Genomic DNA, 54,359 nt, shown 5'->3' with positions numbered 1-54,359 from the left:
GGTGCGGGATCGTCCAAAAGGTGTTCGCCGATATGACGGAACACTGTGTCGTCCTGGTGAAACCTGTAGGGACAAAGTGCCCTGAGCATCCCTCTCTCACCTTCCGCAGCTCGGATCTGCCCGTTGTCGTCACTCAGCAGCTGTAGTGAGCACACGCCGCCGGGCTTGGTGCAGGTCGGGTGCCTCATATCAGTTCGAAAAGGGCACGGACGTTCGTTTCGCTGCTGTTCATCCAGCTTCAGCGTGAGATCATGCAGTTGCTGCTCTTCTCGTGCATCAAGTGTTGTAGTTTCGGCCTTATCCTCCAAGGCAGCCAAGCGCTCTACATCGGGCTTTTTCATCGCGGACCCGCCCACCTTGTGGCGAGCCATTTGGACACGCTCCTCCTCGGTCAGGTTTAGGAACGGTTTTCCGTACCACTCACCAATGTGGAATCGCTCTGCCAATACGATGCCCTGCGCCTCTCTCCGAGGGATGGCACAACATATTGCGTCTCAGGTCAATTCGAAGTGGATAAAAATTCAACTCACCCATCTCTTGACGGACTAAATTGAGATTGCTAGAGCTTGCTACAGCAAGTCACGCAAGGAGAGTGCAATGGGATCCGCTGAAACAATGGATGCCGCAACGGGGGCGAGCAGGCCGCCTGTTCGCGTCCACCATGAGAAGTACGGAGCCTCAGAGTGGGCCCTCGAGGAGGTGCAGCTCGACGTCCATGACGAGGTCCGGCTGTGGGGGCTTAACCCGAGGTTGCAGTCCTACCTCCCGGTAACCGGAATCAACTCGGAGACTGAGCTGGAGGCTGCTTTGGAAATGACCAAGGGCTACGACGCCCTGAGGAAATCGATCGACGATCTTGGCCAGATGGAGCCAATCTACGTATGGCGCCCGAACGAGACGTCGAAGTTCCTTGTTCTCGAAGGCGCCACCCGAGTATGTGTCCTCCGCACCCTCGACAAGAAGTACACTTCGGGGATCAAGGAAGGCACGTTCCGGCGCGTCAAGGCAAAGGTCTTGCCACCCAACTTTGGAGAACTCGAGCAGGCAATTTTGCTGGCTCGCATTCACGTGCGCGGCTCGGGCGTACGCGCATGGGACAGGTACATCCAAGCCAAGTTCATCCATGAGAAAGTGGTCGGGGTGAATGGTCAGCCGCCAGTGATGAATCAGGCGCAGATGGCACAATACATGGAGAAGTCGCTCGCGTGGGTGAACCGACTTAAGAGCGCCTACGAGTTCGCCTTGCAGTTCAAGGAGCACGTTGACGTGGAGCGGCTCGGTAGCGAGCCGATTGACCGCTTCACCGCGCGGAACTTCAGCGTATTGGAGGAGATCAGCAAGGCGCGCATCATCGGCTCAAAGTTGCGTGAGTACGACAACCCTGCGTACGACGACTTGCGCGAGGACGTGTTTGGCATGGTTCAAAACGGGGTCTTCAAGGAATACCGCGATGCGCGGTTTCTCAAGGAGTTCTACGACGACCCCGAGGCTTGGGAGCAGCTCAAGTCCGGTGAGGAGCACGTCGCCAATAGGCTAGCCCGAGAGGTTGAAAGCAAGGGCAGCAGCCCGAAGGCAAAGATCGCGGGACTTACCCAAACGCTAAAGCGCGCCATCGACAGGGGAGACTCGGAGTTCGATGAGGAGGATATTGCCGAACTCGGTCGCGCCATCGATTTGATCGAAGAAAAGGTGCATGACGGCGTGTCCACCTATCGAGTCTCAATCAAGAAAGCTACGCAAATGCTAAATAGGGTGAGCCGTGCGGATGTGCGGGATCTGCCTCAGGACGAGCTGGACGAGTTCACCGACGCCTATGAGTACTTCATCGGCATGGTCAAAACGCACGGCGGGCGCGGGGCAACTTGAAATGGGCTTCGAGCTGCTCGCACACCAGCGTGAGGGCGTCGAGTTCCTGACGGAACGCGGCCAAGGGCTACTGGCTTTTGAACAGGGGCTTGGTAAGACCTTTGTCGCCATAGAGTCGTTCAGAAAACTCCTCGAGGCGGGGTGGGCGGACAAGCTCCTCGTGATCTGTCCGAATTCGCTCAAACGCAATTGGGCTGCTGAGTTTCGTAAATTTGCCCCGAACGTTTCGTGGGAGGTGGTGGAGGGACCACCCAAGACTCGGCGGACTGCATTTAGCCAGTCTAGCGCAAGGGTCGTAATAACGAGCTACGAGACTGCGCGGGCTGAAACGACCGCTCTTACTGCGCTCTGCCAGAGGCAGCGAACAGCTTTGGTGCTCGATGAGTCCCACGCCGCCAAAAATTGGAAATCGCAGACGTCCGCGGCGATGAGGTCTGTCGCGCCGCACTGCAAGTACCGGTGGCTACTTTCCGGCACACCGGTCACCAATACTGCGACAGACCTTTACACTCAAATTGATATCCTTGAGCCCGGATCCCGCTCGCTCGGCTCGCTTGAAACCTTCGCAGCCCAACTGGATGAAGACCCCACAGCTTCTTTTGCGCAGCCGACCCTGGAAAGGCTCGTGTTCCGCCGCACTAAGGAGCAGTGCTTAGACTTGCCGGAGAAATCGTATGTCGATCTGCGAGTGGAACTGCCGCAATGGCAGCGGCGGATCTACGATCAGATGCGGGACGAGATGGTAGCTGAGATTCGCGCGATGTCGGGAGAAGAGTACCGTGCCTTCGCCTCGACCGCTCTGTCGAAGCTCACGCGCCTGATCCAGATCGCCAGCAACCCGCGCCTAATCTTCCCGGAGCTAAAGGCGCGTCCCGCGAAGTTCGATGCTCTTGCAGGGCTGATGACGGACATCCTCTCAGTTCCCGAGCGGAAGGTCATCGTTTGGTCAAACTACATCAGGACGATCGAGGAACTCCTAGATGAGCTGCCCGGCGCTGTAGCCATTTACGGCGCCACTCCAAATGACGAACGCCAGGAGATTGCACGCCGTTTTCAGACTGATCCCGAAACTCGGGTCTTGGTGGCGAACCCGGCAGCCGCCGGGACAGGCTTCACGCTCACTTCTGCTAGCTACACAGTCTATGAGTCGCTGTCTTGGCGATACGACCACTATGCGCAGAGCCAGGATCGCAATCACCGGATTGGGCAGACCCAGCCAGTGACTTACGTCCGGATGCTCGCGGCGGATACGATCGAAGAAGCGGTCGTCACTGCGCTGGAGCGCAAGTCAGCACTGGCGCGAAGTCTGCTCGGCGACGGAGATCAGCCAAGCGCCGTCTCGAACCTTACCAAAGAGGAGATGTGCGACCTATTGACAGGGAATGTAATACCAGACTCTGCGCGCTGATTTGTAGACTATTTCAGTGCCTAAGTGTCCCAAGCGCCGAATTCGTGCCCGCGTTTTCGAAATGACAGAGTTATCGGGCCCCGAACGGGTATCTACGATACTCCGACTTACAAGTCTGTAGCTAAGTGCCTGGAAACCTTGGAGCGGGTGAAGGGAATCGAACCCTCGTCTTAAGCTTGGGAAGCTCCTGCTCTACCATTGAGCTACACCCGCGTCGGCTCTCTCCTAGGGCCAGCGGCTTTGCCGGTCAAGATCAACCGCGCCGACGTCTCCGGCGCCCGCCACCTTCGCCGTCGCCCACGTTGAACGACACGTCGGGCAGGGTGACCACCTGTCCGAGTTCGGGGAAGGGGGCGGTGGCATGTGGGATCGCGTTGGCCGCGACGAAATGCTCCTGAAAACGCGGCTCGATGGCGGTTTCGACCTTGTGAATGCGGTGCACTTCTTCCTCGATCCGACCTCGGGCAGACAGGTCGCAGAGCGCAATCCGCGCCCCGGTGCCGGCGGCGTTGCCGGCGGAGGTGACCCGGTCGAGCGCGCAATCGGGGATCATGCCCAGAACCATCGCGTGTTTGGGCGAGATGTGGGCGCCAAAGGCTCCGGCGAGGACAACGCGGTCGACCTTGTCGACCTCGAGCGCATCCATCAGCAGACGCGCGCCCGCATAGAGCGCCGATTTCGCGAGCTGGATGGCGCGGATATCGCCCTGGGTCACCGAAATGCGCGGCCCACCCTCGGCGGTGCCATCGTAGAGCACGTAGGCATGTGTCCGTCCCTCGGGCACGCATCGCTGGGTGCCGGTCGCCTCTGCCGAACCGATCAGCCCGGAGGGGTCCACCAGACCGGCGATGCGCATTTCCGCCACTGCTTCGATAATGCCCGAACCGCAGATGCCGGTGACGCCCGTGGTGGCGACGGTGGCGTCGAAGCCCGGCTCGTCCGACCAGAGATCGGAGCCGATCACCTTGAAGCGCGGTTCCTTTGTGGCGGGGTCGATCTCGACCCGCTCGATGGCGCCGGGCGCGGCGCGTTGGCCGGAGGAGATTTGCGCACCCTCGAAGGCCGGTCCGGTGGGCGATGAGCAGGCCAGAACGCGCGTCTTGTCACCGAGCAGGATCTCGGCATTCGTTCCCACGTCGCAGATCAGCACCAGGTCTTCGGACTTGTAGGGCTCTTCCGACAGCGCGACGGCGGCGCAGTCGGCCCCCACATGACCGGCGATACAGGGCAGGATGTAGCTTTTTGCAGCAGGGTTGATCGTGGTCAGGCCGATCTCGGCGGCCATCCCGTGGACGGCATCGGACGTTGCAAGCGCGAAGGGCGCCTGACCCAGTTCGACCGGGTCAATACCGAGAAGGAGGTGGTGCATGACCGGGTTGCAGACGACCACGGCCTCGACGATCTGCCGTGCCGGGATGTCAGCGTCGGCCGCCAGTTCGGCGGCCAGTTCACCCATGGCGGCGCGGATCGCTGCCGTCATCTCCTTGTCGCCGCCGGGGTTCATCATGGCATAGGAGACCCGGCTCATCAGGTCTTCGCCAAAGCGAATCTGCGGGTTCATGACGCCCGCGGACGACACGACTTCGCCGTTTCTCAGATCGCAGAGATGCGCGGCCACCGTGGTCGAGCCAAGGTCGATCGCCAGCCCGTAAAGCCGCCCCTCGAAATAGCCGGGCCAGACGTCGATCAGGACATGCCGGGGCGCGTGATGGTCCTTCCAGACGGCCACGGTCACCGCCCATTTCCCCTCGCGGAGGGCGGGCTGCAGACGGGTCAGGACGTCCAGCGGGGCATCAAGTGCCTCGATCCCCCATTCCGCCTTCAGTGCCTCGGCCAGTCGCTGAAGGTCACCCGAGGGCTCGTGCATGTCGGGCTCGCGCACTTCGACGTAAAAGAGCCGCGTGGCCGGGTCCATGGTGATGGAGCGGGCTGTGGCGGCCTTGCGGACAACCTGCTTGTGGACCTGGCTTTCGCGGGGGACGTCGATGACGACATCCCCCTGAATGGTGGCCTGACACCCGAGACGGCGCCCTTCCTTCAGGCCCCGCTTTTCGTCATAGCGCGCCTCGACCGCGTTCCATTCGGACAACGCGTCGTCGGCCACGGTGACGCCATGCTTGGGGAACGAGCCATAGCCTGGGCTGACCTGACATTTCGAGCAGATGCCGCGCCCGCCGCAGACGGAATCCAGGTCCACGCCCAACTGCCGCGCAGCGGTCAGGACGGGCGTGCCCTTTGCGAACCGCCCGCGTTTGCCCGAAGGCGTGAAAATGACCAGTGCGTCTTCCGTCATGATTCCCGGCTTTTAGGGCCGCTTTTCCCGAAAGGCGAGGGCGCTTAGCCGCGCCGCCGCCGACGGCCCTCGCGTCCGCCCCGTCCGCCGCCCGAAGCCATGGCGGCCTTCGAGGCGTCGATGAAGGTTTCGCCTTCGGCAACCGCATCCAGAACCCGGCTGAAGCGGATCCATTCGCCGCCGTTCGGGTCGTGGTTCATCAGGAAGTTCGCGGCGCGGATGGCCTCCATCTCGACGGCGCGGATCGGGTTCATGATCGCGCTCGTCATGCCCGCGCCGATGGCCATGGGCAGGAAGGCGGCGTTGATCCCGTGGCGGTGGGGCAGGCCGAAGGACACGTTCGACGCGCCGCAGGTCGTGTTGACGCCCAGCTCGTCGCGGAGACGCCGGACCAGTGTGAAGACCTGCTGACCGGCCGTGGCCATGGCGCCAACGGGCATCACTAGGGGGTCGACCACGATGTCGTGGGCGGGGATGCCGTAATCGGCCGCGCGCTCCACGATCTTCTTGGCAACGGCAAAGCGGACTTCCGGGTCTTCCGAGATACCGGTGTCGTCGTTCGAGATCGCAACGACCGGCACGTTGTATTTCTTGACCAGCGGCAGAACCAGTTCCAGCCGCTCTTCCTCGCCCGTGACCGAGTTCAGAAGGGGCCGGCCCTCGGCGGCTTCGAGACCGTTCTCAAGCGCGCCCGGCACCGACGAGTCGATGCACAGCGGGACGTCGACGATCGCCTGCACCCGCTCGACCAGTTCCTTCATCAGCGGCGGCTCGACGAAGTTGTTGTCGGCATATCGCGGGTCCTCGGCCATTTTGTTGGTGAAGACCGCGCCCGAGTTCACGTCCAGCACCATCGCGCCGCAGGCGACCTGATCCAGGGCGTCCTGTTCGACGGTCGAGAAATCGCCCGCCTCAAGCTCGGCGGCCAGCTTCTTGCGGCCGGTGGGGTTGATGCGTTCCCCGATGACGCAGAAGGGCTCGTCGAAGCCGATCACGACGGTTTTCGTTTTCGACTCGATGACGGTGCGGGTGCTCATTGTGTTCGTTCCGTTGTGAGAGTTCAGGCAGAGACGGCCGCCGGACGCGCCGACGCGCCGCCCCGCGACATGGCCCATTCGGCGCAGGTCTTGATGCCGCCCAATGGGAAGAAATGCACGTGACTGATCGCGAAGTCCGGATGCGCCGCCTTGTGCGCGGCCAGCGCCGCGACAACGTCGTCGGGCTCGTAAGGCAGGACCAGTTTCGAGACGTCCATGGCGCGCTTTTGCAGGACGCGCAGCGAGGGGCCGACGCCGCAGGCAATGGCGAATTTGATCATGGTCTGCAGTTTGGCCGGGCCCGCGATGCCGATATGGATAGGCAGTCCGATGCCTTCGGCCTGAACGCGGTTGGCCCAGTCGATGATCGGGCCGGCCTCGAAGGCGAACTGGGTGACGATGGCCATCTCGGCATCCGTCCGCTCGTTGAAGGCCGCCTTCCACTTGAGTGCCGCCGACACGTTTGCCTCGCCGCCATCGGGGTCGATGTCGCGGTTGCCCTCGGGGTGGCCGGCGACGTGCAGCCGCGTAAATCCCGCCTTGTCGAAAAGACCGGTTTCCATCAGCTGCATGGAGCTGTCGAAGGCGCCCTTTGGTTCGTTCACGCCACCGGCGAGCAGCAGCGCCTGCTTCACGTCCGCCTCGCCCTGATAGCGCGCGATCCAGTCGCCCAGCATCGCCTCGTTCGCGATTATACGGGCCGGGAAGTGCGGCATCACCTGAAAGCCGTCTGCCGACAGGCGCTTGGCGGTGGCGACCATGTCCTCAATCGGCGTGCCGTCGATATGGGCGATGTAGACGCGCGTGCCTTCGGGCAGGATCGCGCGGAAATCCTCGACCTTTTCGGCGGTGCGGGGCATCACCTCGATCGAGTAATCGTTCAGAAACGCCTCAACATCGCCATTGGCGGCGCGTGTATCGGTCTTTCGCTTGAAGTTCAGAAGCGCCATGAGGGCATTCCTTATGTCACGGGGCGTCAGGCCCATCCGTCATTCGCAATCAGAGCCTTGATCTTGGCTTCATCGTATTCGGCATCGATCCGGGCGGCCTCGGCGGCTGCGACCTCTTTGTCGTCGCCGGCGACCTGATAGGGCGCGGCCTTCCGCCACTCCGAGAGATAGGCATCGCTGTCCCGCGCGCCAACTTTCATGGCGGCGCGGTCGATGGCCTGTTCAAAGCGCTCGGGCAGGGGCGCCTTGGCACCGCGACGGCCCTTGCCGACGATGACCTGCGCCGGGATATCCCGCCAATAGACAATGGTAACGTCCGCCATCGCGCCTTCCTCTGTTTCGCCCTCTCCTACGCGCAGAAGGCCCGGATTCGCCGCCCGATTTCGACATGTTGCACGACACTCGCGACAGCAGTGGTTTTAGGCGAGCGGGCCGGGCAGTGCGAGGGGCCGGCCCATGAAATCTTTTCACCAAGATCGTGAGCCTTGCGCGATACCGTGGCGGGGCATAGGTTGGAGGTAACTTGACATCGGAGGGCGATATGCCGCCCAAGCGTCCACCGGGCGCTGACAGGTTCCCGCGCGAGGTTGAACCGTCCCCGCCCGCAAAGGCAGATCCGGCCGAGCTTTATGCCGCGCTGGACCTCGGCACCAACTCGTGCCGCATGCTGATTGCCCAACCGAAGGGCAACCAGTTTCATGTCGTGGACAGCTTTTCGAAATCGGTGCAACTGGGGCTTGGGCTTGAGGGCTCGGGGCGGCTGAGCCGGGCGTCCATGAACCGGACGATCCAGGCGCTGAAGATTTGCCGTGCCAAGCTCGACAAGCACGAGGTGCGCCATCGCCGTCTTGTGGCGACCGAAGCGTGCCGCCGAGCCGCCAATGGATCGGCCTTCATGGCCAATGTCCGGCGCGAGACGGGGCTGAACCTCGAGATCATCCAGCCCGAGGAAGAGGCCCGTCTGGCCGTCATCTCCTGCGCGCCGCTGGTCTCGACCAAGACCGAGCAGCTTCTGGTCGTCGATATCGGCGGCGGCTCGACGGAACTGGTCTGGATCGACCTCAGCCGGGTGCCGCGTGTCGAGCGCCCGCAGGCGATTATGCGACTTCACGCCGGGTTCACGCCGGACGCGGCCTCGCCCTTTCAGGCGGCGCGCGTGGTGGACTGGATCTCCGTGCCGCTCGGTGTGGCGACGCTCCGCGATCAGTTCAACGACGTGGAAGACGACGCGGCGCGTTTCGCGCTGATGAGCTGGTATTTCGAGGAGAACCTCGCCGATTTCAGCCCCTACGAGTCCGAGCAGACCCGCGAAGGGTTCCAGATCATCGGAACCTCGGGGACGGTGACAACGGTCGCCGCAAGCCACCTTGGCCTCCGCCGCTATGACCGGAACAAGGTCGACGGCCTGCGGATGACGTCGGATCAGATCGACCGGGTGATCCGGGGGTATCTGGAGCTTGGCCCCGCCGGGCGTCGTGCCGACCCGCGGATCGGGCGAGACCGCCATGCGCTGATCATGTCGGGCGCCGCAATTCTGCAGGCGCTTCTCAGGGTCTGGCCGACCGACCGTCTGTCCGTTGCCGACAGGGGGCTGCGTGAGGGGCTGCTCTACGCCCAGATGAGCGCCGATGGCGTCTTGGAGGCCGGGCCTTTCTGAGGCAGGTTCTCAGCGCGTCCAGGGGCCGCGCCGCCGGGTGCGGGTCACGTGGGGAATGTCGGTGCGCACAAGGCGCGCGTTCGTTTCGGGATGGGGCGGATGGCCAAGGTTGCGCGACCAGAAGGCCGGCCCGCCGAGCCTCAGCCAGAAAGGTAGCGTCAGCACGACACCGGCCGCAAACCCGCCTGCGTGGGCCCAATATGCGACGCCGCCGCCCTCGAGCGGAGTCATCGAGCCCTGAAAAATCTGAATGCCGAACCACGCGCCCAGAACGAGCCATGCGGGGATCGGGATGATGCGGAAGATGATGACGAGGATGATCAGCACATCGACCTGCGCGCGAGGATAAAGAAGCAGATATCCCCCCATCACACCCGCGACGGCGCCCGACGCGCCGACCATCGGGACCGTACTGGACGGGTCGGCTGCGTATTGCGCGAAGGCGGCGGCGAGCCCGCTGACAAGGTAGAAGCCCAGAAATCCGCCATGGCCGAGCGCGTCTTCCATGTTGTCGCCGAAGACCCAGAGGAACAGCATGTTCCCGGCGATATGCATCAGCCCGCCATGGAGGAACATCGAGGTCACGAATGTCTCGGGTGCGCCGATGGCGGGCACCAGACCCCACGCGTAGAAGAACCGCGCCAGCGCGGCATCGTTCGAGAACAGGTGCCAGTAGCTGGCGAAGACGGCGATGTTTATCGCGATCAGCGCCCAGGTCACATAGGGCACCCGACCGGATGGGTTATGGTCACGGATCGGGAACATGCCTTCAAAGTGGAGGAGACGCGAAGGAAATCAAGCGGTTCCTTCGCCGGTCTCGTCTCCTTCGGAGCCGACCGACCGGGGGGCTCTGCCCCCTGGAGCCCCCCGGAGTATTTCTGAACAGAAGATGCGCTGAAGCGTCAGGCGGCGGTGTCCCTTGCGACCTCGGCCAGAAGATCTGCATTGCCGCCCGACGCGGTCGTGTCGACGCAGAGGTGGCGTTCGTGCAGGACCTCGAAGGCGCGCGGTGCCTCGGTAATGAGGGGAACGAGCGGGCCGTCGCGACGGGCAAGCGCCTGAGCGAGGTCGCGTGCACTTTCCGCGCGGCCCCACCAGAGCGCGCCACCGATATCCGGTGCGTCTCTCAGAGCTTCGGGTGCAATCTCTGTCGCGATCCTGGGTGTGCCGCCGATCGCGCGGACCGCGTCCGCCTGTTCGCGCGCCCGGTCTTCTCCCGGTCCGAGGCACAGAAGCGGCGCGCGCGGGTGGAGCGTCAGCCGGTTGGTCTCGCCCGTAGGTCCCGGCATGTCGCGCACCGCCTCGACCGGCGCGCTGCCGCCTGACTGGAAGCGGCGCGGATACCAAGGGCCGCCCGCCTTGGGGCCGGTGCCGGACAGTCCTTCGCCGCCGAAGGGCTGGCTGCCCACCACCGCGCCGATCTGGTTGCGGTTGACGTAGATGTTGCCTGCATGGACGGCTTCGACGATCTCCTGCACGCGGGAGTCGATCCTCGTGTGAAGCCCGAAGGTCAGGCCGTAACCCGTTTCGTTGATTGCAGAAATGACGTCATTCAGGTGATCTGCCTTGAAGGTCGCAATATGCAGAACCGGACCGAAAACCTCGCGCCCGAGCGCGGCGATGCCCTGAACCGGAATGACCGTCGGGCCGTGGAACAGACCTGTTTCGGGTGCCGGTACAGCCTGGGCGGCCGGGTGTTTCGTCACATAGTCCGAAATATTGCCCTGTGCCTCGGCGTCGATCAGAGGGCCGATATCCGTGGAGATGTCCCAGGGGTCGCCAAGCGATAATTCCGCAATGGCGCCATCGAGCATCCGGCGGAAGGCAGGGGCGATATCTTCCTGCACGTACAGGCAGCGGAGCGCGCTGCAGCGCTGGCCGGCCGACTGGAAGGCCGAGGCCACAACGTCGCGCACCGCCTGTTCGAGAAGCGCGGTCGAATCCACGATCATCGCGTTCAGCCCGCCGGTTTCCGCGACCAGCGGCGCACCGGGTGTCAGGTGATCCGCCATGGCGCGCTGGATCAGGCGGGCGGTCTCCGTCGAGCCGGTGAAGGCCACGCCGTTCACGCGGGCGTCCGAGGTGATGGCGCGCCCGACAGTGGCGCCGTCTCCTGGCAGGAACGCAAGCGCGGTATCGGGCACGCCAGCCTCCAGCAGGAGGCATGAGGCGAGATGGGCGATCAGGGGCGTCTGCTCGGCGGGTTTCGCAAGAACGGCGTTGCCCGCCGCCAAAGCGCCCGCGATCTGGCCGGTGAAGATGGCAAGCGGGAAGTTCCAGGGCGAGATGCAGGCCACCGTGCCGAGCGGATTGCCGTCAAGATCGCCTGCCAAGCTGGCGTAATAGCGAAGAAAATCGACCGCCTCCCGAAGCTCGCCAACGGCGTCGAGCGGTGTCTTTCCCGCCTCGCGCGCGGCGAGGGCGAAGAACTGGCCTGCGTTCTTTTCGTAGAGATCGGCGGCGCGGTTCAGAACCTCTGCGCGCATGTCTACGGGAGCGTCCCATGGGCCGGCGGCGGCGAGCGCGGTTTCGACCTCTGCCTCGGTCGCGGTCCGGACATGTCCGACAATGTCGTCCGGCCGGGCGGGGTTCGTGACAGGTTCGGCCGGCCCGGCGGGCGTGGGCGCGCCGGGCAAAAGCGGGCCTGCGTGCCACTGGTGGGTTTTCCATGGCGCACGGGCTTCGTCGAAGCGGGCAAGCGTTCTGCGGTCCGTCAGGTCCCAGCCCTCGGAGTTCCGGCGCGCGGGCTGGAACAGTTCGGTGCCAGCACGGACAGGATGTGCCCTGGGCGCGGAGAAGGGGTCGGCCGCGACGACCTCTGGCGGGACATCCTCGTCCACCACCTGGTTCACGAAGCTCGAATTGGCCCCGTTTTCCAAGAGGCGGCGCACGAGATAGGCCAGAAGATCGCGATGCGCGCCTACCGGGGCGTAGATGCGGCAGCGGGTGCCGTGACGCTCCATCAGGATATCGTGGAGTCGTTCGCCCATCCCGTGAAGGCGTTGAAATTCAAAGGCGTCGCGGTCGTCGCTCATCTCGATGACGGCGGCGGTGGTGTGCGCGTTGTGGGTCGCGAATTGCGGATAGATGCGGTCGGTCATGCCAAGGAGCTTCCGAGCGCAGGCGAGATAGGAGATGTCGGTCGCCGCTTTCGAGGTGAAGACCGGGAAACGCGCCATGCCCGCGACCTGGGCGAGCTTGATCTCGGTGTCCCAATAGGCCCCCTTCACGAGACGGACCATGATCCGGCGGTCGGCCTGCTCTGCGAGGCGGTAGAGATGGTCCAGAACCGGCGCGGCGCGAAGACCATAGGCCTGCACGACCACACCGAACCCGTCCCAGCCGGCAAGCGCGGGGTCGGGCAGAACGCGTTCGATGATGTCGAGGGAAAGTTCAAGCCTGTCAGCCTCTTCCGCGTCGACATTCAGGGCAATCCCGGCCTTTGCAGCGGCTTGGCAGAGCTCTCTCAGGCGCTCGGTCAGCGCATCGGTGGCACGGTGACGCTGGCTTTCCTCGTAGCGCGGGAAAAGCGCCGACAGCTTCACCGAAATGCCGGGGCGTGCGCGCATGTCGTCGCCCGTCGCATGGGCGCCGATCCGGTCGATGGCATCGGCATAGGCTCGAAAATAGCGTTCAGCATCCTCGGCGGTGCGGGCGGCCTCGCCGAGCATATCGTAGGAGTAGGTATAACCGCGCGCCTCCTGCCGCTTCGCGCGGTCGATGGCGTCCTTCATGGTCTGGCCCAGCACGAATTGCTGACCCATCTCGCGCATGGCCTGTCGGGCGGCGGTACGGATAACAGGCTCGCCCAGACGCTTTACGGCAGAGCGGAGGACACCGGTAATGCCGGGTTCCTGCCGCTCGTCCAGAACGCGACCCGTCAGCATCAGCGCCCACGTGGAGGCATTGACCAGCGATGACGACGAATGGCCCAGATGCTTGCCCCAGTCGGAGGGAGCGATCTTGTCCTCGATCAGGGTATCGATGGTCTCGGCATCCGGCACCCTGAGAAGCGCCTCGGCCAGACACATGAGCGCCACGCCCTCTTCGGTCGACAGGCCGTATTCGGCGAGGAAGACCTCCATCAGGCCGGGTTTGCCGGTCTGGCGGATACCTCGGACAAGATCGGCGCCTGCGGCGGCGATCCGGGCGCGGGCGACCTCGTCGAGCGCCGCGACGCGCGTCAGGTCGTCGATGAGGGCGGCCTCATCGGGGTATTTGTCGAAGGGGGTGCGAGCGATCTTTTCCATGATTGCAGAATATCACGGAGATGATGGTCAATCCGACCAACTATGTTATGTTTCGTAGGTCATTTGATAGAAAATATGGGATTATCTTGTCCGAAACGACTGAAGCACTGGATCGAACAGACCGGAAGATTCTCGAAGTGCTCTCGGGCGATGGCCGTATCAGCCTGACCGAGCTTGCACGACGCGTGGGCCTGTCCAAGACGCCGGTGCAGGCGCGGATGAAACGGCTGGAAAAGATCGGCGTCATCCGGGGTTATGCGCCACGGATCGACCCGGTGCGCCTTGGCCTGCCGCATATCGCCTTTGTCGAGGTCAAGCTGGCAGATACCCGGGAGGTCGCGTTGAAGGCGTTCAACGACGCCGTGGCCCGGATTCCCGAGATCGAGGAATGCCACATGATCGCAGGCGCCTTCGACTACCTGCTCAAGGTCAGGACGCGCGACATGGCGGGCTATCGCGAAATTCTGGGCGAGCGGATATCGAACCTGCCGCATGTGGCGCAGACATCGACCCATGTGGCGATGCAGGCGGTCAAGGACGTGGTTCTCGGGACTTGACCTGTGGGCCGGAGCGGGCAGAGTGAACTCATGCTACGCCTGTCCGTCATTGCCATCTGTCTTGCCGGTGTCGCCTCGGCCGAGTGCCCGCCCGCGCCCGACATCATTGACGCCGAGACCGAGCTTCTGGGCCAGGTGCAGGCGGCGGGAAACGAGCTGCAGGCGCGGCCGTATTCGCTGGGGCTTTGGGAGCTTTGGACGACCGCTCCGGATGAGGCGGCGCAAGCGCTTCTGGACAGGGGCATGAACGCGCGCGCCTCGTGGAACTTCGTCGAGGCGACCGACGCGTTCGACCGGCTTGTCGCCTACTGCCCGGACTATGCCGAGGGCTATAACCAGCGCGCCTTCGTCAACTTCCTCAGCGAGGACTACGAAGCGGCGCTTGTCGATCTGGACCGCGCCATTGCGCTCTCGCCCCGCCACGTGGGCGCGATCTCGGGCAAGGGACTGACGCTGATCGGTCTGGACCGGATCAAGGAAGGGCAGGACGTCCTGCGCGAGGCGGTCAAGCTGAACCCGTGGCTGAGCGAGCGTCATCTCATCCCGGAAGAGCAGGGCGAAGAGCTCTGATCTTGCCCCCGGGCTTGCGCTTGCCTACCAAGGCGTCACGCGGGCGTGGCGGAATGGTAGACGCATGAGACTTAAAATCTTTGGGGCGCAAGCCCGTGCCGGTTCAAGTCCGGCCGCCCGTACCACCCTCAATACCGTCTGAGCGGCCGTTCGGCCCGAAGCGTCACGAGTTCCAGTCGAAGCGCCAGCCGCTCGGCCGTCAGCGTCGCGCGTTCCGGAGCGTCCGGGGCGAGGTCCGAGAGCTGACGGTTGATCTCGCGGATGCGGGCTTCGGTCTGCGAGATTTCCTGTCCGATCCTGTACCAGGCGAGACCATCCCGGTTTGCGCGAGTCAGAAGGATAAGGTCCTCGGGCGGACAGACATTCGACAGAACCTTCCCGCGAGAGCCTTCGCGCCAGGCCCGTTCGGGGATGCAGTAAGCCTTGAGGCCTTCCTGCCGGCCCTCTTCCCACGGGCCGCGCAGGGGGGCGATGCCGTACTCGTTGCAGGCGCGCGCATGGGCCAGAATGTGGTCCGGGCCGCGCCCGTCGATCCCGTCCGATACGCCGATGCTGTACCAGTCCGCCGACCGGCACTCTCCCTCATCCAGCGTGGCGCAGCCGGCGAGAAGAGCGAGGGCGAAAAGGGCAAGAACAATACGCATCACTGGGCTTTCGGTTGATTTCTGACACCGGTATCGGCATGTAACAGCGTCTGTCATGCAATAACGTTCCTTCGGGCATCGGATCAAATGGCCAAAAAATCCAGCGGTCGCGGCCAGCGCGACCTGAAAGTCAAGGTCAGGACGGCGCGAGGCCGGAAGCTGTCGTCGACGCGCTGGCTGGAGCGGCAGTTGAACGACCCTTATGTGCGCCGCGCCAAGGCCGAGGGCTATCGCGGGCGGGCGGCATTCAAGATCCTCGAACTGGACGACAAGTACCGGTTCCTCGTGCCGGGGGCGCGGGTCGTGGACCTTGGGTGTGCGCCAGGCGGCTGGTGCCAGGTGGCGGTGCAGCGGGTCAATGCGCTTGGTGAGAAATCCGGCAAGGCCGTGGGTACGGTGCTGGGCGTCGATCTGCAGGAAGTCGAGCCGATCGCGGGGGCCGAGATCCATCAGCTCGACTTCATGGAGGACGGCGCCGACGACAAGGTCAAGGCGTGGCTGGGCGGCTCGGCGGATGTGGTGATGTCGGACATGGCGGCAGCGTCCTCGGGGCACAAGCAGACCGACCATCTGCGCATCGTGGCCCTTTGCGAGGCGGCGGCGGAGCTTGCCTTCGACGTTCTGGAGCCGGGTGGCACCTTTGTCGCAAAGGTGCTGGCGGGCGGGGCCGAGGGCACGCTTCAAACGCTTCTTAAACAGCGGTTCGACAAGGTGGCCAACGTCAAGCCGCCCGCCTCCCGCGCGGACAGTTCCGAGAAGTTCGTGGTGGCGCAGGGCTATCGCGGACGGGGCGACGACGAAGCGGACTGACCCCGGCGGTCAATCCCCTGACAGAAACCCGTCCACCAGCGCGTTGAAAAGCGCGGGACGCTCCATGTGGACCGCATGGGCGGCGTCCGGCACGACGGCCAGCCGCGTGTCCGGGATCTCGCGCCAGAGGCGCTCGACCTGCGGCCATTGATAGGTCCGGTCCCGGTCGCCCCAGAGAACGAGTGTTTTCGAGGCGATGGTCCGCAGCGCGGCCTCACCGCTCCAGTCGCGCATAGCGGCGAGTCCGGCAAGGATTGCGGGCAAGGTGCTTTTCCGGGCGATCTCGGCGCAGGCGGCGTAGTGCTCCGCCGCCTCGGTCTTCAGGAACCACGTGGCGGATATGCGGCTGGCCGTGGCTTCGGGCCCATCCGCTCGCGCGCGGTCCATCGAGGTTTCGATCGGCTCGAACCGCCCCGGCAGGTTTCCGACCGGGCCGGTGCCGTAGAGGATCAGCTTTTGCACCCGGTCGGGCGCATCGGCCGTCATTTGCTGTACGATCATGCCTCCCATGGAATGGCCCAAGAGGTCGAACCGGTCGACGCCCCGGCGGCTCAACTCGTCAAGCACCCAGGAGGCAAAGCCGCGGATGCTGTCGATGGGGTCCAGATGCGCGTTCCGGCCAAAGCCGGGCAGGTCGACCGTAACGATGTCTCGCGCCGCGCCAAGGGGCGCCTGAAGCGCCCACTGATCGCTGCCGCCCATGAACCCATGGACAATGACGAGGGGTGTCACCGCCGCCCGCCCTGCACGATCCGGTCAAGGATCATGGCGCAGAACAGGATCGAGAAGCCCGCAAGGATACCCTGTCCGACATTGGCGTATTGCAGCGCTTCCAGCACGTCCTCGCCCAGCCCCTTTGCCCCGATCAGCGAGGCAACGACGACCATGGCGAGCGACAGCATGATGGTCTGGTTGATGCCCGCCCGGATCGAAGGCGCGGCGAGCGGCAGGTCCACCTTGGTCAGAAGGTACCACTTGTTCGCGCCGAAACTGATCGCGGCTTCGCGCACGCTTTCCGGCACACCGCGCAGGCCAAGCACCGTCAGGCGCACGACCGGCGTGCCGCCGAAGATCATCGTGGTGACGACCGCTGCCGGTTTGCCGGTGCCGAAAAAGGCGATCACGGGGATCATGAAGACGAAGGCCGGCATGGTCTGCATGAAGTCCATGATGGGCTGAATCGCGGCATAGAACCGGGGCCGGCGCGCGGCGAACATGCCCAAGGGGATGCCGATCAGGATCGACAGACAGGCTGCGGTGCCGAGTAGCGCCAGCGTGGTCATCGCCTTTTCCCAGAAGCCTAGGAGGCCCATGTAGGACAGGAATGCGCCCGAATAGATGGCCATGCGCACGCCCGCCGTCAGCCAGGTGAGGAGGATGATCAGGCTCGCGATCACGATCCACGGAGTGCTGACGAAGACGATTTCCAGAGCATCCAGGACCAGCCGGATGAAATAGGTGATCGCGTCGAAGAGCGCCTCGCCGTTCAGCACCGCCCAGTTGAAGAAGGCTTCGACCCCGTCAATGCTGACCAGTCGGATATCGGGGTCGGTGGGGAAATCCGCCAGAAGCGGGAAGCGGCCCGGGAAGCTGTAGTGCAGCATTGCGGCGGCCACCATCAGAGCCATGAAAACCGCGCTGAAGACGATCTGCGGGACAGGCATACCCGAGCGGACGCTCCGGTCGCTCAACCAGTCGGAAAAGCGTGCTTCCAGAGCGGTGTTGGCGACGACCGCCTGCACCAGCTTGGCGGCGATCAGGAGGAGAAGGCCCGTCAGCGCGATGGTCGGTCCTTCGGCGGCCAGCGCCTCGGCCTCGTCGCGGATGCCGCCGATATTGGCTTCCAGCCCCTCGACCGCGCGCCGGAAGGCGTCGACCCGATCGGACCCGCTTTCGACTGCGGCGGCCAGTTGCTGACGGCGTAGCTCCAGAGTGCCCTCAATGGACGCGATACGCGCCATGGCGTCGGCGGCGAGGTCTCCGAAGAGGCCGCGCGCGATCTGTACCAGCGCCAGCGCCTCGACGATCAGAAAAGGAAGCGCCCATGTCCAGAGCCCGCGCGCCCCGAACCAGACAGGACCGAAAAGACCTGCGAAGATGTTGAATGTGGGGGTGAAACTGGCGGAGGCGCCGATCTTGTCGAAGTTTCGGATGTAATAGTCGGGGCTGGTCCGGACGAAGGCGCGGATGTTCTCGCGGCGCTCCTCGGCATAGGCCTGCGCGGCCTCGCTTTCGGTATCTTCCAGCGGATTGGTGGCGTCGTCCCTCATGATACCTCGGTCCCCTCAATGACCGTGCGCAAGAGATCGGCACGGGTGATGACGCCGACATCCCTGCCACCATCCTCGACCAGAATGGCGCTGTCGTCGTCGATGGCGATGTTGATCAGGTTGCTCAGCGTCTCGGCCTCATTCACGCGCGGCGCGTCGGCGCCGAGCGGGCCGTTGGCGGCGAAATAGGCCTCGACGGGCTGCATTACGGCGTGGGCGTGAACCACCTTCAGGCGCGAGATGCCGGCCACGAAATCGGCGACGTAGTCGTCGGCGGGATGCATGACGATGTCTTCCGCCGTCCCGATCTGTACCATCTTGCCGTCTCGCATGATGGCGATGCGGTCTCCGATGCGCACGGCCTCGTCCAGATCGTGGGTGATGAAGATCGTTGTCTTTTTCAGGATCGTGGACAGTCGGATGAATTCATCCTGCAACTGCCGCCGGATCAGCGGGTCGAGCGCCGAGAACGGTTCGTCCATCAAGAGAACGTCCGGGTTCGCGGCGAGCGCGCGGGCGAGGCCGACGCGCTGCTGCATACCCCCCGACAGCTCATGGGCGAACTTCGCGCCCCATGCACCCAGTTCGACAATGTCCAGAATGGCGGCGGCCTGCCGCATCCTCTCGTTCTTGGCGACCTTCCGGATTTCCAGCGGCATCGCCACGTTGTCCAGAACCGAGCGGTGAGGCATCAGCGCGAAATTCTGAAAGACCATGCCGATCTTGCGGTTCCGGAACTTCTGAAGCTCGGAGGGACCAAGCGCCATGACGTCGGTGCCCTCGATTTCGATCTTGCCGGCGGTGGGTTCAAGAAGCCGGTTGAAGTGCCTGACAAGGGTGGATTTTCCGCTGCCCGACAGGCCCATGATACAGAAGATTTCGCCGCGATTGACCGACAGGCTGACATCCGCGACGCCGACGACGGCATTGAATTCGGCCAGAACCTCGGCCTTGGTCAGACCCCTCTGGCGGATGGCTTCGAGGGCGGCTTCCGCCTTGCCTCCGAAGATCTTCCAGACATTCGAGATCTCGATAACGGTGTCCTGGGTCATTCTGTCCCGCCCGGCTCAAGGGTGGTGGAGGCGGCGCAGGGAGGTGCGCGCCGCCTCGTCTTTCGGGTCCTCAGAGACCCAGCATTGCGTCGACGCGGTCGGAATTCGCCTCGACCCACTCGGCGGCAACCTCCGCCGGATCGCGGCCATTGGCGCTGATCTCGAAGGCGAGCGAGCTGACGTCATCTGCCGAGAGCGAGAAGTTGGCGAAGAATTCCGCAATGGCCGGCGAGCGCTCTTCGAGCGAGTTCGACCATGCGATCTGTACCTGCTTCAGGTCGTCCTTGGTGGCGACCATCGACTTCTCGTACCAGTCGGCGTCGTCCGACGGCTGCACCATCACGTATTTCGCCGGGTCATAGGTCGGCTCGGTCAGCATCATCACGTCGAACATGTACCAGACCGCGTGCGGCTCGTAGCAGTAAAAGGCATAGCCTTCGCCCTTGGCGATCGAGTCCTTGATGCGGGCGGTCTTTACGGCTTCCTCGGCGCGGATCGGCTCGATAAAATCCAGAAGGCCGTAGTCACGCACCTTGACCTCGTTCACGTTGGCCGAGGCCCAGCCCGGCGCGCCGATCCACATCTCGCCACGGCCATTGCCGTCGCTGTCCATCAGCGCGGCCACATCGGGACGGCCGAGGTCGGCGATGTCGGTGATGTTGTTGGCCTCACCAAAGTCCTTGGACACGCAGAAACCCTGATTGCCCTGATAGGGGTTGGACGACAGCGTGACGGTGCCGGCGCCATCTACATACTCCTTGGTGAAGCTCTCCTGGTTCGGCAGCCAGACATCCGGATGCACGTCGATGTCGCCTTTGCCCTGGTCCATGGCCTGGAAGATCGTGGCGTTGTTGCCGGGGACGTATTCCACCTGACCGCCGATACGGCTGGTGACGATCTCGCCCAGTACATGGGCGATGGCCTGCGCGCCGGTCCATGACGGGACGCCGATGGCGACCTCTTCGGCGGCGTTCGCCGTGACCGCGACGGGCGCGATCGCAACGGACAGTGCCAGTGCCTTCAGTTTGGTTTTCATTGTCTTCTCCTCTGTTGGTATGCGCCTTTTTCGGCGTCAATTCAGGTTATTGAAGCGATAAGCTGATCCTCGTAGGCAAAGAGCGCGGACGCCCCGCCAGTGTGCAGGAACAGAACCTTGTCCGTTGGTTTGAAAAAACCGGCACGCACCATGCCGATCAATCCCGCCATGCCCTTTGCCGAATACACGGGGTCAAGAAGCAGGCCCTCGTGCCGCGCCAGAAGGCGGATTGCCTCCAAAGTGCTCTCGGCGGGAATGCCGTAGCCTTCGCCGACATAGCCGTCATCGACGAGAATCTTGCTCAGCGGGATGCCGTCCACGCCCAGCTTTTCGAGCGTCTTCTGGGTCAGCGCGTGGACCGCGTTCATCTGCCGTTCGCGCGGCTGGCGGACGCTGACGCCCATCACCGGAAGCGCGTACCCCATCGCGTGGAACCCGGCGACCAGGCCGGCTTGTGTGCCGGTGCTGCCGGTGCCCATCACGAGCGAGTCGAAAGTCTGCCCGGTCTCGCGGCTGTGCTCGGCGATTTCTTCGGCGCAGCCCACATAGCCAAGGGCACCGGTCGGATTCGACCCCCCACCGGGGATAAAATACGGCCGATGCCCTTGCTCCGCGAGTGTGTCGGACACCGCCTGCGCCTCGGCGTTCATGTCGAGGCCCGAGGGGCGAAATTCATAAGTGGCGCCGAAGAGCCGGTCCAGAAGGACGTTGCCCGTTTCTTCATAGCTGGCGTCGCGGTCGGGGACGCGACGCTCGAGCAGGACGTGGCACTTCATGCCCACCTTGCAGGCCGCCGCGGCCGTCTGCCGGACATGGTTCGACTGAACCGCGCCTTGCGTGACAAGCATGTCGGCCTTTTCCTTCATCGCCTCGCCGACGAGAAATTCTAGCTTCCGCGTCTTGTTGCCGCCCATCGCCAGTCCGGTGCAGTCGTCGCGTTTCACGAAAAGCTGCGGTCCGCCCAGAAGCTCGGTCAGGCGCGGCATGGATTCGATGGGTGTCGGGCGGTGGCAGAGTTGCGTCCGGGGGAAGCGCCCCAGATCGAGAGTGGCGCTGGCAAGCGGCATCGTGTCGAGATCAGCCATGTTATGTCCTGATTGGAGTCCCCTTTCATTCAGCATGCGGCAGTGCAGCGAACGGGTCCAATGCTATGAATGGATGACATTATGCAAAAAACGCATTATGCAGATGATCCATGGACATGCAGCTCTTCCGCGACCTCGAAAGCCTGGCCCGGACCGGCAATTTCTCTCAGGCCGCGGCACTGGGAAACCTCAGTCAACCGGCCTTCAGCCGCCGTATCCGCGCGCTGGAAGGCTGGGTCGGCGCGACGCTTGTCGACCGGTCGCGCCAGCCGGTCCGGCTGACGCAGGCGGGCGAGCAGATGCTCGAGGCCGGGCTTCAGGCGCTGGCCCGGATCGAGCATGAGCGAAGCCAGATCCTCGAGCTTCAGTCGCTGCCCGACAAATACGTGGTGACCTTCGCGGCGCAGCACTCGATCGGCTGGCGCTTCTATCCGACCTGGCTTCAGGCCCTGGAAGAGGACTATGGCCCGATCATGTCCCGGCTTCGGGCCGATGACCTGCCCGCCTGCATCCGGGATCTCAGGAACGGCGATGTGGATTTCGTCATCGCCTATGTGGGCGAGGCGAAGGCGCCCGAGCGGCCGCTCGATTCAATCGTCATCGGGGCCGACCGGCTGGTCCCGGTCTGCAAGCCCGATACCGACGGCACGCCGCTCTTCGCCTTCGGCACGACCGAGGTGAAGATGCCCTTCCTGCGGTTCGGAAACGCGGCTCCGATCGGCGCGCATCTCGAGCCGCTCTTCAGGGCCGAGGGGCTGTCGGACGCGCTTCAGACCGTCTACGAAAACTCGATGGCAGGCGCTTTGCGCATTCGCGCGCGGGCAGGGGACGGGGTGGCTTGGCTGCCGCAAAGCCTCGTCCAACCGGATCTCGACAGCGGGATCCTTGTCCGGACGGGCAAGCCCGGCTGGGTCGTGGACCTGACAATCCGGCTCTTTCGGAATAGCGAGCGCACGAACCGGGTCACACGCTCGATCTGGACCTTTCTGGAGGTGCGGCAGTCGGTGCCGCTGGTGCCGTCCCCTGACCGGGATCAGCCTTCGTAGCTGTCCCTCAGGACATTCTTCTGAACCTTGCCCATGGTGTTCCGGGGCAGCGCCTCCATCACCCGGTAGACGCGCGGCTGCTTGAAGCGGGCGAGTTTGTCCCGCGCGTGGGCCTCAACCGGTCCCGTATCGGGCTCGGCGCCTTTCTCGAAGACAATCGCCGCGACGATGGCCTCTCCGAAGTCAGGGTCCGGCACGCCGAAGACGGCGCTTTCGGCAACGCCGTCCACGTCGTTCAGCACATCTTCGACCTCTTTCGGGTAGACGTTCAGCCCGCCCGTGATGATCAGGTCCTTCGCGCGCCCGACAATCGTCAGATAACCGTCCGCGCTGACCTGCCCCAGATCGCCGGTGATGAAGAACCCGTCCGCGCGCAGCTCGGCGGCAGTCTTTTCCGGCATCCGCCAGTAGCCTCCGAAGACGTTCGGTCCGCGCACCTCGATCATGCCGACCTGACCTTCCGGGACAGGCTCACCGGTCTCAGGGTCGGTCAGACGCATCTCGACGCCGGGTAGGGGGCTGCCCACCGTGCCGGGCCGCCGCTCGCCGTCATAGGGATTGGATGTGCTCATGTTCGTCTCGGTCATCCCGTAACGTTCGAGGATGTGGTGCCCCGTCCTTTCGGTGAACGCGGTGTGGGTCTCGGCCAGAAGCGGCGCGCTGCCGGAAATGAAAAGCCGCATATTGGCGGTGCGTTCACGGGTCAGGCGCGGGTCTGCCAGCAGTCGCGTGTAGAAGGTCGGCACCCCCATCAGCAGCGTCGCGCCCGCGTCTATCCCGGCGAAGATCGCGTCCAGATCGAAAGCTGGCAGGAACCGCACCTGCGCCCCCGCCATCAGGGCCGTGTTAAGCGCCACGAACAGCCCGTGGGTGTGAAAGATCGGCAACGCGTGGATCAGGGTGTCGGCCTCGGTGATCCGCCACAGATCGCAGAGCGCCTCGGCATTCGAGACGAGGTTCGCATGGCTCAGCATCGCGCCCTTCGAGCGCCCGGTCGTCCCAGAGGTGTAAAGGAGCGCGGCAAGGTCGCCGGGTCCGCGGGCGACGGTGTCGAAGGTGTCCGGGTGCCGGTCAAGGCCGTCGGTCAAGGTGCCGCTGCTGTCCGGGTTCAGCGTCAGGACCGTCGCGTCGCCGGCAATCTGTCGGATTTCCCCTTCGGAGGCCTCGTCGCAGACGATGACGCGTGGCTCGGCGTCGCCGACGAAATAGGCGACCTCGTCCTGTGTATAGGCCGTGTTGAGCGGCAGGAAGACCGCGCCCGCCTGAACCGTCGCGATGTAGAGTGCGACCATCTGGATGGTCTTCGGGGCTTGAACCACGACACGGTCGCCCGGCGCGACACCGTGGGCGACGAGGACATGCGCCAACCGGGCGGAAAGCTCTGCAAAGTCGCGAAAGGTCAGGTCTGGTTTGCCGTCCTGCCGGAGAAAACAGGCGTCCTTGCCGGCATGGGGCAGTATCAGGCTGTCATAGAGATGGTTCGCGGCCATGGGCAATCCCCGGATGTTGTCGGCGTCGTGCCCGGAGTTTCTGCCCCGAAGCCCGCGCCGTGGCAATCGCCCGACAGAAAAGGGGCCGCCCCGGCGGGACAGCCCCTCATCATGTGCGGCCTTGCGGGGCCGCAGGGGAGTTACCAGGAATTATAGGCGAGGTACTTGCCCGACATCTCGATCTTGACCCGGTCGCCCTTGGGGTTCGGCACCTTTGTGATCTGCATGTCGAAGTCGATTGCCGACATGATGCCGGTGCCGAATTTCTCTTCGATCAGCGCCTTTATGGTCGGGCCGTAGACGCCCACGATCTCGTAAAGGCGGTAGATGCAGGGATCGGTCGGAACCGACTGTTCCCAGACCTTTGTGGGAGGCTCTTCAAGGACGCTCACGGCCTCCTGCGGCAGGCCCATAAGGGCGACCAGCGCCTCGGCCTTGTCCTTGGGCCAGCCGTTCATGCCCATGCAGGCCGAATGGGTCCAGACCGGCGACATGTCGATTTTCTCGGCAATGCCTTCCCAGGTCATCCCGGCCTGTTTCTTGGCCGAGAGGATCATCATGGTCACGTCTTCCTTGGTCATCATGCCGGTCACCTCGTATGTATCTTTCATGGGGTCTCTCCTCCGGTTCTCAAGTTTCGTTCAGGTGTTCAGAGCCCGAGCTCGCTCAGCCCGGGGTGGTCGGACGGCCGCGGTCCCTGCGGCCAGCGAAATAGGCGTGCGCCCTCGGCGATCGGCACGTCGTTGATCGAGGCGTGGCGGACGGCCATGTGGCCGGTGTCCGAGAACTCCCAGTTCTCGTTGCCATGGGTGCGGTACCATTGACCGCCTTCGTCGTGCCATTCGTAGCAGAAGCGCACGGCGATACGGGTCTCGGCAAAGGCCCAGATCTCCTTGATCAGGCGATAGCCGTTCTCCTTCGACCATTTCCGCGTCAGGAAAGCCTCGACCTCTTCCCGCCCGTTCAGGAATTCCGAACGGTTCCGCCAGCGCGTGTCGGGCGTATAGGCCGCCGCTACGCGGACGGGGTCGCGGGTGTTCCACGCGTCCTCGGCCATGCGCACTTTATGCACGGCCGTCTCGTAGGTGAAGGGAGGCAGCGGCGGGCGCTGCCCGGGGTCGATGGTCATGGTCCCGGTCCGTCAGTCGTTCACGGCGCGCAGCCGCGCAGCCGGCTCGGGATCGGCTTCCGCCGGAGCGGTCGCGGTCTTGTCGATGCGCACCGTTTCGGGGCGGTTGTCGGCCTCGTCCGATTTCTTGCCGGCCAGCTCTTTCGAGCGGGTGCCGAGAAACTGCACGAGATGGTTCCGGATCGCGTAGTAATTCGGATGCTCGATGATCTCGGTACGGTTCCGGGGGCGCGGGATCGTGATTTCGACCGATTCCGCCACCCGGGCGAAGGGGCCGTTGGTCATGAGCAGGATGCGGTCGGCCAGAAGGATCGCCTCGTCGATATCATGGGTGATCATGAACACCGTCTGCTCGGTCCCGCTCCAGATCTTCAGAAGCTCGTCCTGGATCGTTCCGCGCGTCAGCGCGTCGAGCGCGCCGAACGGCTCGTCCAACAGCAAGAGCTTCGGATGGTTCGCGAAGGCGCGTGCGATGGACACCCGCTGGCGCATACCGCCCGAAAGCTGAGAGGGCTTGCGGTGCACCACGTCACCGTCCAGGCCGACCATCGCAAGGTATTCCCGCGCGTGGTCTTCCACCTTGGACTTGGACCAGTCGGGATAGCGCGCGCGCACCCCGAAGGTCACGTTCTTGAGCGCCGAAAGCCAGGGAAGCAGCGAGTAGTTCTGGAACACCACGCCCCGGTCGAGCGAGGGTCCTGAGACCTCGAAGCCGTCCATCTTGACCACGCCGGACGTGGGCTCGGCCAGCCCGGCGAGGATGTTCATGATCGTCGACTTGCCGCAGCCGGAATGGCCGAGAATGCAGACGAATTCGCCCTTTTCGATGCCGAAGCTGGCGTTTTCGAAGACGGTCAGGGTGCCCCCCTGACCGTCGGGGAATTGCTGCGTCAGGCGTTCGATGCTGAGAAAGGATTTTGCCATGGAACTGCTCCTTATTCCGCGTAGGCGACGGCGCGCTGCAGGACCCCGAAGGCGGCGTCGAGCAACATGCCGACCACGCCGATCATCAGGATCGAGAAGATCACCGAGGTCAGGTCGAGGTTGTTCCACTCGTTCCAGACGTAGTAACCGATGCCGGTACCGCCCACGAGCATCTCGGCCGCCACGATCACCAGCCACGCGATCCCGATCGAGATGCGCATACCCGTGATGATGGTGGGTGCCGCTGCGGGCAGGATCACCGTGAAGGCGGTTCTGAAGCTGCCAAGCTCATGGGTCCGTGCCACGTTGACCCAGTCTTCTCGTACTCCGGCCACGCCGAAGGCGGTGTTCAGCAGCATGGGCCAGATCGAACAGATGAAGATCACGAATATGGCGCTGGCCTCGCTGTCCTGAATGACAAAGAGCGCAAGAGGCATCCAAGCCAGCGGCGAGATCGGGCGCAGGACCTGAATGAACGGGTTGAACGCCTTGTAGGCCACCTGACTCATCCCGATTAGGAAACCCAGGGGAATGGCGACCATCGCGGCAAGGATGTAACCCGTCAGAACGCGGTAGATCGAGTAGCCGATCTGGATGCCGATGCCCTTGTCGTTGGGGCCGGCGTCGTAGAACGGGTTCGACAGTTGCTCCCAAGCCTTGGCGATGACCTGGCTCGGAGGCGGGACGCCCGCCTTGGGCGCGCCGCCGCCGGTCAGACGCTCGTATTCGGTGAGTTCGGCTGCCGCCTTCTGGGCGGGGATCGCGGTCTCCCAGAACAGGAGACCGACGACCAGCATCACCACCGACAAGAGCGCCGCGCGCTGATTGACGGAAAGGTTGTCCAACATGGATCAGCCCTTCCCGATGGCGAAGCTTTTGACATAGCCTTCGGGATCCGCCGGATCGAAGGTCTTGCCCATGATGGTGTGCGACTTGTAGGTGACGTCGGGCGCCTCGTAGCCGAGGTCTTCCATCACCTTCTTGGCGTCGGCGGCAAGGTAGACCTGCTCGGCCACGCCCTTGTAGTCGACGTCGCCCTCTATATAGCCCCACCGCTTCATCTGGGTCAGGATCCAGACACCCATCGAGTGCCAGGGGAAGGGGTCGAAGTCGATCCGGTCGGGGACCTGCTTCACCTCGCCCAGACCGTCGGCATAGGTGCCGGTCAGGACCTGCTCGATCACCGGAACCGGCTGGTTCAGGTAGTTGGTGGGCGCGATCGCCTCGGAGATTTCCTTCCGGTTGGCCGGGTTCGACGCGTATTGCGTGGCGTCGATGATCGACTTCAGAAGCGCGCCATAGGTGTTCGGCAGCTCTTCGGCGAAGGACAGGGGCGCGGCGAAGGCGCAGCAGGGGTGACCCTCCCAGATGTCCTTGGTCAGCGTGTGAATGAAGCCGATGCCTTCCCAGACCGCGCGCTGGTTGAACGGGTCGGGCGAGAGATAGCCGTCGAGGTTGCCCGCGCGCAGGTTCGCGACCATCTCCGGCGGCGGCACGACGCGGATCTGGATGTCGACATCCGGGTCCAGACCGAATTCGGCCACGTAGTAGCGCAGAAGGAAGTTGTGCATCGAGTATTCGAACGGCACGCCGAAGGTGAAGCCCTTCCACTGCGCCGGATCGCGCTTGTCCATGTGCTCGTTCGACAGAACGATGGCTTGGCCGTTTATATTCTCGACGGCGGGCATGATGTAGGGCGTCGCGACCGAACCTGCGCCGAGCGTCATGGCCAGCGGCATGGGTGTCAGCATGTGGCTGGCGTCGTATTCGCCGGACAGAGACTTGTCGCGGGCAACGGCCCAGCCGGCGGTCTTGATGACCTGCGCATTCAGGCCGTAGCGCTCGTAAAAGCCCATGGGCTGTGCCATGATGATCGGCGTGGCGCAGGTGATCGGCACGAAGCCGATGTTCAGGTCGGTTTTCTCCGGGTCGCCCAGATTGTCGAGGATCGCGGCTTTCGCCTTGTCCAGCGGGAAGACCGAGGCCAGCGCCGCGGCCACGGTGCCGCCGCCCAGCATACCCATGAAAGACCGCCGGCCGATATCGTTATGGCCGAAGACCGAGCGGACGACCGCGCTTTCGACGGCGCGCTCGAGCATTTCTTCGCTGGACATCATGGACGGTTCGGCATGGCCCGCGTCGTGGCCGTGGCCCGCCAGACATCCGTCACAACCGCAATCGGCGCCGTGGCGCAGGTCAGTCTTGTCCGAGAACGGATTTCCAAGGCTTTTCGTCGTCATCGTGCTCCCCTTTCGCATGGTGGTTGGCCAGACAATGCCAGCGTGCGGCCGGAGCATGAAGTCGATGCCTATTATTTAGTCATCAAATAAAATATATTATTAACAGTGACTTGATGAAAAATCGACAGGCCAAAATTTATGAAATATCGTAAATTACGAAATGTCGTCTTTTCGGATTCTGCGCGTTGGTTAATATCGTCTTCATGGCGCTCGATCTCTCAGAAACCGATTCTCTTTTGAACGCGCTGCCCGAGGCGGCGCTTGTTCTCGATCCCGATACCGACCGCATCGTTTGCTGGAACAGCCACGCCGCAAGGCTTTTGACCGGCCGGGATGACGCTGCCCCGGGGCGGTTCTCGCGCTTTCTTGGAGGGTCCCTTCCGCGCTTCGTCGTCTTTCTGGAGGAAGTGCATCACCGCGCCCATGGCTGGACCCGCGACGTGGCGCTTCGGACCGAGGACGGCCGAGCGCTGAAATGCGAACTGAGGGCGCAGCCCTTTGGCGGTCCGGGCGATGGCCCCGGCGGGCTGATCATGGTGATGCTGACCGATCTGAGGGCCTTCGACCAGAGGACCGAGACAACCGAACTGGCCGAGACCTTCCGCGCCGGTCTTGTCGACTGGAAGCGGACCGAGGGCTTTTTCGCGGAACTCGAACGACAGAACCAGTTGATCCTGAACGCGGCGGGCGAGGGCATCTATGGCGTCAATGCCGAAGGCAAGACCACATTCCTGAACCGCGCCGCGCAGGAGATGCTTGGCTGGACCGCCGAGGACCTCTTGGGCAAGGACATCCACTCGATGATCCACCACCATCACCTGAACGGTGAGCACTACCCGTCGCAGGAATGCCCGATCTATCGCTCGTTCCGCTTCGAGCAGGTCAATCGGATCGAGGATGAGGTATTCTGGCGGAAGGACGGCAAGCCAATCATGGTCGAATATGTTTCGACCCCGATCTACGACCAGAAGCTACTCGTTGGGGCGGTCGTGATCTTCCGCGACATCACCGAGCGCAAGGAGAACGAGCGCCGCCTGCGCGAGGCGCTGGACGAGGTCGCCGGGCTGCGCGACAGGTTGGAACAGGAGAACGCCTATCTGCAGGAAGCGATCTCGACCGAGCGCGCGCATCACGACATCATCGGCAACTCGCCCCTGATCCGGCAGATCGTCGCGCGGATCGATCTTGTGGCCAAGACCGACGCCACCGTCTTCATCACAGGCGAGACGGGGACGGGCAAATCCCTCATTGCGACCGAGATCCACAAGACCAGCGGCCGGGCGCGGCGCCCGCTCATCCATTTCAAATGCAGCTCGGTCGCGCCCGAGGATGTCGAGGTCGAGCTCTTCGGCGTGCGTGGCGGGGCTGGGGGCGCGCTGCGCGACCGGCCAGGCAAGCTGGAGCTGGCCCATGGGGGCACGCTGTTTATCGACGATCTGGACGAGATGCCGCTCGAGATACAGGGGCGGCTCTTGCATGCGCTTCAGACCCGCACCGTGACCCGGCTTGGCGATCAGCGGGAAAAGCCGCTGGATATCCGGGTTATCGCTGCCAGCGCCGCGCCGGGCGATGCGGCGCGACGGTCGGGGCGCATCCGCGAAGACCTGTTTCTGTTTCTCAGCGTGTTTCCCATCACCTGTCCGCCTCTCCGGGACCGGCCCGAGGACATCCCGCTCTTGGCGGCGCATCTTCTGAAGATCGCCTGCCGCCGGTTCAACCGCCCCGTGCCCGTTATCACCGAGCGGGTGGTCCAGCAGCTGCAGGCCTATGACTGGCCCGGCAATGTGCGCGAGTTGCACAACGTGATCGAGCGCGCCGCCATCGTCTCGCAGGATGCAAAGCTGATCGTCGAGCTTGCCGCCGCGCCAGCCGAAGCCGTCCGGCACGGCGGTTTCCAGACCGAGGCGCGGATGCAGGAGATGGTCCGCAGCAATATCGTCGCCGCACTTCGCGAGGCAGGGGGCAAGGTGTCGGGGCCCAACGGGGCAGCCGCGCTTCTGCAAATTCGCCCGACAACGCTCTATTCGCGGATCAAGTCCTTCGGCATCGGCGAGGAGGAGTGGCGCTAGGGGCATTGCCTGCGCGGCCCCTGCCGGGACCGGATCGGTCCGGTCCCGGAGGAGAGAGCGCGCCGCCCAGTTGTCCTCTGCGTCCGGTGTTGCCGCGTTAGAGCCCCAGCATCCCGGCGATGATCCCGACGATCTCGTCATGGACTGCTTTCCGGTCAGTGCCGTCGGGATCGGTGCAGACGGGATCGTCTTTCTCTTCGGCCAGAATGTCCGGGCCCGTCTCGGTGCAAAGGGGCATTGCCGTGAAGTGGAAAGCCGGGGCCAGCCGAACGGCGCGCGTATCGGGCAAGAGGCCAGTCAGGCCGCTTTCGTCGAAATCCGTCGCCATCATCCGCGTCTCGTCGCCGAGGCTGATCAGTACCGCGTCGGGCAACAGACTGGCGGTGTTGCCCGCTTCAAGCCCCCAGACAAAGCCGGGATCAATGGCCACCACGCTGGTGATGCGAGCGTCTGAATAGTCTGTATTCCAAGCCTGCGGGTCCTGCTGCTGAAGCCCGACCCCGTCCGAAAGAAGCATTTCACAAGCCTCCATCCTGTCGCGATGGACGGTGCAGGCGTCGACCAGCCCGGCAAGGTTGCCCGTCATCCCGCCCAGAGACAGGGCGGTCCAGCCGCCGTAGGAAAAACCCGCTGCCATGATCCGCGACGGATCGACGAGGGGGCCGAAACTCGGGTCTTCCAGCAGGTTGTCCAGCGCTACAGTGATATCCTGCGCGCGGGTCCAGTGCCGGACCCCTCTCGACATGTCGAAATCGCCCCAGGTGGAATTCGGATGATTGACCATGACGACCATCGCCCCCCCGCCGCGCAAGGCCTGCACCCAGCCAGGCCTGCGCACGGTCGGTGCCGCCCATGCCATGGCTGAACATCACGACAGGATGCATTCCGGGCGCAGGTTCGGCATCCAGAGAGGCGCCGACGCTCTGAAAGATGGGGCTCGCCGCGTAGGGCGTGGGCGTGCCGCCGGTACCGGGGTACCAGATGGCCACGCGGGCAGGGGCGTCGTGGTGCGGCATGGGGAATTCCACGGATTGCAGGCCGGCCTCGTAGGCCGGAGCTGCCGTGGCGACGACGGTCAGGGCAAGGGCGAGCGGGAAGCGGTGCATGTCGGGTCTCCTGTAACTTGGCGATGCGCTTGCTCTGGCACTCAAGGCGTTTGTCCCGCGTCCTTTTTCCGGTTTCAGGTCGTCACGACCCGGTTTTAGGTCTATCCGGACCGGGCTTCAGACCGTTGTGACATTGCCTATGCCCTCTCTACCCATCCCCGTTTTCGTCGCCCTTGTGCTTGCATTTGCCTGCCTCAGGGTCTGGCGGGAACATGCGCGCGCCTCCACGCTTGGGCTCCTGTTGGGCGTCTGTGCGCTGCAATCGCTGATCATCGCTCTGGCCCAGCATTATGGGGTGCCGGGGATGCGCCTTGTGCAGCCGGTCACCGCCTCGCTGATCCCGCCGCTCGCCTGGCTTGCCTATCAGGCCACCGCCGTCCGCGGTCTCGGTCGTCGGGACCTGTTGCACGGTCTCGTGCCTCTGACGGTGCTCGCGGCGCTTTTGGTTGCTCCGGCGTCTCTCGATCTGTTGCTGCCCACGGTATTCGTCGGTTATGGCGCGGCGGTCCTCGTGCGTGCGGCCAGAGGCGCGGATGCCCAGCCCCGGGCGCTTTTGGCGAACGGCAATATCCCGGCCCGGATCTGGCTGGTGATCGGCGCCGCGCTGATCCTGTCGGCGCTGAGCGACGCGTTGATCCTCGGCGCGCAGATCGCGGGGCGGGGCGAATTGCAGCCATGGATCGTCACCGTGTTTTCCGTGGGCAATCTGTTCCTGATCGGAGTCTTCGGTCTGTCGCCTCATTTGCGGGGCAGCCCCGAAGCTGCCGCCTAGCAGGACGCCCCAAGTCTCGCGCCCGACGCTGATATCTGGGCGCGGGTCACGGCCCATATGGAGCGGGAGCGGCCCTACCTCGACCCGAACCTGGCGCTCGAACGGCTTGCGCGGCAGGTGCGCGTGCCGGCGAAGGCGCTGTCGGTCACAATCAACCGCGCCACCGGCGAGAACGTGTCGCGCTATGTCAAAGCCGCGCGCATCGCGCACGCACAGGCGCTCTTGCTCGCCGGTGAAACGGTGACCGAGGCGATGCTGTCGGCGGGCTTCAACACCAAGTCGAACTTCAACCGCGAATTTTTGCGGGTCACGGGGGCAAGTCCCAGCGACTGGCTTCACGAGGCCCGGCGAGGCGCCTGACGGGCAGGGAGGTCAGTGGCCGAGAACCTGCAGGTACCGCCTGACGGCGGCGGGGAAGCCCAGAAGCAGCGCATCCGCCGTCAGACCGTGACCGATCGAGACCTCGGCAAGGTCCGGTATCGCCGCGCATAGGGCGGGCAGGTTCTCGGCAGTCAGGTCGTGGCCGGCATTCATGCCGAACGGCCTCTCGCCGCCTACGCTCCGCGCCGCATCGGCCGCAGCGACAAGGCGGTCGATTTCCCGCTGCGCGTCATCAGGGGCGAGAGCGGCACCGTAGGGACCGGTGAAAAGTTCGATCCGGTCGGCGCCCGCCCGGACTGCCGCGGCGGGTGCGTCGGGTGCGGCGTCCAGGAAAAGGGACACCCGCCGCCCGCCCTGCCGCAACTCCTCGGTGACGCCGCGAAGCATCTCTCCATGCGCGGCAAAATCCCATCCGTGATCCGACGTGGACTGTTCCGGGTCATCCGGCACAAGCGTCACCTGATGCGCGGCGCTGGACGCCACGAGGTCAAGGAACTGCCGCGAGGGATAGCCTTCGATGTTGAACTCTGCCTCGGGGTACTCGGCCGCCATCAGCTCGGACAGGACCGCCACATCCGCGAACCGGATATGCCGTTCGTCGGGGCGGGGGTGCACCGTGATCCCGTGCGCACCGGCATCGAGCACGGCGCGCGCCACGGTGGCGAGATCGGGCCATGGGACGGTCCGCCTGTTCCGGAGAAAGGCGACCGCGTTGAGGTTCACGGACAGTTTTGTCGGCATCGGGCGTCCCCGTCTCCGCAAGGTTCAGTCGGGCCACCGGAAACCGGTGATATGGTCCGGAGCCTCGACGCCCGGAAGATTGCGTGGATCGGGGGCGGGCACGCCGACGCCGCGGGTCACCGGCAGGACGCCAGCCCAGATCGGCAGGGCGTAATCCTCTTCGTCGTCGATCGGCCCGCCCGTCCGCACCTTGGCGCTGCCTTCGGTGATCTCCATCGACAGGATCGTGGTAGCCTTCAATTCTTGGGCGTTGGTCGGACGCAGCATGGCCGAGCGGCCCGGCCAGAGCCCGTCGATGAACGCATCGAGCCGCGCCTCTTTCTGGTCGTCCGGCACGGGTTCGGCCCGACCGAAAAGCATCACGGACCGCGTATTCGCCGAATGGTGCAGGCCCGATCGCGCCATGACGAACCCGTCCAGGATCGACACGGTCAGGCACACCTCCTGTCCCCGGCTCTGGCGGATGGCGCGGCTGGCGGATGAGCCGTGCCAGTAGACATGGTCGCCCTCGCGCCACTGGAAGGTCGGCGTGACATAGGGTTTTCCGTCGATCACATAGCCCACCGAACACATGGGCTGCGCGTCGAGGATCGCTTCGATCGTGTCGCGATCGAAGGCGCCACGCTCGTGCAGGCGGCGCAGGCGCGTGCGGTCGGTCTTTTCCAGGATTTTGGTCATTCGGAGCCTCGGGTCTTGTCCGACCTCGTGGTAGGGCGCTATTGGTCATGTCGAAATGTCCAATTCCCAAAATTTCTCCCAGTCCAATTTTCAGGCCGCGCTGTTCGCGATTGGGTTGGACCGCGCCGCCCCCGAGCCGCTGCATGTGCAGCTTGCGGCACGGCTTCGGGCGCTGGTGCTCGACGGAACCGCGCCGCCGGGAATGCGGCTGCCGGCAAGCCGGCAGTTTGCGCAGGAATTGTCCGTGTCGCGGGCCACAACGCAGGCGGCGCTCGAACAACTCGTGGCCGAGGGTTATCTGGTGGCGCGCCGTGGGGCAGGGACATTCGTGGCCGAGCATATCCCCCACCTTGCCTCGCCGCTGATGCCCGAACGGATCGAGACCGGGGTCGCCCGGCCGGAGACCATTCGCCCGTTCCAGCACAACCTGCCCGACCTTGCCTCCTTTCCTTACGCTCAGTGGGCCAATTACCTTGCGTCTGCCTGGCGGCGGCCGCATCCCGACTTGCTCAAGGCACCCGATCCTTTTGGCTGGGGGCCGCTGCGGCAGGCGATTGCCGCGCATCTGGGAGCATGGCGCGGCATCACCTGCGGGGCAGGGCAGATCGCGATCACGTCAGGCGCGCGCGAAGCGTTCGAACTGATCGCGCGGCTGTTCCCCGCAGGCGCGACGATCCAGTTTGAGGACCCGTGCTTTCCGCCCGCCCGGAGAAGTCTGGAGATGGCGGGGCTGCGCTGCATCCTCTCTCCGGTCGACGAAGACGGGTTCGACCCGGCCCGGATCGAGCCGGATGTCGCGGGTGTGGTGGTTACCCCGTCCCGGCAATATCCGCTCGGCATGGCCCTGCCTCTGCCCCGCCGTCTCGAGTTGCTTGAATGGGCCAAACAGAACAATACGCTGGTGATCGAGGACGATTACGACAGTGAGTTCCGCTTCAGCGGCCAGCCGCTTCCGGCCATGACGAGTCTCGATGGCGGAGAGCGCACCATCTATGTCGGTAGTTTCTCGAAGCTGCTCTCGCCGTCCTTGCGGCTTGGCTACCTGGTCGTCCCGGAACGGCATATCGATGGGCTGAGCGCGGCCATCGGGCCGGTCGGGTCCATGGCGTCGCTTGTCCCTCAACCTGCGCTGGCCAGCTTCCTGCAGGACGGCACCTTCGCAACGCATCTCCGCCGGATGCGCCGCATCTATGCCAGACGCCGGGCGGTGCTGACGGAGGGGTTGCAAACGTATCTGGACGGCTGGCTTGTGCCGCGCCCCGAGCCTTCGGGGCTGAACGTCGTCTGCGGCTTCGGCCCCCGACTGGACGCTGTGCCCGAGGGGGACGTCGTCGCGGCCGCTGACAGGGTGGGTCTGACCCTGCAACCTCTTTCACCCTATTTCGAAACCGGACCCGCCATGAAGGGCGTGTTGCTGGGCTTTGCCCATTTCGACGAAGCCACACTGGCCGAGGGCGTGCGGTTGCTTGGGCGGGCGATCACGGCGCTTGCTCCGGCGCGCCGGGGGTGAATTCCGCGCGCTCAATCGAGGTGCCGGGCCTCGCGTGCGATGGACCATTCGATCAGGTCGGACCAGATGCCGCGCACCAGATCGGGGTCGAGCCCATGGTCGCCTGCCGTTGCCGCAACCTTGTCCAGAACTTCAGCCACGCGGTCCGTGGTCCGGGCGGGTAAACCTTCGATCCGTTTCAGGGCGACGGCGCGGTCGATATAGCGGGTCCGCAGCGAGAGAAGCGCGATCAGGTCGCGGTCGATCGCGTCGATCTGCTGGCGCAGCGTCGCCATCGTGGCGCAGTCTTCGGGCGGGATAAGAGCGGTCATGCCGGCGGCCTTTCGCATGTCGTGGGGACCGGGATCATACGAGGAGGGCTTTCAGGTAACGCACGGCCCGAGCAGCCCGCGCCGCGCGGGCGGCCGCGTCCGGGCGCGGCTGGCGGCCGATCACACGGCGGATTTGCAGGTCGCCGATCAGAAGGTCGAGATATAGACCCACCGCCTGGGCGCTGTCGTCGAAGCGAAGCGCGCCTGAGGACCGGGCGCGGAGCAATACGGCCTCCAGCAGGGGAAACACTGCCTCGCGTCCTGACGCGGACAACGTCGCGCCGAGTTCTCCGGTGCTGTCGGCTGCCGCAGCCCGGTTCAGTGCCACGGCCCGGTCTCCGGTCAGCAGGTCGAGAAGTTTCGGCCCGAGGCTTTCCAGAATGGATAGCGCGTCAGTGTCGGTTTCCAGTTCGGATTCGAGATGGCCTTTCACTTCGGCCGCGTTTCGGGTCACCAGCGCCCGGAACAGCCCCTGTTTATCGCCATACCAGTTATACAGCGTCTCGTTCGACGCCCGCGCCTTGCGGGCGATCCCCTGCATGGACGTGCCGGCATATCCCTTGGTTTCCAGAAGTTCGTAGGCCGCGGCCTCGATCTGTTCCTGGCGGAGTGACCGGTTTTCCTCGCGCATCGTCTGCCCTCATCTGTTGACAGCATCCGTAACGTATATTACGGATATGCGCAACCGTAACCAAAATTACGCTTTTGGAGATTGCAGATGCTTTATTCTCAACGCTTGCCCCTTGCCGCACTTGCGATTCTGATCGTGCTTCAGATTGTCATGCTCTCGGCGCTCTACGCAGGAATTCCGCCGCACCCGCCCGTCGCCACGCCGCTCTTCGGCATCGCGCCCTTCATCGGGGCCTCGGTGTCCGTCGCGCTGGCCGCGATGATCACCGGGCCGCTTTCAGGGCGGGCGGGAAAGACCCTCTCCGGGGTCGCCGCGGTGCTGGCGCTCGTATCCTTCGGGCCGCAGAAATACTTCGACGCTCAGATCGGGCTGATATGGCCCGCCGTCATTCTGGGGCAGGGGGCGGCGCTGGCCGTCTTCGTGTCGATTTTCCGCCCGGCAGACGATAAGGCCGCCGGGTCACCCATGGCCTCGTACACGCAGGCCGGCTGATGGAGGTGTCGCTTCTGGCCTTTGCCGGCGTTGCCCTTGCCGTCGTGCTCACGCCCGGTCCGACCGTCCTGCTGGCCCTCGCCAACGGTTCGCGGTTCGGGGTCGGTGCCGCGGGCATTGGCATCGCGGGCGCGGCGCTGTCCGACATCGTTCTGATCACCGCCGCGGCGGTCGGACTGGGCGCGGTTCTGGCGGCTTCGGCCTTCTGGTTCTCTGTGGTGAAGTGGATCGGTGTGGTCTATCTAGTCTGGATCGGGTGCCGGATGCTCCGGGGCGGCGCACCTGTCACAACGCCGTCCGCCCAGGGGGCGGGGAGCACGGCCCTGCACCAGCGAAGCGCGCTTTTCCGAAAGAGCTTCCTCGTCGCTGTGACCAATCCCAAGGGTTACCTGTTTTTCACGGCGTTCCTTCCGCAATTTCTCGACCCTTCGACACCGCTTTTCGCGCAATACGCCACACTGGCCGTGATCTTCGTTTCTGTCGATATCGCGGCGATGGCACTTTACGCCGGACTTGGCCGCAAGGCGGCGCACTACCTTACCACGGCGGGCGGCGCGTGGTTGGACAAGGGCTGCGGCGGTTTGCTGATTGCACTCGGCGGGTCTCTGGCCATGCTCGGCCAAGACACGCGCTAGGATTTGCTTGGGGCCACTTCGTAGAACCGTGACCTTTGTCGGTTGCGAAGAAGACGGAACGGCCAATTCGCCTGTTTGCGTGCCTGTCGATGACGTCCGAGAAAGACCGCGCGCAATACCTTAAAATGGACACGGGCGGTGCCGGATCACTCCAAAACCGCCCGTGATTTAGTTACCTGGCTCGATCAGGCGAGCTGAAGGTTCGATGCGCTTTCGCGGCCATCACGGCCGGCTTCCACATCAAACGTAACTTTCTGGTTGTCGGCGAGGCCGGTGAGGCCCGAACGCTCGACTGCACTGATGTGCACGAACACATCCTTGCCGCCGGTTTCAGGTTCGATGAAGCCGAAGCCTTTTGTGGCGTTAAACCATTTCACGGTGCCATTGGCCATATCCGTGGTCTCCTATTCAATTCGATGCCCGCGGAAGTGCGGCATCCCGGCTTGGTCGGTCTGGATCGATAGACTGAAGCCGGTTGAAGGGAGACAGTAGGTCGAAAAAGAATAACGTCTGCGACTGTCCGCATGACAGCATTGCACTCCGAATGCAAAGAAATTCTGGGACGTGTCCCGAAATGGCGATCCGCGACCCCAGACGTGGATGACCTCATCCGCGCAGGTCAGCCGTCCACCTCAACAGCCTCTACAGCCGAGACATGTACCTACCCGGCAGTCACCGCCTGTCCATCCACCCGCTTTCGTGCCTGCCACCAGAAGACCTACACAAATGGCCGGTTTTGGGTTATGATAAGGAATGATCTGAAGGGGGAGTACGTTATGACAGTAGAACGTGGAATCCTTTTGATAGTCGGTGTGCTCGTAGTTGGAAGCGTGCTGCTGGCAGCCTTTCACAGCGTGAACTGGCTTTGGCTGACCGGAATTCTTGGCGCACACTTGATTCAAGCGTCATTTACGGGCGTTTGTCCGGTGGTGATGACGCTGAAGAAGATGGGTTTGGAAACCAAGGCAGGCTTTGGCTAAGCAGATCCGCCAAATCATTGTCTGATCTTTCGGACATGCTCTTCGGCGACTTGGCAATCTGTCGAGGACGCGCCAAGCGGTCTCGAACCCCACGACGTGACAGGTTTTTCCCTTTCACCCGCTCTTTGACTTGAGCATTTCAAGGACTTCCTTGTTCGGACAGAAATCGGGCGGACCGCCGGTCGCGTCGGCTAGTGTCAGCCAGCCGATGCAAGACCTCGTATGCTTGCAGCCAAGGCAGTTGATAATGCTCCGCCTGATCGCTTCGCGCGTCTCTTCGTCTATGCTCTTGGGCAGATCTATCCCCAACGCGTCCATGACCTGACGCCGGATATTCATCCGCTCGTCAAAGATCGCACCCCATCGGAGGTAATTGTCTTCCGCCATTCTGCCCTCCCATTTTTTCAATGACTTTTACGGTGCGCGCCGAGAGGCCGTATTGACCTTTGTCAAGGAAGGAGAGGTGCGGCTGTGCGAAGGATTGTTCCGGTGTGGAAAGCTGCGTCCCTTTCTGCCGAGAAGAATTCTCGGTCCCAAAGCACAAAGCGCGTCCGCCGAATGCAACAAACCTGTCAACCGAGGCTTTCGCCTGGAATGGGGTCGCCAAAATGAAATTCTGGATTCTGTTTGTGACGGCGGCCATTGGCCTTTCGTCAGTTGCGATCGCTCATGAGAAAGCGACCGGCGTGGTCAAAAACCGCATGGAACGGATGGAGCGCTATGAGGAATTGATCGAACGTGTCTTCGCCATGGTTCATGGCGAGTTGACCTATGATGCAGAAGTTGTGCGGCGCGCCGGTCTGGAGATCAGCGAAGGTGCCGGGCAGCACATGGTTGCGCTTTTCCCGGCAGGTTCAAATGAACCGCCCAGTGAGGCGAAAGACGAGATTTGGTCCGATTTCGAAAATTTCGAGCATTATGCGCTCATGCTTGAACGTTGGGGCGCGGAGCTGGCGGTACAGGCCTCTGAGCCTCCCCGAGGACGCCTTCCCAAGAGCTGGGAAGATGCCGAAATGGGGCCGTCCATGATGCAGGGTGGCGGCATGATGCGTCAGTCGGGGTCGGTGTTTGCAGCGTGGCACGTTGCTGCGACCTGTAATGCATGTCACGCGGAATTCCGGAAGAGCGAGTGACAGCAAATGCCTTGGAGCGGCAAGTTGACGGGCGCGCGGATCAGGGCATGACGCATTTCCGGCGATCTCCGAGACCGTCAAGGTCGCTCGCTCAAACGACAGCTTTGATCCCCGCTCCTGCGAGGTCATCGAGGATCGGGCATTCCGGACGATCGTTGCCATGGCAACTCGTCACCAGAAGTTTCAGTGTCGATTGAAGGCTCTGCAGTTCGGCGATCTTCCTTTCGACGCGCCCAAGGTGTTCTTCGGCAATCTCTTTGACGTCGGCACTCGCCCTGCCGCGATCATCGTAGAGTGACATCAAGGTCCTGCATTCCTCGATTGTAAAACCCAGCGAACGCGCCCTGCCCAGAAAGGCGAGCTTGTGAAGATCCCTGTCGCTGAAATGGCGGTAACCGTTCTCGCTGCGGGCGGGTCTTACAAGATCTATGTCCTCGTAATAGCGGATCGTTTTGGCCGGAAGTCCGGTGGCAGATGCAACATCTCCGATATTCATTGGTCACCTCCTTTTTGCGGACATTTCCGGTTTAAGCCTTCCAGCGACTGGAAGGTCAAGAAAAGATCGCGGGGTTGACCTTCTAGTAACTGGAAGCCCTATCTGTCCTCCGACTCGAAGGAGAACGCCATGTCCGACGCACATTCAGATGCCGCCATTATTCGCGATCCGGTCTGCGGAATGACCGTGGATCCGACCAAGGGAAAGCCCGCCCACACCCATGACGGGCATGACTATCATTTCTGCAGTTCGCGTTGCCTTGAGAAGTTCGTAGCGGAGCCCGGCGCCTATATCGAAGCTGAGGATCCCGTCTGCGGCATGAGTGTGAACCGCGCCACCGCGAAGCATATGTCGAAGCATGACGGCGAAAGGTTCTACTTCTGCTCGGGCCGCTGCCAGGAGAGGTTCGAGGCCGAGCCGCAGCAGTTTCTGGGGGACAGGCCGGAGCCTGAACCGATGCCAGAGGGGACGCTCTATACCTGTCCGATGGACCCCGAGATCGTGCAGGAGGGGCCGGGCGATTGTCCTATCTGCGGCATGGCCTTGGAGCCGATGATGCCGACGGCGGACGCAGGGCCGAACCCGGAGCTGGTGGATTTCAAGCGGCGACTGATGATTGGCGGACCGCTGGCCTTTTCCGTCTTCGCGCTGGAGATGGGCACCCATGTGGGCATCCCCTTCGATGAATGGATCGGACATCGCGCCTTTGTCTGGCTTCAATTCCTGCTGGCGACGCCGGTTCTATGGCTGACAAGAGTGTTCTTCAAGCGCGGCTGGGCGTCGGTCGTGAACCGAAGCCCGAATATGTGGACGCTGATCATGCTCGGCACCGGGGCCGCGTATCTGTTCAGCGTTGTGGGACTAATCGCGCCAGGCGTCTTCCCCGATAGTCTTCTGGGCATGGACGGTTTGCCGCCGGTCTATTTCGAGGCGTCGGCGGTGATCCTGATCCTCGTCCTGGTCGGGCAGGTGATGGAGCTTGCCGCGCGCGACCGTACGGGCGACGCGATACGTGCGCTCCTCGATCTGGCGCCCAAGACCGCGCGCCGGGTCACGGAGGCGGGTGAGGAGGACGTACCCCTCGACGCCGTGACCTCCGGTGACCGGCTGCGGGTGCGTCCGGGCGAAGCGATACCGGTGGACGGGCATCTGACAGAGGGTCACTCGGCCGTCGATGAAAGCATGATCACAGGTGAGCCGGTGCCGGTCGAGAAGTCGCCAGGCGATGCAGTGACGGGCGGCACAATGAACAAGTCGGGCAGCTTCGTGATGGAGGCTGTCGCGGTCGGCAGCGACACGGTGCTCTCTCGGATCGTCAACATGGTTGCGCAGGCGCAGCGGTCTCGTGCGCCGATTCAGGCGGTGGCGGACCGCGTGGCGGGCTACTTCGTGCCGGCCGTCGTCGCTGTGGCCGCGATTGCCTTTCTCGTTTGGCTTCTCGCGGGGCCGAGCCCGGCGCTTGCCTATGCGGTGGTGGCGGCGGTCAGCGTTCTGATCATAGCTTGCCCCTGCGCCCTCGGTCTTGCGACGCCGATGTCGATCATGGTTGCCACTGGGCGTGGCGCTCAGGCCGGCGTCCTGATCCGGGACGCCGAGGCGCTGGAGCGTCTCGCGGGCGTAGACGTGCTGATCGTGGATAAGACCGGAACGCTGACCGAGGGGCAGCCCAGCCTGACCGACGTCATTGCTCTGGGCGATGTTGATGATGCCCGTATTCTGACGCTGGCTGCCGCGCTGGAGCGTGGGTCCGAGCATCCCCTGGCCGAAGCCATCCTTGCCGGTGCGACCGAGCGATCGGTGCCTGAGCTGCGTGCGGAGGAGTTCGAGGCAGTGACCGGCAAGGGTGTGAAAGGCCGGATCGAGGGTGAGGACGTTGCGCTTGGGAATCCTGCCCTGATGTCGGATCTGGGTGTCGACATCTCAGCCATCGAAGATCGTATGTCCGCTCTTCAGTCCGAGGGCAAAACGGCGATGCTTCTGGCGTTTGCAGGTCAGCTTGCCGGAATCGTGGCCGTCGCCGACCGGATCAAAGCCTCGACTCCCGACGCCATCCGGGCGCTGCACGAGGAAGGCATCAAGATCGTCATGGCCACGGGCGACAGCCGTCGCACCGCCGAAGCCGTCGCGCGGGAGCTTGGTATCGACGAAGTTCGTGCCGAGGTCAGCCCGGAGGAGAAGGGCGCATTGGTCGAAGCATTCCGCAAAGACGGCTTGAGTGTCGCCATGGCGGGCGACGGCGTCAATGATGCGCCCGCCCTCGCTGCGGCAGATGTCGGGATCGCCATGGGCACCGGTGCGGACGTCGCCATGGAAAGCGCCGGTGTCACGCTGGTAAAAGGCGACCTGAACGGCATTGTTCGCGCGCGGCGCCTTGCCCACGCGACGATGCGCAACATCCGGCAGAACCTGTTCTTTGCCTTCGTCTACAACACGGCCGGCGTTCCGGTGGCGGCCGGAATTCTTTATCCGATCCTCGGAGTGCTGCTTTCGCCAATGATCGCCGCAGCAGCAATGAGCCTGTCGTCAGTCTCGGTCATCGGAAACGCGCTGAGACTGCGCGGCCTGAAACTTTGAAGCGGAACTGACACTGCCGGAAAGCTGAAGAGATGGAACACGGACATTCAGGGCGTTTAAGCAGCGGAGGCCGGGCCGGGCGGGGAGCCGACAAAGGCGCTCTGCCAGTGTCGGCACACCATCTTCTGCGGAGCAAACTCGGCTTCCTTCTCGTAGACCTCTAGATCGAGGACCGTCGTCTCGATGAGGCAGGAGCAGAAGATATCGACATCAGGAGAAAGACTTCCGAAGCCCATGCCCTTTTACCAATGCGCCATTCCCCGCTCAGCGCGATGCACATTGTCGAAACGACGCTTTCGCAGAATGGTGCCGGGGCAGGAATTTGGCCTGGGGATTACGTTGAAATCGTTCGGTTTTCGGGTAGAGAAGGCACCTGAAGGTCGTCGGACGTACAGATGCCTTCTTCACGGCTAGGAAATTGCATGGGCAAGCTCGGTTACATGGCTCTGGCGATCGCGTTCGCACTCGCGGCCGGGGTATTTCTGACTTGGGACGGCTCAAACGAAAGTGGCTCCACTGTCACTTCCGAAGGCGCTCCGTCGGGTGCGGCGCTTGTCCAGGTCAGGTTGCCGGAGACGCTGACCGACATCGCCGTGATGGGCAAGCGGGCGTTTGAAGCGAAGTGCATTGCATGCCATGGAGAGAACGCCGCTGGCGTCGATGGATCAGGCCCTCCACTCGTCCACAAGATCTACGAGCCCGGCCACCATGGGGATGCCGCATTCTGGCTGGCCACGCAGAACGGCGTCAGGGCGCATCACTGGAACTTCGGAAATATGCCGCCGATCGATGGCCTTACCCAAGGCGATGTCGCCGCGATCGTTGCGTATATTCGGGCACTTCAGACGGCCAACGGCATCCTGTAAGGGTCTCCGGCCGGATAGCCGGCCTTTGGCAGGTGTTTCTTGCCCCGTAACCGGCACAATCCGGCAGAACTGCGGGGGCGCGCGCAGATCATGCCGACACGCCCCGGCACTCCATCGAGTTGCAACAACCCTGTCCCGGTCTAGCGCGCGGACCTCATGATCCTGACCGTATCGCGACCGTCGGGCAGCGGGTGCGTCCAGGCCACGAAAATACCATCTGCCGTAGCCGCCATCTGCGGGAAATTCATCGAACTGCCTTCCGAATTCTCGACCAGTCGGTGGGTCTTGCCGCATCCATCGGCTGTAACATGGCAAACCAGCAGGACTTCGCTCGACCCCTGCCATTCGACCCAGGAGACAAGTGTCGTTCCATCGGCAAGCATCGCCGTGTTCACCCGCCCGACGGGCTCGCCCATATCGACCCGCACCGGGTCTCCGAAACTGCTTGCGCCGTCAGTTGAAAACGCCACTTTCACGGCAGGTTCGTCTCCGGCCCCGGTGAACCAGGCCACTGCAACCTCTTTTTCTTGCGCCGAAATCGACGGACCGTCGACCGGACAGCCGGAAATCTCCCAATTGTCCGCGTGGACGGTTCGGGGGACGGACCAAGCGCCCTCGTGCAAACGCACCAGAGAAATATCGCGAACCTCGGATTCCGTACGGTCGCGATAGACAACCAGCAGTTCATCCCCGGCGATGGCCGCTGCTGTCTGGCAACAGGAACAGGTCGTGAAATCAACGGCGATTTCGGAACCCATGCCGCCATCGGACGAGATCTCTGCCGAACGAAGCTGCATTTGCCCGGATTGTGCGCCCTCTTCCACGAGGTCGCCGTCATAGGCTCGCCCGTCGAGCCAAACGGCGGTCACTTTGTCTTGAAAGGGCGCCAGAGTGACGAAGCCATGCTGGGCCTGCACCATGTCCCTGTGGGGTGCCATCGGTGTCGACCATGTGTCGCCGTTGTCGTCGGAAAGAGCGATGCGCACGTCATAGGCGTAGGCTGATGCTCCCGCTCTTTGCAGCCAGTGAACAATGAGCGTGCCGTCGGAGAACTCTGCGACGGACGGGAAGTCGGCCCAGTTGACGAAGAGAGAGGAGGACGTCGTCACAAGTCGTGGCTCGTCCCACTGCCCGTTCTCAAGGCTGGCGATCTTGACGGATGTGCCACGTCCAGACCTCTCCATCCAACTCATCAGGAGACGACCGTCCGCGGTCGCATGCAGAAACGGCTCTTGTGCGTCTGGACTGCCCGGGAATTGGAACTCCTCGAAAGTGGCCAATTCCTCGGCAGCGACTGAACAAGCCAAGCCCAAGAGAACGAGTATACCGGCGATGATCCTTAACATCTCCGCACTTTACCGCATGTCCGGTGTTGCAAGAAGCCCGGACGAAGACGCCACGATGTCCAAGCCGTCAAATCTCCAAAATCTTCTCGTCACGAGGTGGGTCTTTCAGTCTGTGTTCGTGAGGCTCAGTCATTTCCGCATGACGGGCACGTTTCTGATCTGATGAAAGCGTCGGAGACGAATTGTAACAAGTCGCCCTGGGCAGGCTCCGCGTTTGGCCGGAAGGGGGACCGGTTCAGCCCCGAAATCGGACGCTCGTTTCTTTTACGACTGCAGGCCTTTTTGTGGGCGGTCAGAGGAGTCGAGCACTTCGACAAACAGTCAAATGGCTTCCAGTCTGGTCGAAAGCGTATCGGCAAGAGCCTCTCCAACCAAACGCGCCGCCCGCGACAATGGACGGCGCGCATCGACGGCGACGCTGATGGACTGCGGGCGAAGGTTCTGATCGGTTATCGGCACGAACCGGAGCGTACCGTTCTCCAATTCGCTCAGCGCATCCAATTGCGAAGTGATCGCGAGATACTTTCCACCGACAAGCATCTGCTTCATGAACTGAAGCGAGTTCGTGACCAACGCCGGCTCCGCCGGATCGAACAGCCATCCAAAGCGCTTATCGAGATATTCGCGCACGGGCAGGACGCGGCTCTGGGCGGCCAATGGGTGTTTCGCCGCTTCGCCGAGAGTCGTTCGCGGACAGTCCCAAAGGCTATGGCCGCGCCCCACAACGCATCCGAACGGCAAGGGCGCAGACCAAAGAACATGCCGTGACCGGTCATCGGGAAGATTGAACGCCAGAGCAAGGTCGATGCTGCCGATTTCAAGTTCGTGGGCGGCATCCTGCGGCGTAAGAATGTCGACGGAAAAACGGATCCGCGGGTATCGCTCCGCGAAAGTAGACACGAGGTCGGGCAGGATCGAGTTCACGAGACTGTCCATTGCGCCAAGGCGAACTGTTCCGAATTGCTCGCCTCGCATCGTGCGGATCGTCTCTTCGAGGCGCTCCTCGTCAGCGCGCCATCGACGGGCGAGAAGCACCGCGGCCTCTCCCGCCGATGTCAGCCGCATACCCCGTGCATGCCGCTCGAATAGAGGTGTTTGGCATCCTTCCTCCAAGGCAATGATCTGTCGGTCGATCGCCGAGGCAGCAATCCCCAGAGACCGTGAAGCAGCCTGGATCGACCCGAGCCGAGCAACCGTTTCAAGGTAATTCAGCGCCCGCGGCAGGACGTGCAACGCCACTACATCTCTCCCACCATTGCCATTTTGCGAATGCAGCATGGATGATTTTGAAATTGTTGGCAACGCTTGGCCGGCGCTAGCATTCCCTCAGTTCTGGGGGTTCAGATGCAGGGCACCGCGCCGCTCGCCTTTTCAATCGATGCGCTCAATCGGGCGACCAGTGGTCAGGCCACGGCCATGATGGACAGGATTGTCGAGCGCTCGACCTGGCTGGCCCATCGCGCGGCGCAAGCCCGCCCTTTCAGGAACGCAGACGACCTGGCGGCCTGGCTCGACACAGAAGTGCGAAGCCTTTCGCGGGACGAAGCGCTGCATCTGCTTTGCGCCCATCCCGAACTTTCACCGCCCGATCCGTCAAACATGACGTCGGCGTCGCAGAGCGAGCAGGGCCGGCTCGACCTTTTGGCCCTCGACGCCGTGGCAGCGGCAGAGTTGACCGATCTCAACCGGCAATACTCGCGCCGGCACGGCTATCCGTTCATCATTGCCCTTCACGAACATGACAGCCTCGAAAGCGTGATCGCGCAGTTCGAGAGCCGGATCGCCGCGGAGCCCGGCGAGGAACTGGCGCGCGCGCTTGATCAGGTCGTTTCCGTGATGAAGGCGCGCCTTAAAAAGCTGACCGGCACGGACCGGAGTTCGCGGGAACTGGAGCCGACGACCGTTACCAGCGCGAATTCCGACGGTGAAGTGACATGAAAGATCTCTTGCTCCGCCTGCGCAGAAGCGAAGACACAGCGCGACCGCCGCATGCCTACCTTGGCGCGCTCGGCGGAGTTGCGCTTCTGATCCTGAGCATCGTGTTCATTCTTGGGGGCTATGAGCTTGGCGTCGGATCGCCGCGCCGCCTTGGAACCGGTGCGTTCCCGGTCATCACCGGCTTCATTCTTGCGGTTCTTTCGCTCGTCGTCATCGCAAGTGATCTCAGAGATACTTCTGACGCAGAGCGCCCTGACTGGATTTCCTTTGCGGCCATCGGGGCCGCTCTGGCCATATTTGCGCTGACCGTCGGTCGGATCGGTCTCGTTCCCGGCGCTTTCCTGACGGTTATCACGGCCAGCGTGCCGGACCCGTCCTTGCCGATTGTCGGAAAGATTATCCTCGGGGCGCTGGTGTCACTGGCCTGCTGGGCGCTTTTCATCGGTCTGATAGGCCTGCCTTTCGCCCCATTCGGAGGGCTGTGAGATGGAGATTATCTCCGGTTTCGGAAACGGCCTTCTCGTTGCCCTGCAGCCCGAGAACCTGCTCTATTGCTTCGTCGGCGTCTTCCTTGGCACCTTCATCGGCGTGCTGCCCGGCATCGGGTCGATGGCCGCGATCTCGATGATCCTTCCACTGACCTTCTACCTTGAGCCCACATCGGCTCTGGTGATGATCGCCGGTGTCTACTACGGCGCGGAATACGGGGGATCGATCGCTTCGATCCTGATGAATATCCCCGGCACGCCGTCATCCTCGATCACCTGTATCGACGGCTATCCCATGGCGCGCGACGGTCGCGCGGGCATCGCGCTATTCGCAAGTGCAATCGCCTCGTTCGGGGGCGGCATCGTGGGCATGATCGTCATGGCCGTGCTTGCGCCGGGACTGGCCGAGCTCGCCCTGAATTTCGGACCGACCGAATATTTTGCGGTCATTCTCCTGGGCCTTGTCGCTGCTTCGGCCGTGTCGAATGGCAGCCCGCTGAAGGGGATCACCATGGTTGTCGCCGGCCTCATGCTGGGAACGGTCGGCGTCGACATCACCACGGGCGCCGAGCGCTTCACCATGGGCATCCCCGAGATGCGCGACGGTGTTCACCTCGTGATCGTGGCGATGGGCCTTTTCGGAGTGGGCGAGCTGATCGTTTCGATCCGCGCGAATGCGAGCGGCGCATTCCAGAACGAGATCGATTACAAGAAATTCTACCCGTCGCGCGCCGAATGGAAGGCCATGTTCGGCCCGATCATGCGCGGGTCGGGCATCGGCAGCTTCTTCGGGGCGCTACCGGGAACCGGTCAGACCGTGGCCTCGGCCGTCGCTTATGCCGTCGAGAAGAAGGTTTCCCCGAACCGTGCCGGTTTCGGCAAGGGCGCGATCGAGGGTGTCGCGGTGCCCGAGGCCGCGAACAACTCGGCCACGCAAACCGCCTTCATTCCAACGCTGACGCTCGGTGTGCCGGGCAGCGCGTCCATGGCGCTCGTGATCGGTGCGCTGATGATGTACGGCATCGTGCCGGGGCCCCGGCTGCTGGTAGATCATGCCGACCTTTTCTGGGGCCTCGTGGCGAGCTTCCTGATCGGGAACATCCTGCTTCTGATCCTGAACATCCCGCTGATCGGCCTTTGGGTCCGGCTTCTGAAAATTCCTTACAAGTACATGTACCCCACGATCATCGTGCTGATCTGCGTGGGCGTCTACTCGCTGAACAACAACGTCTTCGACGTCTGGCTGACGCTGGTCTTCGGGTGGGCGGGTTACCTGATGCGGCTGTTCCGCTTTGAGCCCGCGCCCTTTCTGATCGGTTTTGTTCTTGGGCCCATGATGGAAGAGCAACTGCGCCGCGCCATGCTGCTTTCGCGCGGGGACCCCACGGTTTTTCTGACCCGACCGATCAGTGGCACGCTCATCGCGATCACTGCGCTCCTCCTCGTCTATGCGCTCTACTCCGGCATGAAGGCGCGGCGCGCCCGCCAGAGGGCGCACGCCGTCACCGAAACTTCCGACCTCCAACAAGGGAAATCCTGAACCATGAAGCATCTTCTCATCCTTGGCGCCGCCACCGTTCTTCTCGCAGCCCCGGTCCACGCCGATCCCGGCAAGTGGACGGATGAACCTGTCCGGATCGTCGTGACCTTCCCGCCGGGCGGAACCAGTGACCTGATCGCCCGTGTGCTCGCCCAGTATTTCGAGAGCGAGTACGGCCAGAAAGCGGTGGTCGACAACCGGCCCGGCGCGGGTGGTACGGTCGCCGCCGACTATGTGGCCGAGCAGGCGCCGGACGGCACCACGCTCATTCTCGGCAACAACGCGCCTTTCACCATCGCACCGACCCAGTTCGACAACCTGCCCTACGATCCGATGGGCGATTTCACCCATATCGCGTATCTGGGAGCGTCGACGCCCGCACTCTTCGTGCAGCCGGCTTCCGGCATCACCACACTCGACGACTACATCGCACAGGCCAAAGGTGACGGCATCACCTACGGGTCCTCCGGGGTCGGCTCGATCACGCATATCCTTGGAAAAGCCGTCGATATCGAACTTGGCATCGAGCAGATCCACGTTCCCTATCAGGGCAGCGCACCGGCCATTCAGGACTTTCGCGCAGGCGTTCTGGAAGCCTATTACGACATGGTCGCATTGAATGGCGATCTGATCACCGAAGGCGCGACGCAGCCGATCGCACTTGCTGCACCTGAGCGGTCCAGTGCCTTCCCCGACATCCCGACCTTCCGGGAGCTTGGCCACGATATCGTCATCGAGAACTGGACCGGTCTCTCCGGCCCCGCGGGCATGGATCCGGAAATGGTCAAAACCATCAACGAAACCGTTGGCGCGATCATGCAGCTCGAGCCGGTGATCGAACGCCTGGCGCAGTTTGGCGTCGCTCATACGCCGATGTCTTCGGAGGAGTTCACCACCTTCGTCGAAGGAACGATCTCTACCTGGGAGCCGCTCATCAAGGCCGCAAACGTCAACGGCTAAAGAGACCATGCGCGGAGCGCTCCGGCGCTCCGCAATCTCGCGGAAGAAACGGCATGAAGATTTCAGTCATATTCGTCGGAGAACTCCATGATACAGGGTTCAACGCGTGTGCACTCGAAGGCGCGCAGCGCCTGCAGCGGGATAGCAGAGGTGACGAGATCGAGGTCGTAAGCGGCATCCCCTATGACCCAGGCGCGATGGAAAGAGCACTCCGCAAGGCCGCTGCACGGTCCGACGGTGTGGTTTTCATCGGCGGACAAGGCAATCGGGTCACACCGGACATCGCGACTGAATTTCCCGACCGTGCCTTTGCCGTCGTGCAGGGAAACGTCGTGGGTGCCAACCTTGCTAGCTATGACGTGCTACAGGAACAATCGGCATTTCTTGCCGGGGTGCTCGCGGCGCGCATGACGCGGACGGGGACGGTCGGCCACCTGTCAGGCCATCGCGTCGTTCCCGGTCTGAAAGGCCGGGCCGCCTTCGCGGCGGGCGTGCGGCACGCGGACAAATCCATTCGACTCGTTACCGGATTTTGCGGGACGCAGGATGACAGCGCGGTGACCGAGCACTGGGCACGGGGCATCGCGGGCGATGGTGCGGATGTTCTATTCACAATGCTTAACGCCGCACGCGATGGCGCTACCCGCGCTTGCCGTGCAACCGGCATGCGACAGATCGGAAACGCCGTCGACTGGTGTCAGATCGATCCGGACGTCTTCGTCGCGTCTGCCGTCGCAAGGATCGACCTTGGTGTCGAGCTAGCGATCGACGACATTCGTGAAGGTGTACGACCGGGCAAGATCCGCGAATTGGGGCTTGGCGAGAAGGCCGTGAGCCTCTCCATGGCAAGTGACGTCCCCGATTACATCAGACAGGAAGTTGAGGACCTCGCTGGCGAGATTGCTGTTGGTACTGTGACTATCGATGCTGTCTACGAGGGGCCCGAATTCGAGGCAGCGGCATGACTGACGCGGGGGGCATTTCGATCCATGCCGTCGACGTGGCTCATGGAGTTCCGGCCAATGGCCTGTCGGTTTGCCTAAGACGCCTCTCCCCCGACGCAGTCGAGATCGCACGCGGCGTCTGCGCGACCAATGGACATTTCATACACCCTGTTTCCGAAGGCGAAGGAGTCACCCGGGGGCTCTATGAGGTGACATTCGGCGTCTCGGCATTCTACCGAAGTCACGGCATCGACCTGCCGGATCCCGCCTTTGTCGAGGACGCGGTGTTCCGTTTCGGGATCGACAAGGTCGCCGAACACTTCCACATCCCGTTCAAGTTCACGCCATGGGGGTTTTCGCTGTTTCGCGGCGGGGCCTGAGGCGCGCATCAGACGGAAACTCCGGCCTAATCAAGCTGCCCGACTTCGAACCTGGCTACGGCCGAACTCGAATTGTCCGCTCAGCGTTCGGATCGAGCAGTTTCGAACAGCGGACGCCTTGCGTCCTTGGCCCTCACATGATGCTTTTTCGAACGAAGGTCGACGTTTGCATGACGAATTAAACCGCCGGCGCCGGAGGGTTCTATTGGCCGGCATCGCCATCCTGAGCCCCTTCGTCGGCCAGCTTGGTCAGATATCTACGAAAGTGGCCGTGGCAATGACACTGCCCGTGGGTGCCCCTGTCGGAGACCCTCCCGGCGGCTCATCGGAAATGGCGACCGTACCAGTGCGCACGCCAGGCGCGATGTCGTCCGGTACACGGATTCGTGTCGCACCCTCGTCCTGCAACACACCGAGCGAGACAGGCGCAGTTGCGCCTTCAGCGATAAGCCAAAGCTCATGCACACGGCCAGGGGGCGGCCCGCCGGCCACGCGCTCGACCACGATCTCGTGGGTCGCTGGTATGACCTGTGCCACGAGGATGACGGATCCGTCTCCGGCTGAAAGCCGAGCCTCGAATTCGGGCGTCAGGTCCGCCGGACCGCGCAGGACGTCACCGAACATCAGGAAACCGAGAAGTCCGGCGGCAACCGCACCGCCCAGCACGAGGGACCAGATGCTCTGGAGCGGCGATCTTTCACGCGACGGCCCAACCGCCTCCATGACTTTGGACTTCAGCGCAGGTGGCGGCGCAGCTGGAGCGATTTCTTCGGATAGCGGCGCCAATTCCCCTTCCCAGCGATAGACCATGTCCTGAAGCGCACGGTCATCGCGGAGACGGTCCTCGAACGCCCGCCGCGCGTCGGCATCCAGAAGATGCAAGACGTACTCGGCCGCGAGGGCCTCGTCGTCATATGCGTCGTCGGGTGCGCTCATCGCGTCAGACATTCCCTCAGTTTGATCAGGCTGCGGCGCAGCCATGTTCGCATGGTATTGAGCGGCACGTCATGGCGTGTCGCAAGGTCCTGATATGTCAGCCCATCAAGGTAGACCGAACGGACTGCATCCGCCTTGCCCTCGTCGAGCTCTTCGAGGCAGGCCGCAATTCGGGCTCTCTCGGATCTTTCCATTGCCACAGCCTCGGGCCCGGGCGCGGAGGCGGGCAATTCGTCCATATCGCCCGGCGGTGCCGTTTCCGGCTTACGTTTGCGGAGGCGATCAATCGCAAGGTTTCGCGCCACGGTGATCAGCCAGGTCATGGGGGAGTGACCTGTGACGGCATAGGTGTCGGCCTTGGCCCAGATTCGCAGATATACCTCCTGCAGGGTGTCTTCCGCTTCGCTTCGGTTGTTCAAGACACGCAGGCACACACCAAATAGTTTCGCGCTTGTCGCATCGTAAAGCGCGGCGAAAGCAGCGCGGTCTCGCAGTGCGACACGCGCGATCATCGCTTCTATGTCAGTGATTGAGGTCATGGCCCTGCATTCAGCCGCATCATGGAAGCAGCTATCTTGGGAACCCCGGAAGTCAAACATAACAACGCCGCGCCCTCGGGTACACCGGGGACGCGGCGCCGCTTGGGCAAGTTGATGTCGCGCGTTACTGCGCGGTGATCACACTCATCACAAGGTTACCATCCACTCGGATCGGCCCATCTTCCTTGGCCCCAAGAGTGTACTCGAAGCTGCCGGTCGCCATGCCGCCGTTCTCGGCGTGCACCATGAGCATCAGCATGTCCCCGGCGGCGACCTCTTCCGTTAGGATCGCGGCGACGTCAGCCGTCTCGCCCTTGCGGATCGGTGCGTGACCGACGACAACGCCCGGCGCCATATCGGCATCGGTACGGTGGACGACCAGCCAGCCGTTTTCGGGGGCGACGATCTTTTCCGCGGAGACGATGCCGTTGGCGACCGACTGATCACTGGCCATGACCATGGGCGCAGCATGCCCTCCGGCAAGAGCTGCGGTCGATGCCGTGGCGAAAAACGTGGTCAGAAGAATACGTGTCATTTGATTTCCAATCATTGTTTGTCCGGGGACGTGCGGTCCGCACATCCCCTGTCGTTTTTCAGTCTGTGCTCAGCGTCCGGCAGAGGCCGATTTGCCCCGCTCTTTGCCTTCGTTCTTGTCGTTGCCTTCGCCTTTGCCGAGCGTCTGTGCAGGCCCGACGGTTTCGCCACCGACATTCGCACCGGGATCGCCGTCGGTGAGGATGTTTCCATCCGCGTCGAGCGTCAGATCGTTGTTCTGGTCGTGTCCCTTGGCATGAGCCGCACCGGCGACCAGCAGGGCGATGAATGCAACTGCGGAAATGGTCTTCATGATCTTTCCTCCATTCTGGTTTGATCGACGAAGACACGTGACCGGCCGCAGGAGAGTTTCAGCGACGGCAAAAAAAGTTTTTTGAGCTGTTGAGACTGCGGCGTGGCCCGTCTTCGGGTCAGGCCGGCCTCAACAGCTGACCAACATGGCGGGTGGCGGCTGCGGGGCGTTCATACGTCGCGCCCATGTTTGTACTGTGAGTGCCGAAACAGCCCCGTCAGCGCACGGTCCTAGAACCGAATGCGCGGTGCGCGCTAATGTCTGATACGCGGGACGAAGCTGTCCAATACCTTGCTGAACTGAACGTCCGCTGTCGTGCTGGCTAAACCTCCAAAACAAGCGGGCAGTGGTCCGACACTTCGGGATCTTGGATCACGTCGAAGTCCCTCACTGCATCTATTTGGTCGATGAGCATGTAGTCGGCAAAGCGCCCCGGCTTCTTGTACTGCGTGTTGCGTGTGCTGTCGAAGCCGCGCCCCGTTACCAGTTCGTTCAGCCCGGCACTACTTAGAATCGAAAGCGTTTCGCTGTCCGGCTCTACGTTGAAATCGCCGCAGATCACTGTGAGATCGTCTGATTCCGCGAGATTGTGCGACATTTCGAGCAGCTTCCGCGCCTGCCTTTCACGTTCTGGCGTGTCCATCTTTCCATTCAAGTCGCGTAGACCGTGCATGTGGGTGATGCTGACGGCGCGGTTGGCGTTATAGTCCCATACCCGAACACCATGCGCGCTGCGTGAGCGCGGGTGATCG

At 63.2% G+C, this 54,359-nt stretch carries 57 protein-coding genes and 2 tRNA genes (2 of these 59 only partly in view); 24 read left to right on the top strand and 35 right to left on the bottom strand.

Annotation, left to right across the window (positions count from 1 at the left end; all coding sequences use genetic code 11):
* Window positions 1-371, bottom strand: partial view of a NotI family restriction endonuclease gene (locus GQ651_RS08465; protein WP_160763729.1) — the beginning only. It extends 574 nt beyond the left edge of the window; only the first 371 of its 945 coding nucleotides appear in the window; it begins with the start codon at window positions 369-371; the stop codon falls past the left edge of the window.
* Between the two features lie 226 nt (window positions 372-597).
* Here GQ651_RS08465 and GQ651_RS08460 point away from each other — a divergent pair, with 226 nt between their 5' ends.
* Window positions 598-1,866, top strand: a complete 1,269-nt coding sequence (locus GQ651_RS08460) for a hypothetical protein (RefSeq protein ID WP_160763728.1) — start codon at window positions 598-600, stop codon at window positions 1,864-1,866.
* Window position 1,867: 1 nt separating this feature from the next.
* The gene (locus GQ651_RS08455; protein ID WP_160763727.1) at window positions 1,868-3,274 is read left to right on the top strand and encodes a DEAD/DEAH box helicase; all 1,407 of its coding nucleotides are present in this window, start codon (window positions 1,868-1,870) and stop codon (window positions 3,272-3,274) included.
* Window positions 3,275-3,413: 139 nt separating this feature from the next.
* On the opposite strand, the gene GQ651_RS08450 is transcribed toward GQ651_RS08455, so the two are convergent.
* The 5 genes from GQ651_RS08450 to GQ651_RS08430 all read right to left on the bottom strand — a co-directional run bounded on the left by GQ651_RS08450 (window position 3,414) and on the right by GQ651_RS08430 (window position 7,877).
* Window positions 3,414-3,487 (bottom strand) — tRNA-Gly (locus GQ651_RS08450).
* 40 nt (window positions 3,488-3,527) lie between these two features.
* Window positions 3,528-5,567, bottom strand: a complete 2,040-nt coding sequence (locus tag GQ651_RS08445) for an ASKHA domain-containing protein (RefSeq protein ID WP_160763726.1) — start codon at window positions 5,565-5,567, stop codon at window positions 3,528-3,530.
* A gap of 44 nt (window positions 5,568-5,611) precedes the next feature.
* A complete protein-coding gene (locus GQ651_RS08440) occupies window positions 5,612-6,604 on the bottom strand; it encodes a methyltetrahydrofolate cobalamin methyltransferase (protein WP_160763725.1) in 993 nt (330 codons plus the stop codon).
* Between the two features lie 23 nt (window positions 6,605-6,627).
* The gene (locus GQ651_RS08435) at window positions 6,628-7,554 is read right to left on the bottom strand and encodes a methylenetetrahydrofolate reductase (protein WP_160763724.1); all 927 of its coding nucleotides are present in this window, start codon (window positions 7,552-7,554) and stop codon (window positions 6,628-6,630) included.
* 26 nt (window positions 7,555-7,580) lie between these two features.
* Window positions 7,581-7,877 (bottom strand): virulence factor, encoded by a 297-nt coding sequence (locus GQ651_RS08430; RefSeq protein ID WP_160763723.1) that lies wholly within the window; start codon window positions 7,875-7,877, stop codon window positions 7,581-7,583.
* A gap of 218 nt (window positions 7,878-8,095) precedes the next feature.
* Between GQ651_RS08430 and GQ651_RS08425 the strand changes: the two genes are divergently transcribed.
* Window positions 8,096-9,211 carry a Ppx/GppA phosphatase family protein gene (locus tag GQ651_RS08425; protein WP_160763722.1) on the top strand — a complete coding sequence of 372 codons (1,116 nt, stop codon included), beginning with the start codon at window positions 8,096-8,098 and terminating at the stop codon, window positions 9,209-9,211.
* Window positions 9,212-9,220: 9 nt separating this feature from the next.
* On the opposite strand, the gene GQ651_RS08420 is transcribed toward GQ651_RS08425, so the two are convergent.
* Both GQ651_RS08420 and putA read right to left on the bottom strand, forming a co-directional pair.
* The gene (locus tag GQ651_RS08420) at window positions 9,221-9,976 is read right to left on the bottom strand and encodes a rhomboid family intramembrane serine protease (protein ID WP_160763721.1); all 756 of its coding nucleotides are present in this window, start codon (window positions 9,974-9,976) and stop codon (window positions 9,221-9,223) included.
* Window positions 9,977-10,113: 137 nt separating this feature from the next.
* Window positions 10,114-13,461 carry a bifunctional proline dehydrogenase/L-glutamate gamma-semialdehyde dehydrogenase PutA gene (gene putA, locus GQ651_RS08415; protein WP_160763720.1) on the bottom strand — a complete coding sequence of 1,116 codons (3,348 nt, stop codon included), beginning with the start codon at window positions 13,459-13,461 and terminating at the stop codon, window positions 10,114-10,116.
* Between the two features lie 86 nt (window positions 13,462-13,547).
* Here putA and GQ651_RS08410 point away from each other — a divergent pair, with 86 nt between their 5' ends.
* The 3 genes from GQ651_RS08410 to GQ651_RS08400 all read left to right on the top strand — a co-directional run bounded on the left by GQ651_RS08410 (window position 13,548) and on the right by GQ651_RS08400 (window position 14,713).
* Window positions 13,548-14,018: an Lrp/AsnC family transcriptional regulator gene (locus GQ651_RS08410; RefSeq protein ID WP_227258003.1), complete on the top strand. Its 471-nt coding sequence runs from the start codon at window positions 13,548-13,550 to the stop codon at window positions 14,016-14,018.
* Between the two features lie 30 nt (window positions 14,019-14,048).
* On the top strand, window positions 14,049-14,588 hold the full coding sequence (locus tag GQ651_RS08405) for a tetratricopeptide repeat protein (protein ID WP_160763718.1): 540 nt from the start codon (window positions 14,049-14,051) through the stop codon (window positions 14,586-14,588).
* Between the two features lie 39 nt (window positions 14,589-14,627).
* Window positions 14,628-14,713, top strand: a tRNA-Leu gene (locus GQ651_RS08400).
* A gap of 3 nt (window positions 14,714-14,716) precedes the next feature.
* Here GQ651_RS08400 and GQ651_RS08395 read toward each other — a convergent pair.
* On the bottom strand, window positions 14,717-15,232 hold the full coding sequence (locus GQ651_RS08395) for a DUF2799 domain-containing protein (RefSeq protein WP_160763717.1): 516 nt from the start codon (window positions 15,230-15,232) through the stop codon (window positions 14,717-14,719).
* 87 nt (window positions 15,233-15,319) lie between these two features.
* Here GQ651_RS08395 and GQ651_RS08390 point away from each other — a divergent pair, with 87 nt between their 5' ends.
* A complete protein-coding gene (locus tag GQ651_RS08390) occupies window positions 15,320-16,042 on the top strand; it encodes an RlmE family RNA methyltransferase (protein ID WP_160763716.1) in 723 nt (240 codons plus the stop codon).
* A gap of 9 nt (window positions 16,043-16,051) precedes the next feature.
* On the opposite strand, the gene GQ651_RS08385 is transcribed toward GQ651_RS08390, so the two are convergent.
* From GQ651_RS08385 to GQ651_RS08365, 5 genes are all read right to left on the bottom strand, one after another.
* Window positions 16,052-16,774 carry an alpha/beta fold hydrolase gene (locus tag GQ651_RS08385; RefSeq protein ID WP_160763715.1) on the bottom strand — a complete coding sequence of 241 codons (723 nt, stop codon included), beginning with the start codon at window positions 16,772-16,774 and terminating at the stop codon, window positions 16,052-16,054.
* Window positions 16,771-18,312 (bottom strand): ABC transporter permease subunit, encoded by a 1,542-nt coding sequence (locus tag GQ651_RS08380; RefSeq protein WP_160763714.1) that lies wholly within the window; start codon window positions 18,310-18,312, stop codon window positions 16,771-16,773. The genes GQ651_RS08385 and GQ651_RS08380 overlap by 4 nt, the downstream gene beginning before the upstream one ends.
* Window positions 18,309-19,364 (bottom strand): quaternary amine ABC transporter ATP-binding protein, encoded by a 1,056-nt coding sequence (locus tag GQ651_RS08375; protein WP_160763713.1) that lies wholly within the window; start codon window positions 19,362-19,364, stop codon window positions 18,309-18,311. The genes GQ651_RS08380 and GQ651_RS08375 overlap by 4 nt, the downstream gene beginning before the upstream one ends.
* Before the next feature lie 70 nt (window positions 19,365-19,434).
* Window positions 19,435-20,400 carry an ABC transporter substrate-binding protein gene (locus tag GQ651_RS08370; protein WP_160763712.1) on the bottom strand — a complete coding sequence of 322 codons (966 nt, stop codon included), beginning with the start codon at window positions 20,398-20,400 and terminating at the stop codon, window positions 19,435-19,437.
* A gap of 41 nt (window positions 20,401-20,441) precedes the next feature.
* A complete protein-coding gene (locus GQ651_RS08365; RefSeq protein WP_227258002.1) occupies window positions 20,442-21,485 on the bottom strand; it encodes a D-cysteate sulfo-lyase in 1,044 nt (347 codons plus the stop codon).
* Between the two features lie 116 nt (window positions 21,486-21,601).
* Between GQ651_RS08365 and GQ651_RS08360 the strand changes: the two genes are divergently transcribed.
* On the top strand, window positions 21,602-22,531 hold the full coding sequence (locus tag GQ651_RS08360) for a LysR substrate-binding domain-containing protein (protein WP_227258001.1): 930 nt from the start codon (window positions 21,602-21,604) through the stop codon (window positions 22,529-22,531).
* On the opposite strand, the gene GQ651_RS08355 is transcribed toward GQ651_RS08360, so the two are convergent.
* From GQ651_RS08355 to GQ651_RS08330, 6 genes are all read right to left on the bottom strand, one after another.
* Window positions 22,519-24,021, bottom strand: a complete 1,503-nt coding sequence (locus GQ651_RS08355) for a malonate--CoA ligase (RefSeq protein ID WP_160763710.1) — start codon at window positions 24,019-24,021, stop codon at window positions 22,519-22,521. The genes GQ651_RS08360 and GQ651_RS08355 overlap by 13 nt on opposite strands.
* Window positions 24,022-24,161: 140 nt before the next feature.
* Window positions 24,162-24,632: a cyanase gene (cynS, locus tag GQ651_RS08350; protein ID WP_227258000.1), complete on the bottom strand. Its 471-nt coding sequence runs from the start codon at window positions 24,630-24,632 to the stop codon at window positions 24,162-24,164.
* Window positions 24,633-24,670: 38 nt separating this feature from the next.
* Window positions 24,671-25,150 (bottom strand): nuclear transport factor 2 family protein, encoded by a 480-nt coding sequence (locus GQ651_RS08345; protein ID WP_160763709.1) that lies wholly within the window; start codon window positions 25,148-25,150, stop codon window positions 24,671-24,673.
* A gap of 12 nt (window positions 25,151-25,162) precedes the next feature.
* Window positions 25,163-26,074, bottom strand: a complete 912-nt coding sequence (locus GQ651_RS08340; RefSeq protein WP_160763708.1) for an ABC transporter ATP-binding protein — start codon at window positions 26,072-26,074, stop codon at window positions 25,163-25,165.
* Between the two features lie 11 nt (window positions 26,075-26,085).
* A complete protein-coding gene (gene ntrB, locus GQ651_RS08335; RefSeq protein WP_227257999.1) occupies window positions 26,086-26,922 on the bottom strand; it encodes a nitrate ABC transporter permease in 837 nt (278 codons plus the stop codon).
* Between the two features lie 3 nt (window positions 26,923-26,925).
* Window positions 26,926-28,314, bottom strand: a complete 1,389-nt coding sequence (locus tag GQ651_RS08330; protein WP_160763707.1) for a CmpA/NrtA family ABC transporter substrate-binding protein — start codon at window positions 28,312-28,314, stop codon at window positions 26,926-26,928.
* A 203-nt stretch (window positions 28,315-28,517) separates the two neighbouring features.
* Here GQ651_RS08330 and GQ651_RS08325 point away from each other — a divergent pair, with 203 nt between their 5' ends.
* Window positions 28,518-30,383 (top strand): sigma 54-interacting transcriptional regulator, encoded by a 1,866-nt coding sequence (locus GQ651_RS08325; protein ID WP_160763706.1) that lies wholly within the window; start codon window positions 28,518-28,520, stop codon window positions 30,381-30,383.
* Window positions 30,384-30,480: 97 nt separating this feature from the next.
* On the opposite strand, the gene GQ651_RS08320 is transcribed toward GQ651_RS08325, so the two are convergent.
* Window positions 30,481-31,203: an alpha/beta hydrolase family protein gene (locus tag GQ651_RS08320; protein ID WP_160763705.1), complete on the bottom strand. Its 723-nt coding sequence runs from the start codon at window positions 31,201-31,203 to the stop codon at window positions 30,481-30,483.
* Window positions 31,204-31,628: 425 nt separating this feature from the next.
* Here GQ651_RS08320 and GQ651_RS08315 point away from each other — a divergent pair, with 425 nt between their 5' ends.
* Window positions 31,629-32,261: a hypothetical protein gene (locus GQ651_RS08315; RefSeq protein WP_160763704.1), complete on the top strand. Its 633-nt coding sequence runs from the start codon at window positions 31,629-31,631 to the stop codon at window positions 32,259-32,261.
* Window positions 32,262-32,318: 57 nt separating this feature from the next.
* The gene (locus GQ651_RS08310; RefSeq protein ID WP_160763703.1) at window positions 32,319-32,621 is read left to right on the top strand and encodes a helix-turn-helix domain-containing protein; all 303 of its coding nucleotides are present in this window, start codon (window positions 32,319-32,321) and stop codon (window positions 32,619-32,621) included.
* A 12-nt stretch (window positions 32,622-32,633) separates the two neighbouring features.
* On the opposite strand, the gene GQ651_RS08305 is transcribed toward GQ651_RS08310, so the two are convergent.
* Window positions 32,634-33,383: a pyridoxine 5'-phosphate synthase gene (locus GQ651_RS08305; protein WP_160763702.1), complete on the bottom strand. Its 750-nt coding sequence runs from the start codon at window positions 33,381-33,383 to the stop codon at window positions 32,634-32,636.
* 24 nt (window positions 33,384-33,407) lie between these two features.
* On the bottom strand, window positions 33,408-34,061 hold the full coding sequence (locus GQ651_RS08300; protein ID WP_160763701.1) for a pyridoxamine 5'-phosphate oxidase family protein: 654 nt from the start codon (window positions 34,059-34,061) through the stop codon (window positions 33,408-33,410).
* 55 nt (window positions 34,062-34,116) lie between these two features.
* On the opposite strand from GQ651_RS08300, the gene pdxR reads away from it, so the two are divergent.
* A complete protein-coding gene (gene pdxR, locus GQ651_RS08295; RefSeq protein ID WP_160763700.1) occupies window positions 34,117-35,571 on the top strand; it encodes a MocR-like pyridoxine biosynthesis transcription factor PdxR in 1,455 nt (484 codons plus the stop codon).
* A gap of 11 nt (window positions 35,572-35,582) precedes the next feature.
* Here pdxR and GQ651_RS08290 read toward each other — a convergent pair whose 3' ends face one another.
* A complete protein-coding gene (locus GQ651_RS08290) occupies window positions 35,583-35,882 on the bottom strand; it encodes a chorismate mutase (RefSeq protein ID WP_160763699.1) in 300 nt (99 codons plus the stop codon).
* A gap of 34 nt (window positions 35,883-35,916) precedes the next feature.
* A complete protein-coding gene (locus tag GQ651_RS08285) occupies window positions 35,917-36,513 on the bottom strand; it encodes a TetR/AcrR family transcriptional regulator (protein WP_160763698.1) in 597 nt (198 codons plus the stop codon).
* A gap of 87 nt (window positions 36,514-36,600) precedes the next feature.
* Here GQ651_RS08285 and GQ651_RS08280 point away from each other — a divergent pair, with 87 nt between their 5' ends.
* Complete coding sequence (locus GQ651_RS08280; protein ID WP_160763697.1) at window positions 36,601-37,005, top strand: hypothetical protein; 405 nt, start codon at window positions 36,601-36,603, stop codon at window positions 37,003-37,005.
* Complete coding sequence (locus GQ651_RS08275) at window positions 37,005-37,640, top strand: LysE family translocator (RefSeq protein WP_227257998.1); 636 nt, start codon at window positions 37,005-37,007, stop codon at window positions 37,638-37,640. The genes GQ651_RS08280 and GQ651_RS08275 overlap by 1 nt, the downstream gene beginning before the upstream one ends.
* A gap of 185 nt (window positions 37,641-37,825) precedes the next feature.
* Here the strand turns inward: GQ651_RS08275 and GQ651_RS08270 are convergent, their stop codons facing one another.
* Window positions 37,826-38,032, bottom strand: a complete 207-nt coding sequence (locus tag GQ651_RS08270; RefSeq protein WP_160763696.1) for a cold-shock protein — start codon at window positions 38,030-38,032, stop codon at window positions 37,826-37,828.
* A gap of 384 nt (window positions 38,033-38,416) precedes the next feature.
* On the opposite strand from GQ651_RS08270, the gene GQ651_RS08265 reads away from it, so the two are divergent.
* Window positions 38,417-38,620, top strand: a complete 204-nt coding sequence (locus GQ651_RS08265) for a YgaP-like transmembrane domain (protein ID WP_160763695.1) — start codon at window positions 38,417-38,419, stop codon at window positions 38,618-38,620.
* 114 nt (window positions 38,621-38,734) lie between these two features.
* Here GQ651_RS08265 and GQ651_RS08260 read toward each other — a convergent pair whose 3' ends face one another.
* Window positions 38,735-39,007, bottom strand: a complete 273-nt coding sequence (locus GQ651_RS08260) for a DUF6455 family protein (protein ID WP_160763694.1) — start codon at window positions 39,005-39,007, stop codon at window positions 38,735-38,737.
* Window positions 39,008-39,228: 221 nt separating this feature from the next.
* Between GQ651_RS08260 and GQ651_RS08255 the strand changes: the two genes are divergently transcribed.
* On the top strand, window positions 39,229-39,753 hold the full coding sequence (locus tag GQ651_RS08255) for a c-type cytochrome (protein WP_160763693.1): 525 nt from the start codon (window positions 39,229-39,231) through the stop codon (window positions 39,751-39,753).
* 91 nt (window positions 39,754-39,844) lie between these two features.
* Here the strand turns inward: GQ651_RS08255 and cueR are convergent, their stop codons facing one another.
* Window positions 39,845-40,249, bottom strand: a complete 405-nt coding sequence (gene cueR, locus GQ651_RS08250) for a Cu(I)-responsive transcriptional regulator (protein WP_160763692.1) — start codon at window positions 40,247-40,249, stop codon at window positions 39,845-39,847.
* Between the two features lie 129 nt (window positions 40,250-40,378).
* Here cueR and GQ651_RS08245 point away from each other — a divergent pair, with 129 nt between their 5' ends.
* Both GQ651_RS08245 and GQ651_RS08240 read left to right on the top strand, forming a co-directional pair.
* The gene (locus tag GQ651_RS08245) at window positions 40,379-42,823 is read left to right on the top strand and encodes a heavy metal translocating P-type ATPase (RefSeq protein WP_160763691.1); all 2,445 of its coding nucleotides are present in this window, start codon (window positions 40,379-40,381) and stop codon (window positions 42,821-42,823) included.
* A 422-nt stretch (window positions 42,824-43,245) separates the two neighbouring features.
* Entirely contained in the window at window positions 43,246-43,689 is a 444-nt protein-coding gene (locus GQ651_RS08240) for a c-type cytochrome (RefSeq protein WP_160763690.1), read from the top strand.
* A gap of 140 nt (window positions 43,690-43,829) precedes the next feature.
* On the opposite strand, the gene GQ651_RS08235 is transcribed toward GQ651_RS08240, so the two are convergent.
* Entirely contained in the window at window positions 43,830-44,873 is a 1,044-nt protein-coding gene (locus GQ651_RS08235; RefSeq protein WP_160763689.1) for an exo-alpha-sialidase, read from the bottom strand.
* 483 nt (window positions 44,874-45,356) lie between these two features.
* The gene (locus tag GQ651_RS08230) at window positions 45,357-46,313 is read right to left on the bottom strand and encodes a LysR family transcriptional regulator (protein ID WP_227257997.1); all 957 of its coding nucleotides are present in this window, start codon (window positions 46,311-46,313) and stop codon (window positions 45,357-45,359) included.
* 66 nt (window positions 46,314-46,379) lie between these two features.
* Here GQ651_RS08230 and uraD point away from each other — a divergent pair, with 66 nt between their 5' ends.
* From uraD to GQ651_RS08200, 6 genes are read left to right on the top strand one after another with little or no spacing between them, the layout of a single operon-like run.
* Entirely contained in the window at window positions 46,380-46,973 is a 594-nt protein-coding gene (uraD, locus tag GQ651_RS08225; protein WP_160763688.1) for a 2-oxo-4-hydroxy-4-carboxy-5-ureidoimidazoline decarboxylase, read from the top strand.
* The gene (locus GQ651_RS08220; RefSeq protein WP_160763687.1) at window positions 46,970-47,458 is read left to right on the top strand and encodes a tripartite tricarboxylate transporter TctB family protein; all 489 of its coding nucleotides are present in this window, start codon (window positions 46,970-46,972) and stop codon (window positions 47,456-47,458) included. Before uraD ends, GQ651_RS08220 begins: the two co-directional genes overlap by 4 nt.
* A 1-nt stretch (window position 47,459) precedes the next feature.
* Window positions 47,460-49,001 (top strand): tripartite tricarboxylate transporter permease, encoded by a 1,542-nt coding sequence (locus tag GQ651_RS08215; protein ID WP_160763686.1) that lies wholly within the window; start codon window positions 47,460-47,462, stop codon window positions 48,999-49,001.
* A 3-nt stretch (window positions 49,002-49,004) separates the two neighbouring features.
* The gene (locus tag GQ651_RS08210; RefSeq protein ID WP_160763685.1) at window positions 49,005-49,961 is read left to right on the top strand and encodes a Bug family tripartite tricarboxylate transporter substrate binding protein; all 957 of its coding nucleotides are present in this window, start codon (window positions 49,005-49,007) and stop codon (window positions 49,959-49,961) included.
* A 53-nt stretch (window positions 49,962-50,014) separates the two neighbouring features.
* Window positions 50,015-50,926 carry a BMP family protein gene (locus GQ651_RS08205; RefSeq protein WP_160763684.1) on the top strand — a complete coding sequence of 304 codons (912 nt, stop codon included), beginning with the start codon at window positions 50,015-50,017 and terminating at the stop codon, window positions 50,924-50,926.
* Window positions 50,923-51,285, top strand: coding sequence for a hydroxyisourate hydrolase (locus tag GQ651_RS08200; protein ID WP_160763683.1), 363 nt, complete (start codon window positions 50,923-50,925; stop codon window positions 51,283-51,285). Before GQ651_RS08205 ends, GQ651_RS08200 begins: the two co-directional genes overlap by 4 nt.
* Before the next feature lie 249 nt (window positions 51,286-51,534).
* Here GQ651_RS08200 and GQ651_RS08195 read toward each other — a convergent pair whose 3' ends face one another.
* From GQ651_RS08195 to GQ651_RS08175, 5 genes are all read right to left on the bottom strand, one after another.
* Entirely contained in the window at window positions 51,535-52,221 is a 687-nt protein-coding gene (locus tag GQ651_RS08195) for an anti-sigma factor (RefSeq protein WP_160763682.1), read from the bottom strand.
* A complete protein-coding gene (locus tag GQ651_RS08190; RefSeq protein ID WP_160763985.1) occupies window positions 52,218-52,760 on the bottom strand; it encodes a sigma-70 family RNA polymerase sigma factor in 543 nt (180 codons plus the stop codon). Before GQ651_RS08190 ends, GQ651_RS08195 begins: the two co-directional genes overlap by 4 nt.
* Before the next feature lie 124 nt (window positions 52,761-52,884).
* The gene (locus tag GQ651_RS08185; protein ID WP_227257996.1) at window positions 52,885-53,295 is read right to left on the bottom strand and encodes a DUF7282 domain-containing protein; all 411 of its coding nucleotides are present in this window, start codon (window positions 53,293-53,295) and stop codon (window positions 52,885-52,887) included.
* A 69-nt stretch (window positions 53,296-53,364) separates the two neighbouring features.
* Window positions 53,365-53,607: a hypothetical protein gene (locus tag GQ651_RS08180; protein ID WP_160763680.1), complete on the bottom strand. Its 243-nt coding sequence runs from the start codon at window positions 53,605-53,607 to the stop codon at window positions 53,365-53,367.
* Between the two features lie 322 nt (window positions 53,608-53,929).
* On the bottom strand, window positions 53,930-54,359 hold the 3' portion of the coding sequence (locus GQ651_RS08175; RefSeq protein ID WP_227257995.1) for an endonuclease/exonuclease/phosphatase family protein. It continues 425 nt past the right edge of the window; the window shows 430 of its 855 coding nt (coding positions 426-855); its start codon lies beyond the right edge, outside the window — the gene reads right to left on this strand; its stop codon occupies window positions 53,930-53,932.

The sequence above is a fragment of the Kangsaoukella pontilimi genome, from assembly GCF_009830125.1.
Lineage (GTDB): Bacteria > Pseudomonadota > Alphaproteobacteria > Rhodobacterales > Rhodobacteraceae > Kangsaoukella > Kangsaoukella pontilimi.
The sequence above is the reverse complement of the archived record's forward strand: the minus strand, read 5'-3'. Positions and strand labels throughout refer to the sequence as shown.

Bases quoted from the DNA above. Each gene is read 5' to 3' on its own strand.
- GQ651_RS08460 (WP_160763728.1), top strand. From the start codon at position 598: ATGGGATCCGCTGAAACAATGGATGCCGCAACGGGGGCGAGCAGGCCG.
- GQ651_RS08455 (WP_160763727.1), top strand. From the start codon at position 1,868: ATGGGCTTCGAGCTGCTCGCACACCAGCGTGAGGGCGTCGAGTTCCTG.
- GQ651_RS08445 (WP_160763726.1), bottom strand. From the start codon at position 5,567: ATGACGGAAGACGCACTGGTCATTTTCACGCCTTCGGGCAAACGCGGG.
- GQ651_RS08440 (WP_160763725.1), bottom strand. From the start codon at position 6,604: ATGAGCACCCGCACCGTCATCGAGTCGAAAACGAAAACCGTCGTGATC.
- GQ651_RS08435 (WP_160763724.1), bottom strand. From the start codon at position 7,554: ATGGCGCTTCTGAACTTCAAGCGAAAGACCGATACACGCGCCGCCAAT.
- GQ651_RS08430 (WP_160763723.1), bottom strand. From the start codon at position 7,877: ATGGCGGACGTTACCATTGTCTATTGGCGGGATATCCCGGCGCAGGTC.
- GQ651_RS08425 (WP_160763722.1), top strand. From the start codon at position 8,096: ATGCCGCCCAAGCGTCCACCGGGCGCTGACAGGTTCCCGCGCGAGGTT.
- GQ651_RS08420 (WP_160763721.1), bottom strand. From the start codon at position 9,976: ATGTTCCCGATCCGTGACCATAACCCATCCGGTCGGGTGCCCTATGTG.
- putA (WP_160763720.1), bottom strand. From the start codon at position 13,461: ATGGAAAAGATCGCTCGCACCCCCTTCGACAAATACCCCGATGAGGCC.
- GQ651_RS08405 (WP_160763718.1), top strand. From the start codon at position 14,049: ATGCTACGCCTGTCCGTCATTGCCATCTGTCTTGCCGGTGTCGCCTCG.
- GQ651_RS08395 (WP_160763717.1), bottom strand. From the start codon at position 15,232: ATGCGTATTGTTCTTGCCCTTTTCGCCCTCGCTCTTCTCGCCGGCTGC.
- GQ651_RS08390 (WP_160763716.1), top strand. From the start codon at position 15,320: ATGGCCAAAAAATCCAGCGGTCGCGGCCAGCGCGACCTGAAAGTCAAG.
- GQ651_RS08380 (WP_160763714.1), bottom strand. From the start codon at position 18,312: ATGAGGGACGACGCCACCAATCCGCTGGAAGATACCGAAAGCGAGGCC.
- GQ651_RS08375 (WP_160763713.1), bottom strand. From the start codon at position 19,364: ATGACCCAGGACACCGTTATCGAGATCTCGAATGTCTGGAAGATCTTC.
- GQ651_RS08370 (WP_160763712.1), bottom strand. From the start codon at position 20,400: ATGAAAACCAAACTGAAGGCACTGGCACTGTCCGTTGCGATCGCGCCC.
- GQ651_RS08365 (WP_227258002.1), bottom strand. From the start codon at position 21,485: ATGGCTGATCTCGACACGATGCCGCTTGCCAGCGCCACTCTCGATCTG.
- GQ651_RS08360 (WP_227258001.1), top strand. From the start codon at position 21,602: ATGCAGCTCTTCCGCGACCTCGAAAGCCTGGCCCGGACCGGCAATTTC.
- GQ651_RS08355 (WP_160763710.1), bottom strand. From the start codon at position 24,021: ATGGCCGCGAACCATCTCTATGACAGCCTGATACTGCCCCATGCCGGC.
- cynS (WP_227258000.1), bottom strand. From the start codon at position 24,632: ATGAAAGATACATACGAGGTGACCGGCATGATGACCAAGGAAGACGTG.
- GQ651_RS08345 (WP_160763709.1), bottom strand. From the start codon at position 25,150: ATGACCATCGACCCCGGGCAGCGCCCGCCGCTGCCTCCCTTCACCTAC.
- GQ651_RS08340 (WP_160763708.1), bottom strand. From the start codon at position 26,074: ATGGCAAAATCCTTTCTCAGCATCGAACGCCTGACGCAGCAATTCCCC.
- ntrB (WP_227257999.1), bottom strand. From the start codon at position 26,922: ATGTTGGACAACCTTTCCGTCAATCAGCGCGCGGCGCTCTTGTCGGTG.
- GQ651_RS08330 (WP_160763707.1), bottom strand. From the start codon at position 28,314: ATGACGACGAAAAGCCTTGGAAATCCGTTCTCGGACAAGACTGACCTG.
- GQ651_RS08325 (WP_160763706.1), top strand. From the start codon at position 28,518: ATGGCGCTCGATCTCTCAGAAACCGATTCTCTTTTGAACGCGCTGCCC.
- GQ651_RS08315 (WP_160763704.1), top strand. From the start codon at position 31,629: ATGCCCTCTCTACCCATCCCCGTTTTCGTCGCCCTTGTGCTTGCATTT.
- GQ651_RS08310 (WP_160763703.1), top strand. From the start codon at position 32,319: ATGGAGCGGGAGCGGCCCTACCTCGACCCGAACCTGGCGCTCGAACGG.
- GQ651_RS08305 (WP_160763702.1), bottom strand. From the start codon at position 33,383: ATGCCGACAAAACTGTCCGTGAACCTCAACGCGGTCGCCTTTCTCCGG.
- GQ651_RS08300 (WP_160763701.1), bottom strand. From the start codon at position 34,061: ATGACCAAAATCCTGGAAAAGACCGACCGCACGCGCCTGCGCCGCCTG.
- pdxR (WP_160763700.1), top strand. From the start codon at position 34,117: ATGTCCAATTCCCAAAATTTCTCCCAGTCCAATTTTCAGGCCGCGCTG.
- GQ651_RS08290 (WP_160763699.1), bottom strand. From the start codon at position 35,882: ATGACCGCTCTTATCCCGCCCGAAGACTGCGCCACGATGGCGACGCTG.
- GQ651_RS08285 (WP_160763698.1), bottom strand. From the start codon at position 36,513: ATGCGCGAGGAAAACCGGTCACTCCGCCAGGAACAGATCGAGGCCGCG.
- GQ651_RS08280 (WP_160763697.1), top strand. From the start codon at position 36,601: ATGCTTTATTCTCAACGCTTGCCCCTTGCCGCACTTGCGATTCTGATC.
- GQ651_RS08275 (WP_227257998.1), top strand. From the start codon at position 37,005: ATGGAGGTGTCGCTTCTGGCCTTTGCCGGCGTTGCCCTTGCCGTCGTG.
- GQ651_RS08270 (WP_160763696.1), bottom strand. From the start codon at position 38,032: ATGGCCAATGGCACCGTGAAATGGTTTAACGCCACAAAAGGCTTCGGC.
- GQ651_RS08265 (WP_160763695.1), top strand. From the start codon at position 38,417: ATGACAGTAGAACGTGGAATCCTTTTGATAGTCGGTGTGCTCGTAGTT.
- GQ651_RS08260 (WP_160763694.1), bottom strand. From the start codon at position 39,007: ATGGCGGAAGACAATTACCTCCGATGGGGTGCGATCTTTGACGAGCGG.
- GQ651_RS08255 (WP_160763693.1), top strand. From the start codon at position 39,229: ATGAAATTCTGGATTCTGTTTGTGACGGCGGCCATTGGCCTTTCGTCA.
- cueR (WP_160763692.1), bottom strand. From the start codon at position 40,249: ATGAATATCGGAGATGTTGCATCTGCCACCGGACTTCCGGCCAAAACG.
- GQ651_RS08245 (WP_160763691.1), top strand. From the start codon at position 40,379: ATGTCCGACGCACATTCAGATGCCGCCATTATTCGCGATCCGGTCTGC.
- GQ651_RS08240 (WP_160763690.1), top strand. From the start codon at position 43,246: ATGGGCAAGCTCGGTTACATGGCTCTGGCGATCGCGTTCGCACTCGCG.
- GQ651_RS08235 (WP_160763689.1), bottom strand. From the start codon at position 44,873: ATGGAGAGGTCTGGACGTGGCACATCCGTCAAGATCGCCAGCCTTGAG.
- GQ651_RS08230 (WP_227257997.1), bottom strand. From the start codon at position 46,313: ATGCTGCATTCGCAAAATGGCAATGGTGGGAGAGATGTAGTGGCGTTG.
- uraD (WP_160763688.1), top strand. From the start codon at position 46,380: ATGCAGGGCACCGCGCCGCTCGCCTTTTCAATCGATGCGCTCAATCGG.
- GQ651_RS08220 (WP_160763687.1), top strand. From the start codon at position 46,970: ATGAAAGATCTCTTGCTCCGCCTGCGCAGAAGCGAAGACACAGCGCGA.
- GQ651_RS08215 (WP_160763686.1), top strand. From the start codon at position 47,460: ATGGAGATTATCTCCGGTTTCGGAAACGGCCTTCTCGTTGCCCTGCAG.
- GQ651_RS08210 (WP_160763685.1), top strand. From the start codon at position 49,005: ATGAAGCATCTTCTCATCCTTGGCGCCGCCACCGTTCTTCTCGCAGCC.
- GQ651_RS08205 (WP_160763684.1), top strand. From the start codon at position 50,015: ATGAAGATTTCAGTCATATTCGTCGGAGAACTCCATGATACAGGGTTC.
- GQ651_RS08200 (WP_160763683.1), top strand. From the start codon at position 50,923: ATGACTGACGCGGGGGGCATTTCGATCCATGCCGTCGACGTGGCTCAT.
- GQ651_RS08195 (WP_160763682.1), bottom strand. From the start codon at position 52,221: ATGAGCGCACCCGACGACGCATATGACGACGAGGCCCTCGCGGCCGAG.
- GQ651_RS08190 (WP_160763985.1), bottom strand. From the start codon at position 52,760: ATGACCTCAATCACTGACATAGAAGCGATGATCGCGCGTGTCGCACTG.
- GQ651_RS08185 (WP_227257996.1), bottom strand. From the start codon at position 53,295: ATGACACGTATTCTTCTGACCACGTTTTTCGCCACGGCATCGACCGCA.
- GQ651_RS08180 (WP_160763680.1), bottom strand. From the start codon at position 53,607: ATGAAGACCATTTCCGCAGTTGCATTCATCGCCCTGCTGGTCGCCGGT.